Here is a 55,715-nt window from a genome sequence, read left to right as displayed (position 1 = left end):
CGTCGCGCTCGTCGTCGACGACCTGCAGTGGGCGGACCCGGCGACGCTGGACGTACTCATGTGGGTCGTCGCCGCCCTGCCGTCGCGGCGGCTGATCGTGCTCGCGACCGTCCGTCGAGGGGAGGCGGGTCCCGGCCACCCGCTGCAGCGCTGGACGGCCGACGTGCGCCGGCTGCCGGGTTTCACCCAGCTCTCCCTCGGCCCGCTCGACCTCGAGGAGACGCGTGATCAGGTCACGGGCATCCTCGGGGACGTGCCGCACGACCGGCTCGTCCACGAGGTCTTCGACCGCACGGGTGGCAACGCCTACCTCAACCGGCTCCTCGTGACCGGTCTCCCGGCCACCGCCACCGGCCTCGGCGACGGCGCGCTGCCCGAGGACCTGAGCGCGGCCGTGCTGCGCGCCTGGCACGCGCTGTCCCCGCAGGCCAGGGAGCTGTCACGAGTGATCGCGGTGGGTGGACGGGTGGCCCGCGGTGCCGCACTGTCCGAGGCGGCTGCCTTGGCCGACGTGCCGGAACCGGGGCCCCTCCTGCGCGAGTGCGTCGAGGCGGGGGTGTTCGACGTCCGCGACGGCGACGGCTACTGGTTCCACCACCCGCTGCAGGCCGAGGCGCTCGAGGCGAGCCTGGCCGCACCGGAGCGGCATCGCCTCCACGCCGCCTTCGCGGCGCTGCTGGAGGCAGACATCGAGGGGGCGACACCGGATCTCGCGACGGCAATCCTGGTCGCGGACCACCACCACCGTGCCGGCGACCCCTCGGCGGCGCTGACAGCATCCTTGCGTGCCGCAGACATCGCCGAGGAGGACGGCGCTCATGCAGAGGCGGTCACCCTGCTCCGGCGGGCGATCGAGGTGGAGACGAGGCTCCCCCTCCCGGACGGCCCCAGGTCGAGGTTGTGGACCCGGCTGCAGGAGGCTGCGGCACAGGCCGGTGACCTCGTCGAGGAGCTGTCCGCCGTGGAGGCGCAGCTCGCCGAGGACGGGTTGGACCCGCTGACCGCCTCCGCGCTGGTGGTCCGGCGGCAGCACCTGCGCTTCTCGACCGGCGCAGGTTTCCTGGACCTGGCCGAGATGGAGCGGGCCGTCGAGCTCTCGGCCGGCTCCCCGGAATCCTGGCAGCACGCCCTTGCGCTGGCCGAGGCGGCGCACGCCGCAATGTGGGCCGACGACGAGCGTGCCTCCGACCTCGCGCACGAGGCCCTGGGACGAGCGCGGACGAATGGTCACCCCCGCGCTCTCGCACACGCGCTCGCGGCCAGCGCGATGTGTGCGACCTTCGACGGCCGGTTCATCGAGGCCCTCCCCCTCGCGACCGAGGGTGTCGAGTGCGGGGCGAGGGCGCGGGACGGCTGGGCGTTCGTCCACGCCAGCCTGTGGGAGACCAACGTGCTGGAGTTCACCTCCACGGAGCGGTTCGTCGAGACGCTGCGCCAGCGCAGGATCCAGCTGACCTCTCTGGGCGCTCCGCACCCGTTCGTGGCGTGGCTCGCGGTCATCGAGGCCATCAACCACCTGCACCGTGGCGAGTGGGAGGTCTCGAGGCAGCGGGTGCGCGAGGCGCTGGGCAGCACCCCGGGCGCACTCGTCGACGTGATGGCCCGGCTCTGTGCCGCCGAGCTGGCGGCGCGGCAGGGCAGGCCGGTGGAGGCGTTGGGGCACCTGACCCGGGCTGACGAGCTCTTCGCCGAGACGTCCACGTTCCTGGCGTTCCAGTTCGATGCCTGCCGCGCGTTGGTGAGGCAGTCGGCGGGCGATCCGCGGGGTTGCGTGACGGCCGCCCTCGCCGGGACGCGGAGCCCGGGGGTACCCCCCACCATGTGCGAGTGGCTGATGCCGCTCGCCGCGCGCGGGCTCGCCGACCTGACCCGGGCCGCGCGCGACGCGGGCGATGACGTGGACGACCTGGTCGCGGAGGCCGACGACCTCGAGACCCGGTTCCCCCAGGTGATCCGGGACAGTTGGATCGGCCCCGAGTACGACGTGTTGGTGGAAGGCTTCGAAGCGCTCTACCAGGCCGAGCTCGCGCGGCTTCGGGACGCGCAGGGTGCAGCGACCATCTGGTGTCGTGCCGCCGAGCTGCTGCACGGCCGACTGCCGTGGGAGGAGTGCTACGCGTTGTGGCGCGCCGCCGAGTCCCTGTTCAGCGAGGGCCACACCCAGCGAACCCGCGCCGTCACGGCTCTGCGCGACGCCCACGCCCTCGCCACCCGGCTGGCGGCGACACCCGACCTGGCCCAGATCGAGGCGCTGGCACGCAGCGCCCGCGTTCCGCTCGACGTCCCGGTCACCCAGTCCTCCGCCTCGGGCTCGGTCGGGCCGTCGTCTGGGGTGGCACTGACTGCGCGGGAGACCGAGATCCTGGCGCACGTCGTCGCGGGACGGACGTACGGCGAGATCGCCCGCGCGCTGGTGGTCAGCGAGAAGACGGTGAGCTCGCACATCAGCCACCTGCTCGCCAAGACGGGTGCGGCGAACCGCGTCGACCTGGCCAGGTGGGCCACCAGGCAGGGTGGCGACGGCGGCGCGTCAGGTCGCTGACCCTCGTGCGGCCTCGGCCCCCGGGTGTCCGGGTGCGAGGATGCACGCGATGACCTCCCCCGCCGCTGCCCCCACCCTGCTCGCCGACCTCGTGCGGGTCGGCGCCTCCGCCGACGACGTGTATGACGCGTTCGCGGGGTGGGCGCAGGAGCGCGGGACCCCGTTGTACCCCCACCAGGACGAGGCGCTGGTCGCCCTCCTGGCCGGGGAGAACGTCGTCCTGTCCACCCCGACCGGGTCGGGCAAGTCCCTGGTCGCCACCGGGGCGCACCTCGCGGCCCTCGCGAGCGACCGGGTCAGCTTCTACACCGCGCCGATCAAGGCCCTGGTGAGCGAGAAGTTCTTCGCCCTCTGCGAGGTCTTCGGCGCCTCCGAAGTCGGCATGCTGACCGGCGACGCCTCGGTGAACCCCGACGCCCCGATCATCTGCTGCACGGCCGAGATCCTGGCCAACATCGCCCTGCGCGAGGGCCGCGACGCCGACGTGGGGCTCGTCATCATGGACGAGTTCCACTTCTACGCCGAGCCGGACCGGGGGTGGGCGTGGCAGGTGCCGCTGCTGGAGCTCCCGCAGGCGCAGTTCGTCCTCATGTCCGCGACCCTCGGCGACGTCACCCCGATCGGTGAGGACCTCGAGCGACGGACCGGGCGGAGCACGGCATACGTCACGGGGACCGAGCGGCCCGTGCCGCTCGGCTTCTCGTGGGCCCTCACCCCCCTCCCCGAGACGATCGAGGAGCTGCTGACGACCCGGCAGGCGCCGGTCTACGTCGTCCACTTCACCCAGGCCGCCGCGCTGGAGCAGGCCCAGGCGTTGCTCCAGCTGAAGGGAGTCCTCAAGCCCGACAAGGAGGCGATCGCGGCCCGGATCGGCGGCTTCCGCTTCACCGCGGGCTTCGGCCGGACCCTGTCCACGTTGGTCCGCGCGGGCATCGGCGTGCACCACGCGGGGATGCTGCCGCGCTACCGGCGGCTCGTGGAGCAGCTGGCCCAGGACGGACTGCTCAAGGTCATCTGCGGGACCGACACACTCGGCGTCGGCATCAACGTGCCGATCCGGACGGTGCTGTTCACCGGGCTGGTGAAGTTCGACGGGAGCCGGCAGCGGGTGCTCAAGGCTCGCGAGTTCCACCAGATCGCGGGCCGCGCGGGGCGGGCGGGCTTCGACACGAGTGGGTCTGTCGTGGTGCAGGCGCCGGAGCACGTGATCGAGAACGCTCGGCTCGTCGCCAAGGCCGGTGACGACCCCAAGAAGCTCAAGAAGATCCAGCGTCGCAAGCCCGCGGACGGCGAGGTCTCGTGGACCGAGCAGACCTACGACAAGCTCGTCGCCGCCGAGCCGGAGCCCCTCGTCTCCCGCATGCGGGTCGACCACGCCATGATCCTCAACGTCGTGCAGCGACCGGGTGACCCGGTGCAGTCCCTGCGCCACCTGCTCCGGGACAACCACGAGGCACCACGCGGACAGGCCCGGCTGGCACGCCGCGCCATCACCCTGGGTCGCAGCCTGCTCGACACCGGTGTGGTGCAACGGATCTCACCGCCGGCGGCCGACGGTCGCTCGGTCCGCCTCAGCCCCGACGTCTCCGACGACTTCGCCCTCAACCAGGCGCTCGCCCCGCTCGCCCTGGCGGCTCTCGACGTGCTCGATCCCGACTCCCCGAGCCACGCGCTCGATATCGTCTCGATCATCGAGGCGGTGCTCGACGACCCCCGCCAGGTGCTGATGGCACAGGCCTTCAAGGCCCGCGGCGAGGCGGTGGCCGAGATGAAGGCCGACGGCGTCGAGTACGAGGAGCGGATGACCCTGCTCGAGGACGTCAGCTGGCCGATGCCGCTGCGCGACCTGCTCGAGGCGACCTTCGAGATCTTCCGGCAGAGCCACCCGTGGGTCAGCGAGTCGGCCCTGTCGCCCAAGTCGGTCGTGCGCGACATGTACGAGCGCGCCATGACCTTCTCCGAGTTCGTGGCCTTCTACGGACTGTCCCGGTCGGAGGGGCTGGTCCTGCGCTACCTCACCGATGCCTACCGGACGCTGCGACAGACGGTCCCCGACGCGCACCACAGCGAGGCCTTCGACGACCTGTTCGAGTGGCTCGGCGAGACGATCCGGCAGACCGACTCGTCCCTGCTCGACGAGTGGGAGGCGCTGTCCGACCCCGACGCGCAGGAGCGGCTCGAGGAGCTGGAGGGCCTGCACGCCCACGGCGGGACGCGACCGACCCGCCCGATCACGGCCAACGAGAGGGCATTTCGGGTCATGGTCCGCAACGCGATGTTCCGTCGCATCGAGCTGGCCAGCCGCGACGAGTTCGTGGCGCTGGCCGCCCTCGACGAGGGACCCATGGACGAGGCGGCGTGGGACGAGGCGCTCGGCGCCTACTACGCCGACCACGACACCATCGCCACGGACGCCGAGGCCCGCGGACCACACCTGCTCTCCATCAGCCCGGTGCAGGGCGCTCGGCGGTGGCAGGCCCGTCAGACGGTCCACGACCCCGAGGGCGACCACGACTGGGTCGTCGAGGCCGTCGTGGACCTCGACGCGTCCGACGAGGCCGGCGAGCCCGTCGTGGAGACGACCGCGTTCCGCCGCCTCTGAGCCGTCGACAGGACCGGCTCAGGCTCGGTTCAGCGAGGCGACAGGTCGAGGGTCATGAACACGCTGAAGTCGTCCGCGGCATACGGGCCGAAGGGGCCACAGGCCCTGAAGCCGTAACCGGCGTAGAGGGCCTGGGCCGGGGCGAACGCCTCGGGCGAGCCGGTCTCGAGGCTCACCCTCGCGTAGCCGCGCGAGCGCGCCTCGGCGACGAGGTGCTCGAGCAGCGCCGCGGCGACGCCACGACGACGGTGCGCCGCGGCGGTCCGCATCGACTTGAGCTCGCCGTGCGTCGGGTCGAGCTCGCGCAGCGCACCGCACCCCAGCACGTCCGAGCCGTCCCACACGCTCCAGAAGGTGAGGTCAGGGGTACCCAGGCGGTCGAGGCCGAGGGCATGCACGCTCTCGGGCGGCGAGTAGCGGCGCATCTCGTCGAGGTGCTCCCCCAGCAACGCCGCGACCTCGGGGGTGTCGAGCCCGCCCTGCCTGATCTCCATGGCGCGGAGGTCAGGCGGCGTAGGCGGCGAGCTCGCTCGCCAGGTCGGGGCGCACCCTGGCCTTGAGCAGCGTGCCTGCGCCCGTGTGCTCGCTCGACAGGACCTCGGCCTCGTCGTGCAGGCGGCTGACGAGGTCTCCGCGGTCGTAGGGCACGAGCACCTCGACGTCGATGGTCGGCCGCGGCAGCTCGTCGGCGATCAGGGCCCGCAGCTCGTCGAGCCCCTGACCCGTACGCGCCGACACGACGATGCTGTGCCGCTCATGGCGCAGGATCCGGTCGAGCACCTCGGGGTCGGCCGCGTCGGCCTTGTTGACGACGATGACCTCCTTGACGTCGGCGGCATCGACATCGGCGAGCACGGCGCGCACGGCGGTGATCTGTCCCTCGGGATCCGGGTGCGAACCGTCGACGACGTGCAGCAGCAGGTCGGCGTCGGCCACCTCCTCCAGGGTCGACCGGAACGCCTCGACCAGCTGCGTCGGCAGCTGGCGGACGAAGCCGACGGTGTCGGCGAGCGTGTAGAGCCGCCCGTCCTCGGTCTCGGCACGGCGCACGGTCGGGTCCAGCGTGGCGAAGAGCTGGTTCTCGACGAGCACCCCGGCACCGGTCAGGCGGTTGAGCAGCGAGGACTTGCCGGCGTTGGTGTAGCCCGCGATGGCCACGCTCGGCACCTCGTGGGCCTTGCGCGAGAGGCGACGGGTGTCGCGACTCGTCTTCATCTCCTTGATCTCGCGGCGGAGCTTGGCCATGCGCGTGTTGATGCGCCGCCGATCGAGCTCGATCTTGGTCTCACCGGGACCGCGGGAGCCCATGCCCTGGCCGCCGGCCGCCTGGCCACCGGCCTGCCGGGACATCGACTCACCCCAGCCGCGCAGGCGCGGGAGGAGGTACTGGAGCTGGGCCAGCTCGACCTGGGCCTTGCCCTCCTTGGACTTGGCGTGCTGGGCGAAGATGTCGAGGATCAGCGCGGTGCGGTCGATGACCTTGACCTTGACGACGTCCTCGAGGGCGCGTCGCTGGCTGGGCGTGAGCTCGGTGTCGCAGATGACGGTGTCGGCGCCCTCGGCGATGACGACGTCGCGCAGCTCCTCGGCCTTGCCGGACCCGAGGTAGGTGCCGGTGTCGGGCTTGGCACGGCGCTGCACGAGACCAGCGAGCACCGTCGAGCCGGCCGTCTCGGCCAGCGCCGCGAGCTCACGCATCGAGTTGTCGGCGTCCTCGGCAGTGCCCTCGGTCCACACGGCGGCCAGGACCACCCGCTCGAGGCGCAGCTGGCGGTACTCGACCTCGGTGATGTCCTCGAGCTCGGTGGACAGCCCCGCGACGCGACGCAGCGCAGCGCGCTCCTCGCGGTCGTACTGGTCGCCGTCGTAGCCGGCTCCTGCGGCTCCGGGCAGGTCCTGGTCGTCGGACAGGGCGGTGGCCCTCAGGTCGAAGATGTCTGTTCGCTTCAGTGTCATGTCCCCTCAAGAATCTCACCTCTGCAACGGTTGTCGCGAACCGTTTAGTCCCCACCACTACCGTTGCCCCTGATGAGCGAGAGCGACCACTACTTCACGGCCCGTCCGGCCAGCGCCGCCGAGCAGCGCCCCCTCACCCTGCAGCTGGCCGGTCGAGAGGTCACTGTGCGCACGGCGGGCGGCGTGTTCAGCCCCGGCGGCCTCGACAAGGGGACGGCGGTCCTGCTGCGCCACGTGCCACCACCGCCGCCACAGGGCGCCCTGCTCGACCTGGGCTGTGGGTGGGGTCCGATCGCCCTCACCCTCGGCCTGCTGTCACCCCAGGCGCAGGTGTATGCCGTGGACGTCAACGAGCGGTCGCTCGACCTGGTGCGCACCAACGCGGCCTCGCTGGGACTGGACCGGGTGGTCGCCACCACGCCGGACGGCATACCCGAGCACGTGCGGTTCGACGCGATCTGGTCGAACCCGCCGATCCGGGTGGGCAAGGCCGTCCTTCACGAGCTGATGCTCACCTGGCTGCCGCGCCTCGCTGTCGGGGGCGTGGCCCACCTGGTGGTGCAGAAGAACCTGGGCTCGGACTCCCTCCAGCGGTGGTTGGTGGACCAGCTGCCGCCGCAGGCATATGCCGTGTCGCGGTTCGCGACGGACAAGGGCTTCCGGATCCTCGCCGTCGAGCGCCTCTCTGCCGAGCCCCTCGTGGACCCTCTCGTCGACCCTCTCGGGAACCCCCTTGGAGACCCTCAGACGAGCGAGGTGACCCCGTCGGCGACCAACCTGGCGGGGCCGGCCAGCTCGACCTCCTGACCGGGCAGCGCCCGCACGCGCAGTCGTCCGCCGGGAACGTCCACCGTCCAGGTGTCGCCGTGCCCACCAGCCCAGTACCGGGTGGCGAGCGCAGCGGCGGCCGCGCCGGTGCCGCACGACCGGGTCTCGCCCACGCCCCGCTCGTGGACACGCATCCGGATGTGACCGGAGCCGAGGGGACGGACGAACTCGACGTTGGTGCCGTGGTCGGGCACCGGGTTGACGACCGGGATGCGGTGCAGGTCGAGCGAGTCGAGGTCGATGCCCTCGGGCAGGGCGACGACGCTGTGCGGGTTGCCGAGGTCGAGGCTGAGCGCCGAGAGCGGCTCGAGGCCGTCCACGTGGACCAGCGCGTCGAACCCCTCGGCCTCCGCGATCTGCGGCTGACCGAGGCGCCACGGGCCGAGGTTGACCGCGATGAGGTCGCTGCCGTCCTCGAACCGCACGGTCTTGACGCCGGCCCGGGTCGCGATCGCGAACTCGTCAGCCGTCTCGAGGCCCTCGCGCCGCAGGTAGGCCGCGAAGACGCGGGTGCCGTTGCCGCACATCTCCGCGAGGCCGCCGTCGGCGTTGCGGTAGTCCATGAACCAGCGCGCCGTGCTGGCCTGGGCGAGCACCGCCGGGTCGGTCGCGGCCGAGGTGGGGACCACCCGGATGACGCCGTCACCGCCGATGCCGGCGCGTCGGTCTGCGAGCCGGGCCGCCTGCTCGGCGGTGAGCTCGTGGGCGCCCTCGAGGTCGGGCAGGAGCACGAAGTCGTTCTCGGTGCCGTGGCCCTTGGTGAAGGCGGTCTGGTCAGCCATGGCGATCATTGTCCCTGATCGCCGCGCGCACGACGTCGAGGGCTCGCGCGGACACGTCGCCCGCGAGGTCGAGCCAGACGACCCGCGGGTCGGGGCCGAACCACGACTCCTGCCGGCGGGCGAAACGGCGCGTGAGCGCGGCCGTCTCCTCGCGGGCCTGGCTGCCCGTCAGCGTGCCGTCGAGCTCGCCCAGTGCCTGCGCGTAGCCCAGGGCGCGCGACGCCGTGCGACCGTCCCGCAGCCCCCTCGCCTCGAGGGCTCGCACCTCGTCGAGCAGCCCGTCGGCCCACATCCGGTCCACCCGTGCCCCGATGCGCTCGTCGAGCACCGGCCTGGGCACCCGCAGCCCGACGACGACCGTCGGCTGGACGTGCTCCCGGCGCGGCATCGTGGCCGAGAAGGGCCGACCGGTGAGCTCGATGACCTCGAGGGCACGCACGACCCGGCGCGCGTTGCCGGGGTCGATGGCGCCCGCCGCCACGGGGTCGAGGCCGCGCAGTCGCTCCACCATCGAGGCGAGACCGAGCTGCTCGACCTCGCCTTCCAGCCGGCTCCGGACCGTGGGGTCGGTCGGCGGGATGTCGAGCACGTCGAGCGCGGCCCGGACGTAGAGTCCCGACCCGCCCACGAGCACGGGGTGGGCGCCGCGCGACTGGATCGCCGCGATGTCGGCCCGCGCGGCCGCCTGGTAGGCGGCCACGCTCGCCTCCTGGGTCACCTCCAGCACGTCCAGCTGGTGGTGCGGTATGCCGCGGCGCTCGCGGGGTGGGAGCTTGGCGGTCCCGATGTCCATCCCCGAGTAGAGCTGGCTGGCGTCGGCGTTGACGATCTCTCCACCGAGGGCCTCGGCCAGGTCGAGGCCGAGGTCGGACTTGCCGGTGGCCGTCGCGCCCACGACCGCCACGACGAGGGGTCGCGCGACCTGCTCAGCCTGCTGGGGCCGCATGCCTAGAGGTCGTGCTGGTGGTGGTCCGGGCCCTCGTCGTGCTCGTCGTCGTGGCCGAACGGGTCGGGGTCGACGCCGGGCATCCAGGTGAGGCCGGGCTTGCCCCAGCCGCCGCGCTTGATCGCCTTGCGGGCCTTCTTGCCCCACCGCTCGTTGAGCCGGTCGACGTACAGGAACCCGTTGAGGTGGTCGTACTCGTGCTGCATGCAGCGCGCGAACCAGCCCGTCGCCTCGAAGGCGATCTCGCGACCCTCGGCATCGAAGCCGCTCACGCTGGCCCTGTCACCGCGCTTGAGCGGGAAGCTCTCACCCGGCACCGACAGGCAACCCTCGGCCTCGTCGTGCGGGTCCGGGGCCTCGAGCGACGGCTTGCTCGGGGCGACGTACGGGTTCACGATCACGCCGCGTGCGGGGACGCCGTCGTCGTTGTCCATCTGCCACGTGAAGACGCGCAGGCCGACCCCGATCTGGGGTGCGGCCAGGCCGACGCCGTGGGCGGCGTCCATGGTGTCGAACATGTCTGCCACGAGGCTGTGCAGGTCTCCGTCGAACGCCGCGACGGGCTCCGCGCGCCGGTGGAGCACGGGCTCACCGGTGATGACGATGGGGCGGATGGTCATGGTGAGCAGTCTCCCAGACGCCCTGTGGCCGCCGCAGTCTCGGGTGGCGCAAGTCCCTGACCTGCGTGAACATGACGATGCGGCGTGTGGAGCCGGGCACGTCGCGACGTGGACCACCGACGTGAGGAGATCAGCATGAGCGAGATCGACAACGAGCCCGAGGACGCACAGGACGAGCAGCCTGGCGAAGCGACCGCAGACTCCGAGGGGACGCAGGGGTCGGAGGGGATGCAGGGGTCGGACTCGGGCCTCGGTGCCGGCACCACCGAGGGCGCCGACAGCTTCGGCCCCACCGACGTCGTGACCGAGTTCGAGTCACCGGGTGACGGCTCCGATGCCGGCAGCCCTCCAGAGGGTGAGAGCGACTCCGCGTTCGGAGGCGAGACCGGCGAGTTCGGCTCCGAGCAGGACACCACCGACGGCAACACCTCGGCTGGCAGTGACGCGGACGACGCCGAGAACGGCTGACCCGGTCACGCCGGAGCCGCGTCCCCTGGTCAGGTGGCGCGGCCCCCGTGCGCGGCGGGCAGCCGTCAGCCGCAGGACGGCGCGGCGACGGTGGCGGGCCGCCCGACCCCCGGCATCCCGAGCGAGACGGCCGGCTTGCCGGGCACGGGCGCGTCCTGCAGCGCCGCCCAGGCGTCGCCCCCGCGAGTCCGGCGCACGGCGTACGGGCCGCCGTCCAGGGCCGCATCGGCCACGAGGTGGTGCGGGGCTCCGTAGGTGACCCCGACGGTGACCAGGTCACCCGGACGCGGCTGCTCGGCGCCCTCGGGGACGGAGAAGTGGACCAGCCGGTTGTCGCGGGCACGGCCGGAGAGGCGGTGCGTCTCGGTGTCCTTGCGGCCCTCACCGGTTGCCACGAGCACCTCGACCTCGCGGCCCTCGAGCCGGCGGTTCTCGGCCCAGGAGATCTCCTCCTGCACCTCGATCAACCGCTCGTACCGCTCCTGCACGACGGCCTTCGGCAGCTGGTCCGGCATCGTCGCCGCCGGCGTCCCCGGCCGGATGGAGTACTGGAAGGTGAAGGCACTCGAGAAGCGGGACTCGCGGACGACCCGCAGCGTCTCCTCGAAGTCCGCGTCCGTCTCACCAGGGAAGCCGACGATGATGTCGGTGGTGATCGCCGCGTCGGGAATCTGCTCACGGACCCGGTCGATGATCCCGAGGAACTTGGCGCTGCGGTAGGACCGCTTCATGGCGCGGAGCACGGTGTCGGACCCCGACTGCAACGGCATGTGCAGGCTCGGCATGACGTTGGGCGTCTGGGCCATCGCGGTGATCACGTCGTCGGTGAAGGCCGCCGGGTGCGGGCTGGTGAAGCGCACCCGCTCGAGGCCCTCGACGTCGCCACAGGCGCGCAGGAGCTTGCCGAACGCCAGCCGGTCGCCGAACTCGACGCCGTAGGTGTTGACGTTCTGACCCAGCAGGGTCACCTCGAGCACGCCCTGGTCGACGAGCGCCTGCACCTCGGCGAGGACGTCACCGGGTCGCCGGTCGGCCTCCTTGCCGCGCAGGCTGGGGACGATGCAGAACGTGCAGGTGTTGTTGCACCCCACCGAGATCGAGACCCAGCCGGCGTAGGCGGAGTCGCGGCGCGTCGGGAGCGTGCTGGGGAAGACCTCGAGGCTCTCGAGGATCTCGACCTCGGCGCGCTTGTTGTGGCGGGCCCGGTCGAGCAGCGCAGGCAAGCTGCCGATGTTGTTGGTCCCGAACACCACGTCCACCCACGGCGCCCGCGCGACGATGGTCGACCGGTCCTTCTGGGCCATGCAGCCACCCACGGCGATCTGCATGTCCGGGTTCTTCGTCTTGGCCGGGCGCAGCTGGCCGAGGTTGCCGTACAGCTTGTTGTCGGCGTTCTCCCGGACCGCGCAGGTGTTGAACACGACCACGTCGGCGGCCTCGGGGCGGACCTGCGCCGGCAGGCTGTTCACGTCCACGTAACCCGCGGTCTCGAGCAGGCCAGCCAGGCGCTCGGAGTCGTGGACGTTCATCTGGCACCCGTGGGTGCGGACGTCATACGTCTTGCCGGCGATGGCGGGGCCGGTCGTGCTGCCGATGGCGGAGCCGGGGGCGGCGGTGGCGGTGGCGGCGGGCGTGGTCGCGGTCTTCATGGCACCGCCAAGGGTACGTGGTCCGCCCTCCCCCCGGTGCCGGGCTCGGCCGTGCCTGCCTGGCGTGGTTGGCCCGTCCTGCAGGCCGCGGAGCCACCCGATTTGACGGCGGGAATGATCCGTGACATCTTTTAGTTGAAACTTCAACCAACATCCCCACCACCAAAGGACGCACCCCATGGGTCTCTTCAGCCGCCGCAGCACCTCCGCCCCGGCCTCCCCCGCCATCGCTCCCGCCCCGTCGGGTGTCGGCACGGCGCTGCTCGAGCGCGACTTCGACGCGGCGACCCACGCCGTGTCCGACATCGCGGGCGACTACGTCATCGACGCCAGCCACAGCCACCTCGGCTTCTCGGCCCGCCACGCGATGGTCACCACCGTGCGCGGCACCTTCGCCGAGTTCGAGGGCACCGCGCACGTCGACACCGTCAACCCGGCCAACTCGTCGGTCATCGTGACGATCCAGGCGGCCAGCGTCACCACGGGCAACGAGCAGCGCGACGGTCACCTCAAGACCGGGGACTTCTTCGACGTCGCGGCGTACCCGACCATCACCTTCGTGTCGTCCGCGGTCTCGCAGAACGGGACCGACTGGGACATCACCGGCGACCTGACGATCAACGACGTCACGCGCTCCGTGACCGTGCCGTTCGAGCAGACCGGCTCCGCCAAGGACCCCTACGGCAACCTGCGGATCGGCTTCGAGGGTGGCGTCACCATCAACCGCTCCGACTGGGGCCTGGCCTTCAACGCCGCCCTCGAGACCGGTGGCGTCCTGGTGAGCGAGAAGGTCAAGCTCGAGTTCGACATCTCGGCCATCGCCCAGGGCTGAGCCCTCGCGCCCATTGGCGCACCGCAGCATCCTGAGCCCGTCCCAACCCCGGGGCGGGCTCAGTCGCGCTGGTGCTCGGGGGCGTCCGCGATCGCGGCCCGGATGACCGCCATCGCCAGGTCGGCCGGGTAGCCCTTGCGGGCGAGCATGCCGGCCAGGCGCCGGGTCTGCACCACCGGCTCGAGACCGTGCATCGCCTTGAGCCGCTTGGCGACCAACCGCTCGGCCTGCTCACGCTCTGCGTCGGGGTCGATGGACTCGAGCGTGGCCCGGGCGGTCTCGTCGTCGACCCCCTTGGTGTGCAGCTCGCGGGCCAGGGCGCGCTTGGCCAGGCCGCGACCGGCCTGTTGGGAACGCACCAGCATGCCGGCATACGCCTCGTCGTCGACCAGGCCGAGCTCGGTCATCCGGTCGAGCACCGCCTCGGCCACCTCGTCGGGGCAGTTGCGCTGGCGCAGCTTGTCGCGCAGCTGCTTGCGGCTCTTGGGCGACATCGCGAGCTGGCGCAGCACGATCTGGCGAGCGACGTCATACGCGTCGGGCTCGTGGTCGCGCGTCTTGGGGTCACTCTCGGGGTCACCGGGGATGGGCTGCCACGCGCGCGGGCGTGCCGAGCCCCCTGACCCGGGCTGCGGATCGGGTGACGACGTCGCGGCCAAGGCCGCCTCGAAGGCAGCCCTGGCCGCGTCGTGTCGATCAGTCATGCGTGATCAGAGAGGTCGCTCGAGCTGTGCTCAGAACTCGACCGGCACCTCAGGGACCGCGTCGGCCGGCTTGTCGACCTGGGGACCGATGCCGAGCTTTTCCTTGATCTTCTTCTCGATCTCGTTGCCGAGGTCGGGGTTGTCCTTGAGGAACTGCCGGGCATTCTCCTTGCCCTGCCCGAGCTGGTCGCCGTCGTAGGTGTACCAGGCGCCGGCCTTGCGGACGAAGCCCTGCTCCACCCCCATGTCGATGAGCCCACCCTCGCGGGAGATGCCCTGGCCGTAGAGGATGTCGAACTCGGCCTGCTTGAACGGCGGAGCCACCTTGTTCTTGACGACCTTGACCCTGGTGCGGTTGCCCACGGGGTCGCTGCCGTCCTTGAGGGTCTCGATGCGACGCACGTCCAGGCGCACGGAGGCGTAGAACTTCAGCGCCTTGCCACCCGTGGTCGTCTCGGGCGAGCCGAACATGACGCCGATCTTCTCGCGGAGCTGGTTGATGAAGATGGCCGTCGTGCCCGTGTTGTTGAGGGCACCGGTGAGCTTGCGCAGCGCCTGTGACATGAGGCGCGCCTGCAGACCGACGTGGCTGTCACCCATCTCGCCCTCGATCTCGGCCCGGGGCACCAGGGCGGCGACCGAGTCGATGACGATGATGTCGATGGCTCCGGAACGGATCAGCATGTCGGCGATCTCGAGCGCCTGCTCGCCCGTGTCGGGCTGGCTGACGAGCAGCGCGTCGGTGTCGACCCCGAGCTTCTTGGCGTAGTCGGGGTCGAGCGCGTGCTCGGCGTCGATGAACGCGGCGATGCCGCCGGCGCGCTGGGCGCTGGCCACGGCGTGCAGCGCAACCGTCGTCTTGCCCGAGGACTCCGGGCCGTAGATCTCGACGACCCGGCCACGCGGGAGCCCGCCGATGCCGAGCGCCACGTCGAGCGCGATCGACCCGGTGGGGATCACGTCGATGGGCGGACGGACGTCGTCGCCGAGGCGCATGACGGCGCCCTTGCCGAACGACTTCTCGATCTGCCCCATCACGCTGTCGAGGGACTTTGCCTTCTGGTCCACAGTGGGTGTGTTCGCTCCAGCCATTTTGGCCACCGTTCCTTCTTTCGCTTCGAGTCGGGCGCGCCTGCCTTCGACCCTGGGGCAGCTGATCTGCTTGTCGGGTCAGACGCTAGGTGTGGCCACCGACAGCCGTCCGGACGCCGAAGGGCATCTGTGGACGGAGGTCCTGTCGGGTTTCCACCTGTGGACCACACTACCGAACACCTGTTCGATCTCCGCGCAACGCGGGGCACGACACGCCGGGTCCCCCGGCAGTAGCATTTCCGGTGCAGGGATGGACCGAGAGGGGCGGGCGATGGAGCCCAGAGTTCACCTCACCCTGGCCGAGGGCGGAGCCGACGACGCCCGCCTCGACCAGCTGAGCCGTCAACTGCGCGACGAGCTGCGCCAGCTCGACCTCACCGACGTCCGGCAGGGACCCGCACAGCCCGCTCCCCCGGGTTCGAGGGGTCTCGACGCCACCACGGTGAGCACCCTGTCCGTGGCCCTGCTCGGCTCCGGTGGGCTGACCGCTCTGGTCACCGCGGTGCGCGCCTGGGTCGACCGGGGGCACGAGAGCCCCCGCAGCATCAAGGTCGAGGTCGACGGCGACGTGCTCGAGCTGTCCGGGGCCAGCACCGCCGAGCGCGACCGGCTGGTCTCGATGTTCCTCACCCGGCACGCCGGCTAGGGGGTCGTGGTGGACGGCCGGCGGACCGCCCTGATCGTCGCGAGCGACGAGTTCGAGCACACCGGGCTGGGCCGGTTGCAGGCGCCGGCCGCCGACGCCGAGGCTCTCGCCGCCGTCCTCGGCGACCCCGACATCGGTGGCTTCCAGGTGCAGGTCGTGCACAACTCGCCCTCGCACACGGTCCAGGCCCACGTCGAGGACCTCTTCGCCGAGGGTCGGCCGGACGACCTCCTGCTGCTGCACTTCTCCGGGCACGGCCTCAAGAGCGACTCGGGCGAGCTGTTCTTCGCGGCCACCAACACCCGGCCGGACCGGCTCGCCTCCACCGCCGTGTCCGCAGACTTCGTGCAGCGCTGCATGCGGGGCTCGCGGGCGCGCAGCATCGTGCTCTTCCTCGACTGCTGCTACGGCGGGGCCTTCGGCGAGGGCGTCGCGGTCCGGGCCGCGGGGCCGGCCAACGTGCTCGACAGCTTCCCGGCCGGCAAGCTCGGTGGCGGCCGGGGACGGGCCGTGATCACCGCGTCCAGCGCGATGGAGTACGCCTTCGAGGGCAGCGCACTCGCGACGGCCGACCAGCGGCAGCCCTCCGTCTTCACGACGGCCCTGGTGGAGGGCCTCAGCACGGGGGCCGCAGACCGTGACGAGGACGGCCTGGTCTCGCTGAACGAGCTCTACGACTACGTGTTCGACCAGGTGCGGGCGCAGAACCCCAACCAGACCCCCAGCCGGGACATCGAGCTGCAGGGTGAGCTCTACGTGGCTCGCAGCCGCCGCAAGCGCATCCGGCCCATCCCGCTGCCCGCAGACCTGCAGGCAGCCGTGCAGGACGGCAACATGTACACCCGGCTCGGCGCCGTCGGCGAGCTGCGGGCCCGGCTGGCGAGCCCCGACCCCGGGGTCGCTCTCGGCGCGCGCGAAGCCCTGGAGGCGGTCGCCCGCTCCGACACGTCCTATGTCGCGGAGGCGGCCCTGGACGCCCTGGCTGCCGCCCCTGCCGTCGCCGAAACCGCCCCTGACCTGACCGGCGCCGACACCTCCACCGGGGCCGACACCTCCACGGCGGCCAGCGCCCCGCCCCGGGCCGAGACCTCGCCCGTGGCAGTGGAGCCGGGAGCGACCGCTTCCGCGCCGGCGTTCCTGGCCGTCCCCACTGCGGCCCCCGCACCTGCGCCGGCGTCCGAGGTCACCCGGGCGCCCGAGGCCACCCCCACGCCTGAACCCACGTCGACCCGCAAGGCCACCCAGCCCCGGGAGGCGACCCCGCGCCATACGGACACGACCGTGTCTGAGGCCGGACCGGTGCCGACGACTCGCGTCCCCGGGCACCGCACCACCGCCGGTCGGACCACCCTCACAGGCGGCGCCCTGGTCCTCGGGTCGGCCCTGCTCCCCGAGTTCGTCTGGGGCGGCACCGTCTTCGGCTTCAAGGGGTGGCTTGGCATCGTGCTGCTCGTCGTGGGGCTCTACGGCGTCGGGTCCGGCTTCGCCGCCCTGGCGCCCAACCCGCTGCGCGACCGCTGGCCCTTCCTCGTGATCGGCACGGGCGTCCTCGCCGCGGTCGGCGTGGTGCTGCTCCTCGATGCGACGTCCGACCTCGGTTCCAGCGACCTCCAGCTCGGCGTCTGGGTCGCCTTGGCCGGCGGCCTGACCACCATCGCGGGCGGAGTCGTCGCGGTGGTCGGACTGCAACAGCGGGTGGACCCGACCGACCCTCGTCCTGCCGCACCGACGGCGTTGACCCGGCTGGTCGGGCACGGGGCCCTGGCGTCCGCGGGGACGATGCTCGCGGCGACCTTCGCGGTGCGCTTCATGCACGACCAACAGGCCCTGGTCGAGCCGTACCTCGTGTGGGCCTGGATCTTCCCCGGACTCGTGGGCCTGGCGGCAGGCATCCTCACGCTCCGCCTGCGGCGGTGGCCGCACGTGGGACCGGCCCTGGTGGTGGGCGCGGCGACCGACGCACTCTGGGGGCTCTGGGACCTGCCTCGCATCTGGAACCGGGAGGGCACCAGCGCCCTGGACAGCGGGTTCTTCCTCGAGCTCTTCGGCCTCGTCGGGCTGGTGGCCGCGGGGGTGGCCGCGCTCGTCTGCCTGCGGCGCCAGCACGACCTGTCCATCACCCGCCCGGCCGGTGGGGCCGTCGCCCTGACCGTGCCGGTGGCCGTCCTGGCGGCGGTTCCCTTCCTTCGCGTCGCGCAGCTGAACTGGGAGGGGTCCAAGGTCGGGGACGCCATCCACGACGTCGCGATGGTGGTCATGGTCGTGGCCGTGGCGGTGCTCGCCGCCATGCTGCGGCCTGGTGCCGTGGCCCGGTTCGCCCTGCTGGGGTGGACCCTCGGCGCGGTCGGCATCGTCGTGGCGTACTGGCGGCTGCTCACGTACTTCGGAGCACCCTTGCTCGGGGTTCCCTACGTCCTGCTTGCCCTCGCCGCGCTGGCCGTGGTGGCCGCTGTCAACCGGCCGTGGGTCCATGCCGACGCCGCCCCGGGTGACGGCACCCCGGCAGACGGCCAGCCCGGCGTCAGCTAGTCCGGCGTCAGCTAGTCCGGCGTCAGCCAGTCCGGCGACCTGCGCATCGGCGTGTGCGGGATGCCGTCCTCGTCGACGAACTCGGCGCCGTCGACGACGAAGCCGAGGGCGGTGTACCAGCCGGTGAGGTAGGACTGCGCGTCGAGGACGACCGGCCGCCCGGCGTACTCCCCCACCGCGGCCCGCACCAGGGCCGCCGCCAGCCCGCGGCCTCGGTGCGACCGCGCGGTCGCCACCCGGCCGATGCGCCACGCGTCGCCGTCGTCCAGCACCCGCAGGGTCGCCACGGGGATGCCGTCTGCCTCGACCCACAGGTGGCGGGTGCCGGGCTCGAGGTCGCGTCCGTCGAGGTCGAGGTAGGCCGCCGCCTGCTCGACGACGAAGACCTCCGAGCGCAGGGCCCAGAGCCGGTATGCGGTGTGCCCGCGCAGCTCGTCGAAGCCCGCCGAGAGCACGTGCAGGTCGGGGTCGCTCATGACAGCAGCAGCTTCTCGAGGCGCCGGGCCGTGCCGACGACGCCCAGGAGCCCGATTCCGAGCAGGTAGCCGAGGTGCCCCAGGACACCCCACCCGACGTCACCCAGCATGAGCGCCCGCTCCAGGGCCACGCCGTGGTAGAGCGGCGTGCACCGGACGACCCACTGCAGGGCCTCGGGATAGGTGGACAGCGGGAAGAAGGTGGCGGAGAACAGGAACATCGGCTGCACGCTGAGGTTGATGAAGTCGAAGTCCACCCACGAGCGCATGAACGTCGTGGCGAACATGCCGACGGCCGCGAAGGCGAAACCGATGAAGACCGCAGCCGGCAGCGCCAGGACGGCCCACCACGACGTGACCGCACCCGCCAGCACCGCCACGACCAGGAAGGCCGCCGAGTACATGGCGCCCCGCATCAGCGACCAGGAGATCTCGCCCACGGCGATGTCGCGCGGCCCCATGGGCGTGGCCAGCACGGCGTCGTAGAGCTTGGCGTAGCGCAGCTTGAAGAAGACGTTGAACGTCGAGTCGAACACCGCACCGTTCATCGCGGACGCCGCCAGCAGCGCGGGCGCCACGAACTGGGGGTAGGACACCACCGCACCGGAGTCGGTGGTGACGGTGTGCACCAGGGCACCGATGCCCACCCCGAGCGAGAACAGGTAGAACACCGGTTCGGCGAAACCCGTCACGAGGGCGATCCAGCCGTGCCGGAACGAGGTGATGTTGCGCTCGACGAGCATCCGCGCCAGCCCGGCCCCGGCGGGCATCGGCACGAGGCGGGCGAGCCGGGACGAGGCGGACGCGCGGGCCGACCCCGGCGCGTGGCTGGACTGGGACGTCGAGGTGCTCACGGGACCAGCCTCTTCGCGAAGGAGCGCTCCGCGAGCCACCAGCCCACCGAGACGTAGGCGCCCAGCACCAGCAGGTGACCCACGAACGGCAGCCACACCACCGCACCCGTGGCCACGTCCCGRCACGCCTCGACGCCGTGCCACAGCGGGGTGACCCACGCGATCGGCTGCATCCAGCCGGGGAGCTGCTCGACCGGGAAGAAGGTCCCGGAGAACAGCATCAACGGCGTGACGACCCAGCGGAAAAGGATGTTGAACCCGTCGTCGCCGTCCTGCCTCGCCGTGAAGGCGAAGATCGGGGTCACAAAGGCCATCCCGGTGAGGACCGCGATCGGCAGGCAGAACGCTGCGCCGACCGACCCGAAGCCACCGAACAGCGAGGCCACCGCCATGAAGATCACGGTCGCCGTCGTGAGGTGCGCCGCCACCGCCAGGAAGTGGCCGCGGAGCACGTCGCGCACGGTCATCGGCGTCGCGAGCATCGCGTGGTAGCCCATGTTCCACTTGATGTAGCCGAGCACCAGGTAGGTCGACTCCCCCATCGCGACCCACATCGACTGGGTGGCGACGATCGCGGGGACGACGAACTGCAGGTAGGGCAGGCCGTCGACTCCCCCGGCCCTGGCGTCGACGAGCGAGCCGAGCCCGACCCCCATGGCCAGCAGGTAGAACAACGGCGACAGGAACCGGCCGACGAGGCTGGCGCGCCAGGTGCGCCTGTAGACGGTCGCGAAGTAGCCCAGGACCGCGAGAACTCGCTCGCCCGTCGCCAAGGGCGGCCGGACGCCGTGCTCGGCCCGGCCCGCCGCGGGGACGCCGGACGCGGACCCGGTGCGCGCACCATCGCCGGGAGCAGGGCCCCGGCTCGGGTTCGGGACGGGGGCGGCCGTCATCAGTCCACCAGCGTCCGGCCGGTGAGGTGCAGGAACACGTCCTCGAGGGTCGCGCGACGCACGAGCGAGGACAACGGCTCGATGCCGCGGGAGTGCACGACGGCCGCAGCCTCGTCGCCGTCGTCCGCGTAGACGAGGAGCCGGTCCGGCAGGACCTCGACCCGCTCACCGATGCCGGTCACCTGCTCGGCCCAGTCCTTGTGGTCCTCGGCGTCGAAGCGCAGCTCGAGCACCTCGCGCGTGGAGTGCTCGTCGATGAGGGAGCGCGGCGACCCCTCGGCCACGATCCGCCCGTGGTCCATGACCACGAGCCGGTCGCAGAGCTGCTCCGCCTCGTCCATGTAGTGGGTCGTGAGGACGAGGGTCACGCCGGACCTCTTGAGTCGAAAGAGCCTGTCCCACAACACATGTCGGGCCTGCGGGTCGAGACCCGTCGTCGGCTCGTCGAGCAGCAGGATCTCGGGCGAGTTGATGAGCGAGCGGGCGATGGTGAGGCGTCGCTTCATGCCCCCGGACAGCGGCTCGACCTTGTCCTTGGCGCGGTCGGTCAGCTGCGCGAACTCGAGCAGCTCGCTCGCGCGGACCCGAACCTCCTTGCGCGACAGGCCGAAGTAGCGCCCGTAGACCCAGAGGTTCTCCTGGACGGTGAGCTCCTCGTCGAGGGTGTCGCTCTGGGGGCAGCTGCCCAGCCGGGCCCGGATCGCCGGTCCGTGCGTCGCAGGGTCCTGCCCGAACAACCGGAGCTCGCCGGAGGTCACCGGCGACACGCAGCCGACCATGCGCATGGTCGAGGACTTCCCGGCGCCGTTCGGGCCCAGGAAGCCGAAGCACTCGCCCTTGCTGACCGCGAAGTCGATGCCGTCGACTGCGGTGAACTCACCGAAGGCCTTGGTCAGCCCGGTGGCGCTCAGCAGGATCTCGGGCGGGTTGCCGGGCAGGGTGTCGGTCACCGTCGCCACGCTACCGACCACGACCGACGCCGCTCATCCCCTTTTGGCGTGGGCCAGCTCGTCGAGCAGGGTCCGGACCAGCTCGGCCGCGGGGAGGTCCCTCGCCCGCGTGTGCCCCGTCCCCGCCCAGAGGTGCACGAGCTCGGCCTCCCCCGTCGCCTTGCCGTGCGCCCGGAGCGGGGCGGTCACGTGGTGGACGTGCGGGTATGCCGCGGGCGCGGCCTCGCTGAACAGCTCGACCCAGGTGGTGTTGAGCGCGCGGGCGCTGCGGCCCGTGAGGGCCCGCGTCACGGTGGTGCCGGTGCGGTGCACCAGGGCGTGGCGGTGCACGTCCGCCGTGCCGGCCTCCGGGCAGCGCAGGAAGGCGGTGCCCAGGGCGGCGGCCACGGCACCGGAGGCGAGGACGTCCGCGACGTCCCTCCCCGACATGAGGCCACCGGCCGCGATGACCGGCAGATCCGTCGCGGCGGTCAGGGCAGCCAGCAACTCAGGGAGGGCGGGCTGCTCGAGGCCGGTGTCGACGGGGCCGCCGCGGTGGCCGCCGGCCTCCCACCCCTGGGCCACGAGCCCGTCGACGCCGAGCTCCTGCGCCCACTGCACCTCGGTGGCCTCGTTGACCGTGACCCACACCTCGACGCCGGCGGCCTGGAGGCGGTCGACGACCTCGGCCGGCGGCCACGCGAACGCAAAGCTGACGACCGCAGGAGCCAGCTCGACGAGCAGGTCGACCTTGGCGTCGAAGAAGTCGTCGTCCCAGCGGGGCCGGCCCAGCTCGACCCCGGCGTCGGCCGCCCACGGACCCAGCAGTTCGGCATACACCGCGGCCTCGCCCACCAGGGCTGGGAGGTCAGGGGACGGCGCAAAGACGTTGACACCGAAGGGATCCGACGTCGCGGCACGCAGGGCTGCGACGTCCTCGCGGAGGCGCTCCGGCGACAGGTAGGCACCAGCGAGGAACGCAAAGGCACCCGCCCCGGACGCAGCAGCCGCGAGCTCGGTGGTGCTGGGCCCGCCCGCCATCGGGGCGAGCACGACCGGGTGGGCGGCCCAGTCGATGCGGGTCACCGCACCGGCCTGCGGTCGACCCCGAGGCGCCGGGACTCGGGGACGTCCATGTCGTCGCACAGGGCCAGCCAGATGGTGCGCGGGGAGTCGCCGCGCTCCAGGGCCTCGAGGACGGTCACGTCACCCAGGGCGTGCAGGTTGTGTCCCCGCGCGAGCGAGGACGCATAGGCGTCGCCGAACTCGTCGTTCATGAGGTCCCAGAACTTGCTGATGCGCACGGGGTGAGTCTAGGCAGGCGCGGCTCCCTATGGCTCCGCGGGCGCTGAGGGTGTAGGCAGGGTGGTGGGCGCGACCGGCGCGTTCGTCACAGAGGAGACCCCCATGTCCACACTGGACAGCGCCCAGCTGCTCGCCGCTCTCGAACCGGTGGTCGAGGAGAACCTCAACCGTCACATCGGGGCCGCGCAGGAGTGGATGCCGCACGAGTACGTCCCCTGGTCGCTGGGGCGTGACTTCGCCGACCTGGGGGGCGACCCGTGGTCGGCGGACCAGTCGCAGCTCTCGCCGATCGCGAGGACGGCCCTGGAGGTCAACCTCCTGACCGAGGACAACCTGCCGAGCTACCACAGGGTGATCGACCAGGCGTTCGGGCGCGACAGCGCGTGGGGAACGTGGGTCAACCGGTGGACCGCCGAGGAGGGACGGCACGCGTTCTGCATCCGCGACTACCTGCTCGTCACTCGTGGCGTCGACCCCGACGAGCTCGAGCGTGCCCGGATGGACACGATGGAGACCGGCTACGACGTGGGAGAGAAGCAGCTGCTCAACATCTGTGCGTACGTGTCGTTCCAGGAGCTGGCCACCCGTGTGTCACACCGGAACACCGGCCGCTACACGCAGGAGCCGATCGCCGAGAAGCTGCTCACGCGGGTCGCCAAGGACGAGAACCTGCACATGATCTTCTACCGGAACCTCGTGCAGGCGGCGTTGGAGCTGACACCGAGCCAGACCATGCGCGCGATCACCGAGGAGGTCGTCTCGTTCCAGATGCCCGGCGCGATCATCCCCAACTTCGGCCGCAAGGCGGCCCAGATGGCGTTGGCGGGCATCTACGACCTTCGTATCCACCACGACGACATCGTGGAGCCCCTGCTGCGGCAGTGGGGGGTCTGGGACCTCGAAGGCCTCGACGCCGACGGTGAGCAGGCCCGTGACGAGCTCGCTGCCGCTGTCGCCTCCCTCGACAAGGAGGCAGCTCGTTTCGTCGCCCGGCGTGAGGAGCGCGCGGCGAAGCTGGCCGCCCGCCAGGAGGCGTAGTCCCGCTGGCCCGGTCACGCGGGGGGTGCGCCTCGTGCGACCGGGGGGTGCGCCTAGTGCGACGCGTCGGCCAGCGCCGCTCCCCCGCGGTCAGGAGACGGCGGCCTCGACCAGCTCCACGACCTTCTTCTCGACGGTGGGCGTCCACGCCTGGAGGGCGTAGGCGATCGGCCACACGTCGCCGTCGTCGAGGTTCGCGGCGTCCTGGAAGCCCAGCGTCGCGTAGCGGTAGTTGAACTTGCCCGCGTTCTGGAAGAACAGGACGACCTTGCCGTCCTCGTCCGCGTAGGCGGGCATGCCGTACCAGGTCTTGGGTGACAGCTCCGGCGCGTGGGTGGTCACCGTGACGTGCACCCGCTCGGCCAGCGCGCGGTCCTCCGGCGACATCTCGGCGATGCTGTCGAGGACTGCCTGCAGGCCGTCGGCCTTCTTGGCGCCCTTCCTGCCCTCGGCGCGCAGCTCGGCGGCGCGCTCCTTCATGGCGGCGCGCTCCTGCGCACTGAAGCCTTCGGTCACGGTCTGGTCCTTGGTGGCGGGCATGGTCCCTCGCCTCCCCTTCTCGGAGTCTGCCGCCTCGGCGCGGTGCCGGGCTGATGCCCCAAGGCTAGGTCGGGGCAGGAGCGGGGCGCTTCTCGATTCCTGACCTCCTGCTGTCGGTGGGGGGTGAGAGGCTGTTCCCCTCATGGCAGGCAAGCCACCCGACGTGCTCGACCGCTTCTCCCCCGCCACCGCGGAGTGGTTCAGGAGCTCCTTTCGCGAGCCCACGGCCGCCCAGGCCGGTGCGTGGGACGCGATCAGCTCCGGCCACCACGCGCTGGTCGTGGCCCCGACGGGTTCGGGCAAGACGCTGTCGGCGTTCCTCTGGGCGCTCGACCGCCTGGCCGCGCAGCCGCCGCCGGACGACAAGCTCAAGCGCTGCCGGGTCCTGTACGTCTCCCCGATGAAGGCCCTCGCGGTGGACGTCGAGCGCAACCTGCGCTCGCCCCTCGTCGGCATCGGCCACGCCGCCACCCGCCTGGGCCTGACCCCGCCCGACATCACCGTGTCCGTGCGGTCCGGCGACACCCCGGCCGCCGAGCGCCGCGCCTTCGCCCGCACGCCGACGGACGTGCTGATCACGACGCCCGAGTCGCTCTTCCTCATCCTCACCTCGCAGGCACGCGAGGCGCTGGCCGGGGTCGAGACGGTCATCCTCGACGAGGTGCACGCCGTGGCCGGCACCAAGCGCGGCGCCCACCTGGCCCTGTCCCTCGAGCGGCTCGACGCCCTGCTCGAGCGTCCGGCGCAGCGCGTGGGGCTGTCGGCCACCGTCGAGCCCGTCGACGAGGTCGGGCGCTACCTCGCCGGCGGCCGTCCGGTCGAGATCGTGCGTCCCGCGTCGACCAAGGAGTGGGACCTCGACGTCGTCGTCCCCATCGCCGACATGTCGGCCCTGGGCGAGGTCGTCGAGGGCGACCTCTCGGGCCCCGCCTCGGGCGCCGAGCGCCGGGCCTCGATCTGGCCACACGTCGAGGAGCGCATCGTCGACCTCGTGGCGTCGCACCGCTCGACACTCGTCTTCGCCAACTCCCGACGCCTCGCCGAGCGACTGACCAGCAGGCTCAACGAGATCTGGGACGAGCGCCTCGAGACGATGCGTGCGCTCGAGGGCGACACGCCCGCCGGTCCGCCCGACCGGCAGGCCTCCTCCGCCCGCACCCCGGCCCAGGTGATGGCCCAGTCCGGCGCGTCGGCCGGGGCCCCGGCCGTGCTCGCCCGCGCGCACCACGGCTCGGTCAGCAAGGAGCACCGCCAGCTCATCGAGGAGGACCTCAAGGCCGGTCGGCTGCCCGCCGTCGTCGCGACGAGCAGCCTCGAGCTCGGCATCGACATGGGCGCGGTCGACCTCGTCGTGCAGGTCGAGTCCCCGCCCTCCGTGGCGAGTGGGCTGCAGCGGGTTGGCCGGGCGGGGCACCAGGTGGGCGCGGTGTCCAGAGGCGTGCTGTTCCCCAAGTTCCGCGGCGACCTGGTGCAGACCGCAGTCGTCGTCGAGCGGATGCGCGCTGGGGCCATCGAGTCGCTGCGCGTCCCCACCAACCCGGTCGACGTGCTGGCGCAGCAGGTCGTGGCGATGTGCGCGCTCGACGAGTGGACCGTCGACGACCTCGAGTCCGTGGTCCGCAAGGCCACCCCGTTCGCGTCGCTGCCTCGCTCGATCCTCGAGTCGGTGCTCGACATGCTGTCGGGGCGCTACCCCAGCGACGAGTTCGCCGAGCTGCGCCCGCGCATCGTCTGGGACCGCGTGACCGGCACCCTGACCGGTCGGCCGGGTGCCCAGCGCCTCGCCGTGACCTCGGGTGGCACCATCCCCGACCGCGGCCTGTATGCCGTGTTCCTCGCCTCCAGCGAGGGTGCCGGTCGCAGGGTGGGCGAGCTCGACGAGGAGATGGTCTACGAGTCCCGGGTCGGCGACGTGTTCACGCTCGGCACGTCGACCTGGCGGATCGAGGACATCACCCACGACCGGGTGCTCGTCACGCCCGCACCGGGGGTGCCGGGTCGGCTGCCGTTCTGGAAGGGCGACCAGCAGGGCCGTCCGGCCGAGCTCGGGCGGGCCGTCGGCGCCTTCGTGCGAGAGGTGGTGGGCCTGTCCCCCGCCAAGGCACGCGCGCGCGTCGAGGCGGCGGGGCTCGACGAGTGGGCCGCCGACAACCTGCTGGCCTACCTGACCGAGCAGCGCGAGGCCACCGGCCACGTGCCTGACGACCGCACCCTCGTGGTCGAGCGGTTCCGTGACGAGCTGGGTGACTGGCGCGTTGCCGTGCACTCGCCGTTCGGCGGCCAGGTGCACGCGCCCTGGGCCCTGTGCGTGTCGGCGCGCATGCGCGAGCGCTTCGGCGTCGACGTGCAGGCGATGCACGGTGACGACGGCATCGTCTTCCGGCTGCCCGACCTCGAGTTCGAGGACGGACGCGGGGTGGGCGCCGAGCTGCTCGAGCTCGTCACGCTCGACCCCGACGAGGTGCACGACCTCGTGACCGCCGAGATCGGCGGGTCGGCGCTGTTCGCGTCCAGGTTCCGCGAGTGCGCCTCGCGCGCCCTGCTGCTGCCGCGGCGCCGCCCCGACCGTCGGCAGCCGTTGTGGCAGCAGCGCCAGCGCGCCGCCCAGCTGCTCGAGGTCGCCAGCCAGTACGCCTCCTTCCCCATCGTGCTCGAGACCGTCCGCGAGTGCGTCCAGGACGTCTTCGACGTCCCGGGGCTCGAGGCCCTGATGAGGTCCGTCTCCTCACGCGAGGTGACGCTGGTCGACGTCGAGTCGCGACAGCCGTCGCCGTTCGCGCGCTCGCTCATGTTCGGCTACGTCGCCCAGTTCCTCTACGAGGGCGACTCGCCCCTCGCCGAGAAGCGCGCGGCGGCCCTGGCGCTCGACCCGACCCTCCTGGCCGAGCTGCTCGGCCGTGGCGAGGGGCTCTCGCTGCGCGACCTGCTCGACCCCGAGCAGGTGACCCGCACCGAGCACGAGCTCCAGCGACTCGTGGCCGAGCGCGCCTGCCGCGACGCCGAGGACGTCGCCGACCTGCTGCGCGTGCTGGGTCCGCTGTCCCTCGCCGAGGTGCAGCGACGCTCACGGGACGACCTCACCCACAAGGAGATCGGCGGCTGGCTGGTCGACCTCGAGGGCGCTCGCCGGGTCATCCGGGTGCGCATCGCCGGTGAGGAGCGGTGGGCTGCGATCGAGGACGCGGGCCGGCTCCGCGACGCCCTCGGCTGCTCGCTGCCGGTGGGTGTCCCCCAGGCCTTCACCGAGCCCGTGCCCGACCCGCTCGGTGACCTCGTGGCACGGTTCGCGCGCACGCACGGCCCGTTCCCGGTGGCGACGGTCGCGCAGTGGTGGGGCGTGGGCCCGGCCGTCGCGCTCGACGCCCTGCGGCGGCTCGTCTCCGCGGGCCGGCTCGTCGAGGGTGAGCTGCTCCCCACCGAGAACGGCGGCGGCAGACACGGCCTCGACTACTGCGACGCCGAGGTCCTGCGGATGCTCCGGCGCCGCTCGCTCGCGGCACTGCGCGCCGAGGTGGAGCCGGTCGCCTCGGTCGAGCTGGCCCGCTTCCTGCCCCAGTGGCAATCCGTGGGCGGCGGACTGCGCGGTCGCGAGGGTCTGGTGCGAGCGGTCGAGCAGCTCGCGGGCGCCCTGGTCCCGGCCAGTGCGCTCGAGACCCTGGTCCTGCCGAGCCGCGTCGTCGACTACTCCCCTGCCCTCCTCGACGAGCTGACCAGCAGCGGCGAGGTCCTGTGGCGGGGGCACGGCTCGCTGCCCGGTGACGACGGCTGGGTGTCCCTGCACCTGGCCGACACGGCACACCTGACGCTGCGGGCGCTCGACGACGCTGCACTCTCCGAGACCGAGCAGTCCGTCGTCGACGCGCTCTCCGGCGGTGGCGCCTACTTCTTCCGCACCCTTGCCGACGCCGTCGGCAGCACCGACGACGAGCAGCTGGTCACCGACCTCTGGTCCCTGGTCTGGCGCGGCATCGCGAGCGGCGACACGATCGCGCCGCTGCGGGCCCTGCTCGGCGGGGGCCGCACGGCCCACCGGCGCGCGTCGTCCGGTCCGCGCACCACCCGGTATGCCGGTCGCCGAGGCTCCCTCGGTGCGTTGTCGGGCCAGCGTGGGCTGGGTCGGGCCACCATGCCCACCCGCACGGGTCCACCGACCGGCGCAGGTCGCTGGTCGCTGCTGCCCGAGGTCGAGCCCGATGCGACCGTCCGGGCGTATGCCACCGCAGAGGTGCTCCTCGACCGCTATGGCGTGGTCACCCGCGGCTCCGTGGTCGCCGAGGACGTGACCGGCGGGTTCGCCGGGGTCTACCGCGTGCTGGCCGCTGCCGAGGAGTCGGGGCGGGTTCGCCGGGGCTACTTCGTCGAGTCCCTGGGGGCTGCCCAGTTCTCGACGACCGGCGCGGTCGACCGGCTCCGTGCCGGGGCGAGGCCACCCGGCGAGGACCCCGACGCCCGGCCGGGTCCGGCCCTGGTGCTGGCCGCGACCGACCCTGCGAACGCCTACGGTGCTGCCCTGCCCTGGCCCGACCGCCCCGGCGGCGACGCGCCCGAGGCCCTCGACCAGGTCGACCTCTCCACCACTGGTTCAGGCCCAGCGAAGGCCTCGGACACCAGCGCGCGCGCGGCCAAGCGAGGGCACCAACCTGCCCGCAAGGCCGGCGCCCTCGTCGTGCAGGTCGATGGCGAGCTGGTGCTCTACGTCGAGCGGGGCGGCAAGACCTTGCTGTCGTGGACCGACGACGCCGGACGCCTGCAGAGCGCGGCCGATGCGCTGGCGCTCGCGGTCCGGGAGGGCGCCCTCGGGCGGCTCACCGTCGAGAAGGCCGACGGGGGTGCGCTGCTCGGGTCCGGGCACCCGCTGGTGCAGGCCCTGGCCAACGCGGGCTTCCACGCGACACCCCGCGGGCTCCGGCTGCGTCGGTGATGGCGACGGGAGCGGTGACGGCGAGGGCAACGGTCATGGCGACGGGTCACGGTGACGCTGGGAACGGCTTCGCGATGGGGGCGCCTCGTGCCTGAGGGCGACACGGTCTGGCGCACGGCCCACCGGCTGCACCTGGCGCTGGCCGGCGAGCCGGTCGTGCTCAGCGACCTGCGCTTCCCCGAGGTGGCGACCCACGACCTGCGTGGCGCCACGACCCTCGAGGTGGTCAGCCGGGGCAAGCACGTCCTGCACCGCTTCGACTCGGGCGTCACCCTCCACTCGCACCTGCGCATGGAGGGTCAGTGGCGCGTCGAGCACGCCGCCGAGACGGGCAGGTGGCTGCGGCGCGACGACCTGCGCGCTGCGGTGGGCACCAGCAGGTGGACCGCGCTCGGCCTGCGGCTCGGCATGCTCGACCTGGTCCCCACGGCTTCCGAAAGCACCCTCGTGGGCCACCTCGGTCCCGACCTGCTCGGGCCCGACTGGGACGCCGCCGTGGCCGCCGCACGACTCGGCTCCGCCGACACCACCATCGGAGCCGCCCTGCTCGACCAGCGCAACCTCGCCGGGGTGGGCACGCTCTGGGCGGCCGAGTCGCTGTTCCTGGAGCTCCTGCACCCGTGGACGCCGGCGGTCGACCTGTCGGCCGACGACGTCGCACGACTGGTCGACCGCGTCCACCGGCTCATCACCCTCGCCAAGGACCACGCGATCCAGGCCAGCACGGGTATCCGTCGCAAGGGCGAGGAGAGCTACGTCCATGCCAGGTCCGGGCGACCGTGCCGGCGGTGCGGGGCCACCGTACGGGTGGCGATGGTGGGTCCCCCGACGCGGGAGCGGACGATGTTCTACTGCCCCGGTTGCCAGGGCGGTCTCGGGGCCACCGACGACGGCCGCCCGCAGCGACCGCTCGGTTCGTCCCGTGGCCGGGCCACGCCCTACCGGCGGGCCTGACGGCTGCGGCTGATGATCTCCTCGACGATGTCGCCCTTGGCGTCGGCGTAGTCCTGGACGTACCGCCAGGGGCGGCTCGCGAGCTCGCGCTTCACCGCGGCATACCGGTCCCGGTCGTCGTCGTGGGACCGCAGCCAGTCACGGAAGCCCAGCATCCGCGCGATCTCGTCGGCGCCGAGCTCCGGTGAGAGCACGTGCAGGTTGATGCTGTGCGGAGCGCCCTCGTCGACTCGCTGGTAGAGCACCCGGTGCTCGAGCCACTCGGGCTCACGGATCCGCAAGGAGTAGCCGATGCCCTCGAGTGCCGGCACGTAGGCGGCCTCGTCGGCGGAGTCCGGGACCTGCAGCAGGATGTCGATGACCGGCTTGGCCGGCAGACCCGGCACCGACGTGGAGCCGACGTGGTCGACGGCGAGCGCGGTGGAGCCCAGCGCCTCGCGGATCCTGCGGGCGTCATCGTCGAAGAGGTCTGGCCAGTCGGGGTCGGGCTCGTGCAGGACGACGGGCACGGAATACGGCTCGGGCCGTCCGGCGACGAACGGGTCGGGCACGACCACCAGGGGGTCAGGCCGCCGAGGCGGAGACGACCTGAGGCAGCGGCAGCGACACCGGAGCGGTGAGGGCCTCGGTCTCGGCCACCCTCTCGGAGACCTGGCCCAGCACCTCGGAGAGGGGCAGGTGCAGGGCGCCGCAGATGGAGGCGAGCAGCTCGGACGAGGCTTCCTTCTCGCCGCGCTCGACCTCACTGAGGTAGCCGAGCGACACCGACGCGGCCGCGGAGACCTCGCGCAGGGTGCGCCCCTGTGACTGCCGCTGCTCACGGAGGACGTCACCGAGTTCGCGACGAAGCAAGATCATGACGCCTCCTTCAGTGCCTCGTTGGCTCGAGAGCCGGGATCGGTACGGGACCACGTTACCCCGACGCCCTGACGCGGCGCGCGCAGGATTCGGGAAACACGCGACACACCCGTCAACGTCCGCGAGGTGTCGGATCTTCCGTCCCACGCACCACAGCGGCCACGAGGTCGAGGGCTGCCGCCACCGCCTCGTGCCGGATGCCCAGCCGGTCCCCCGCAAGGGCCAGCCGACGCACGGCCACCTCGCCGTCGCGGGCGGCCGCCACGAACACGGTGCCCACGGGCTGCCCGTCCTGCGGGTCTGGTCCCGCGACCCCCGTGGTGGCGACGCCCACGTCGGCACCGAGCGCCGTGCGCACCCCGACCGCCATCTGCCGGGCGACGTCCTCGTGGACCGCCCCCTCGCGCGCCAGCAGGTCGGGGTCGACGCCGAGCACCTGCGCCTTGAGGTCGGTCGCGTACGCCACGACGGCTCCGCGGACGACGGCCGAGGCGCCGGGCACGTCCGTCAGGGCCGCACAGAGCAGCCCGCCGGTCAGGGACTCGGCGGTGGCGATGCTGAGCCCTGCCCGCCGCAGGGCCTGCACGACCTCGGCACCCGAGCTCATCTGCTGCGGGCGGCCCGTCGGGCGCGCTTCATGGCGGAGCGCTCGCTGGTCTGCCTCATCCGCAGCGCCTTGACCACGATGTCGAGCCCGGTCACGACCGTCACGATGACGGCCAGGCCCAGCACGACGGTCGCCGCGAGCTCCCAGGCGTCGGCACCGGGCAGCGACGACAGGGGCATCGTGAACAGCAGCAGACCGAAGAACTGCAGCGCCGTCTTGACCTTGCCGCCGCGCCCGGCCGGCATCACCCCGTGCCGGATGACGAAGAACCGCAGCACGGTGACGCCCCACTCGCGCACGAGCACCAGGATCGTCACCCACCACGGCAGCTCACCCAGCACCGAGAGCCCCACGAACGCCATACCCATGAGGGTCTTGTCCGCGATCGGGTCGGCGATCTTGCCGAAGTTGGTGATCAGCCCGTGCTTGCGCGCGAGGTCACCGTCGACCCGGTCCGTGGCCGTGGCGACGGCGAGCACCGCCGCGGCCCACCAGCGCATCCCGGCATCGGCTCCGCCGTCGGACAACAGCAGCCAGCCGTAGACGGGGACCAGCAGGATCCGGGCCATGGTGAGGGCGTTCGCGATGTTCCAGCTGCTCGGGGCCGGGGTCGGCACCGGGGTGGCGGCCGGGTCCGGCGCCGGGGAAGACTCGCTCAGCACGGCTCGGCCACCAGGTCGATGCCCTCGGTCGCGACGACGACGGCGCGCACGAGGTCACCCACGGCGATGCCGGGAAACGCCAGGGGGTCCAGCAGCGTGACGCCGTCGACGTCCGGGCCCTGGTGAACCGCGCGCCCGACGACCATGGAGTCGTCGTCGGAGTCGTCATCGTCGTCGGAGTCGTCGGACGCGGCCGGGTCGCCCGCCCCCGCCACGGCGGGGACGGACTCGACGAGCACCTCGACGGTCTCGCCGATGCGCTCCTCGGCGCGCTGGAGGTTGAGCTCCTCGATGAGCGCCGTGAACCGCGAGACCCGCTCGGCCACCACGTCGTCAGGCAGCTTGTCGCCGTAGCCCTCGGCCTCGGTGCCATCCTCGTCGGAGTAGCCGAAGACGCCGACCACGTCGAGCCTGGCCGCGACGAGGAACGCCTCGAGCTCGGCCAGGTCGTCCTCCGTCTCACCGGGAAAGCCGACGATGACGTTGCTGCGGATGCCGGCCTTGGGGGCACGGGCCCGCACCTGCTCGAGCAGCTCCAGGAACGCCTCGCGCCCGCCGAACCGGCGCATCGAGCGCAGCAGCGGCGCCGACGCGTGCTGGAAGGAGATGTCGAAGTAGGGCACGACCCCCGGCAGCGAGGCCATCGCGTCGAGCAGGGCGGGGCGGATCTCGGCCGGCTGGAGGTAGGACACCCGCACGCGCTCGATGCCGGGCACCGCGGTCAGCTCGGGCAGCAGCTTCTCGAGCAGGCCGATGTCACCGAGGTCCTTGCCGTAGGACGTGGAGTTCTCGCTGACGAGGAACAGCTCCTTGACGCCGCGCTCCCCCAGCCACCTGGCCTCGGCCACGATGTCGGTCGGCCGCCGGGAGACGAAAGCGCCGCGGAACATCGGGATGGCGCAGAAGGCGCACCGCCGGTCGCAACCGCTCGCGATCTTGAGCGGAGCCCACGGCCGGCCGTCGAGCCGGGCCCTGATGACGCGGGGACCCGACGCGGGCACCGGGCCCTCGATGGTCACGTCGGCGGGAGCGACCGCCCCGGTCCCCGACGACTCCTCGGGCGACGTGGGGTCGCCGTGGGCGCCGTGGCCCGGGATGGCCACACCGGCCGCACCCTGTTGGCGCTCCACGGGTGACAGCGGCAGCAGCTGGCGGCGGTCGCCGGGAGTGTGCGAGGCGGGGGCGTGACCGTCGAGCACGGCCCGCAGGTGGCTCGACATGTCGGCGTAGGAGTCGAAGCCCAGCACGGCGTCGGCCTCGGGGAGCTCGTCGGCCAGCTGCTGGCCATAGCGCTCGGCCAGGCAGCCGACCGCGACGACCTTCTGCGTCCTGCCCTGGCCCTTGCGTGCCGAGGCCTGCAGGAGCACGTCGATGGAGTCCTTCTTGGCCTGCTCGACGAACCCGCACGTGTTGACCACGGCCACGTCCGCGTCGTCGGCGTCGTCGACCAGCAGCCACCCCTCGGCAGCCAGGCGGCCGGCCAGCTCCTCCGAGTCGACCTCGTTGCGGGTGCACCCCAGGGTCACCAGGGCCACGCTGCGCTGCGCCGTCGAGCTCATGCCTCCACTCTACGGGTGGGTAGCGTGGCGCCATGACCACCGCGAGTGCCGCCTCCGCCGTCCCCGAGCCGGGCGCCCACGCCGACCGCATCGCTGCGCTGCTGTCCAGCCACCCGGTGTTCGACGGCCACAACGACCTGCTGTGGGAGGCCAGGACCAGCGTCGGCTACGACTTCGACCGCCTCGACGTCGGCGCCGGGGGCACCCCCACCCACACCGACCTGCCGCGGATGCGTCAGGGGGGCCTGGGGGCGCAGTTCTGGTCGGTCTTCGTGCCCGCGTCCCTGGCGGGTGACGACGCGGTGAGTGCGACCCTCGAGCAGATCGACGCCGGCCACCAGCTCGTGGCGAGGTATGCCGACCAGCTCGCGTTCGCGCGCACCTCCGAGGAGGTGCGTGGCGTGTGGAGGCAGGGCCGGATCGCCTCGCTGCTGGGGGCCGAGGGCGGCCACTCGATCAACAGCTCCCTCGCGACGCTGCGGATGCTGCACGTCCTCGGCGTGCGCTACCTGACGCTCACGCACAACAGCAACGTGCCCTGGGCGGACTCGGCCACCGACGTCACGGTGCACGGCGGGCTCTCCGCCTTCGGTGTCGAGGTGGTTCGCGAGATGAACCGGATCGGCATGCTCGTGGACCTCTCCCACGTGTCGGCCGACACCATGCGCGACGCCCTGCGGGTGGCGCAGGTGCCGGCGATCTTCAGCCACTCCTCGGCGCGAGCCGTCTGCGACAGCCCGCGCAACGCACCGGACGACGTGCTGGAGTCGCTGCGCGACAACCGCGGCGTCTGCATGGTCACCTTCGTCCCGACGTTCGTCAGCCCCGCCGCCGCGGCGTGGCGGGCCGAGCTCAACGAGGTCGCGGCGGGCGAGGGCATCACGCCTGCAGACGCCGACGCATACCAGCGGTTCTACGACGACTACGCCGCGCGCACGCCCGCTCCGAAGGCGAGCCTGGACGACGTGGTCAAGCACATCGAGCACGTCCGCGAGGTCGCGGGCGTCGACCACGTGGGCCTCGGCGGTGACTACGACGGGGTGGCCGAGCTGCCCCAGGGTCTGGAGGACGTGACGGGCTATCCGCGGCTGCTGGCCGCCCTCGCCGACCGCGGCTGGTCGGACGACGACCTGGGCAAGCTCACCAGCGGCAACATCCTGCGCGTCATGGCCGAGGCCGAGGAGGGCGCCCGCGCCCTGCAGGAGCAGCGCGGACCGAGCCTGGCCACGATCGCGGAGCTCGACGGCGACCGGGCGGCACCTGCTGCCGGTGCCGGAGGCTGACCGACGCGAGCCGGAGCAGGCTAGTGGCGCCAGCGGCTGATGGTCAGGCCGACGACGCGGGCGATGATCAGCGCGACGTACATGACGCCCGCGACCTGCTCGATGATGACGACCGAGCGGGCGTGCGGCAGCACGGCCGTCACGTCGGACAGGCCGACGCTGGTGAGGTTCGCGAACGAGAGGTAGAGCAGCTCGAGGAACGTCCGTGGCCCCTCGCCCTGGAACGCGATGAACGACCCGGGCCAGACGATCTGCACGACGATGAAGACGTAGGCGAACGCCCACGACACCACGGTGAAGTTGGCCCCCACCGCGAAGATCTCGTCCCTCGTCACCCACGAGTCGTCGAAGAGGTACCGCACCAACCCGTAGGCCGTGTAGAAGTAGAACACCGCGTGGAACGTCGCCGACAGCAACGCGATCGTCGTGTTGCCGGGGTCGAAGCCCTCCATGACCGTGAGGATGATGACCGGCACCCCGAGCAGGATYGCCACCCAGGTGAGCGCGGGGGTGGCTCGCACCGCATACACGGCCACGGCCAGCACCAGGGCACCGAAGACGCCGAGGACCGTCCGGCCGACCGGGGTGTCCCCGGCGAACGGGTAGGCGAGGACGGCGACGAGCTGGGCCCCCAACAACACCCCTGACGGGTGCTCCTTGACGTGCTCGAACCACTGCGGCATGCCGACCACCCTAGGGACTCGACGCCCCTCCCGCGGCCACGACCACGCCGCGGGAGCGTCAGGCGGTGATGCGGCTGACCCGCAGCGTGCGGGACGCCACGAGCGCTGCCAGGCTGGCGCAGCCGGCCATCACGATGGCCATGGGCACCGCCGAGCCCGACCCCATCGCCCCGATGAGCGGCGCTGCGGCGCCCCCGATGACGAACTGCGAGGCACCGAGCATGGCAGCAGCGGTGCCTGCGGCCTCGCCGTGGCGGGTGAGCGCCAGGGCCGGGGTGTTCGGCAGGGTCATGCCACAGGCGAACAGCAGGAACCACAGCGGCAGCAGGATGAGCGCGAGCCCGCCGACGCCGGTCGCAGCCGCGGCCAGGAGCACCAGTGCCGCCGTCGCGCCGATCGTCACACCGGTGCGGACCAGCTGCCGCGGCTGGAACCGCCGCAGCAGGAACGGGTTGAGCTGCGACCCGGTGAGGAAGCCGAGCGAGTTGACCCCGAACGCGATCCCGAACTGYGCCACCGACAGCCCGTAGATGTCCTGCAGGACGAACGACGAGCCGCCGATGTAGGAGAAGAGCGTCGCGAACATGAGCCCGCTGATGAGCACCAGCCCGACGAACGTGCGGTCGCGCAGGAGGCTGGCGTAGGTGGCGATGACCGACCGGAAGGCCAGCGGCCGGCGCGCGTGCTCCGGCAGCGTCTCGCGCAGCGCCAGCGAGGCGAGGGTCACCATGAGGACCCCCGCCACGGCCAGGATGACGAAGACGCCACGCCAGGACGTGAGCTGCAGGATGGCGCCGCCGAGGGTGGGTGCCAGCACCGGGGCGAGGCCCATGACGAGCATCAGGCGGGACAGCATGGTGGCCGCAGCCGTGCCGGAGAAGAGGTCGCGGACCATGGCCATCGCCACGACTGCCACTGCAGCGTTGCCCAGGCCCTGGATCGCGCGGCCGACGGTGAGCAACTCGATGGTCGGCGCGAAGGCGCAGAAGACCGAGGCGGCGATGTGCAGAGCCAACCCGGCGATGAGCGGGCGACGTCGGCCAATGGCGTCCGCGAGCGGTCCGACGAGCAGCTGGCCGAGGCCCATCCCGAGCAGGATGCCGGTGAGGGTGCCCTGCACCGCGGACTCCGAGGCGGCCAGGTCACGGGTGATCGACGGCAGCGCCGGCAGGTAGGTGTCGATGGTCAGCGGCCCGATGGCGATGAGCGCACCGAGCACGAGGACGAAGCGCACGTACGACCGACCCGTCGGTGCCACGGGCGCGGAGTCACGCGCCGGGGAACGAAGGGCAGGAACGGCAGGAGTGGCAGGAATCGTCTCGGGGGCGGCAGTCACGTTGGCGCAACGACGAGAGACCCGGGATCCATTCCGGCCCGTGCCCCTCGTCTTGGAAACTCTACGAACACAAGGCCACGGCCCTCGCCGAGTCCGTGCCGGTCAGCTCACGTCCGTGCGGGCCAGCTCAGTCCCTGCCGGTCAGCTCCCAGGCGTCCTGCGAGACCTCTTCCTGCTCGTACCCCGCCAGGCCGCGCGCGACGGGGTCGTTCGCGTACCGCGGGTCGGCGCCCACGGCATACCCACCGGTCCGCACCTCGTCGGTGTGGTCGGTGGAGTCGTCGGTGACCAGGGCCGCGCCGTCGAAGACCGGCTCCTCGGCCGGGACGCCCGGCACCTCGTCGCCGCGCATCAGCGCCAGCGTCATCGGCAGGTCGTCGGGCTTGACGAGGACGTCGCGGGCCTTGGAGCCCTCGGAGGGACCGACGACACCACGCGACTCGAGCAGGTCCATGAGCCGGCCCGCCTTGGCGAAGCCCACCCGCAGCTTGCGCTGCAGCATCGACGTCGACCCGAACTGCGTCGTGACCACGAGCTCGGTGGCCTGCAGCAGCAGGTCGAGGTCGTCGCCGATGTCGTCGTCGATCTGCTTCTTGGCCGCGACGACCGTCACGTCGTCGCGGTAGTTCGGCTTGAGCTGCTCGGTGACGTGCTTGACCACCTGCTGGATCTCGGACTCCGTGACCCAGGCGCCCTGGACGCGCATGGTCTTGGAGGCGCCCATGGGCAGGAACAGCGCGTCGCCCTGGCCGATAAGCTTCTCGGCTCCGGGCTGGTCGAGGACGACCCGGCTGTCGGCGAGGGACGAGGTCGCGAAGGCCATGCGCGACGGCACGTTGGCCTTGATGAGGCCGGTGACGACGTCGACGGAGGGGCGCTGGGTGGCCAGCACGAGGTGGATGCCCGCCGCGCGCGCGAGCTGGGTGATGCGGACGATCGACTCCTCGACGTCGCGCGGGGCCACCATCATGAGGTCGGCCAGCTCGTCGACGATCACGAGCAGGTACGGGTAGGGGTGGATCTGCCGCTCGGACCCCGGGAGCGGCTTGACCTTGCCGGCCTTGACGGCCTTGTTGAAGTCGTCGACGTGCTTGAACCCGAACTGGGCCAGGTCGTCGTAGCGGGTGTCCATCTCGCGCACGACCCACTGCAGCGCCTCGGCGGCCTTCTTGGGGTTCGTGATGATCGGGGTGATCAGGTGCGGGATCCCCTCGTATGCGGTGAGCTCCACCCGCTTCGGGTCCACGAGGACCATGCGGACCTCGTCGGGCGTGGAGCGCATCAGGATCGAGGTGATCATCGAGTTCACGAAGCTGGACTTGCCGGCGCCGGTGGCTCCCGCCACGAGCAGGTGCGGCATCTTGGCGAGGTTGGCGATGACGTAGCCACCCTCGACGTCCTTGCCGACTCCCATGACCATCGGGTGGTCGTTGCCGCGAGCGGCCTGGCTGCGCAGCACGTCGCCGAGGCTGACCTTCTCGCGGTCGGCGTTCGGGATCTCGATGCCGATCGCCGACTTGCCGGGGATCGGGGACAGGATGCGGACATCGGCCGACGCCACGGCATACGCGATGTTCTTGGACAGCGCGGTGACGCGCTCCACCTTGATGCCGGGGCCCAGCTCGACCTCGTAGCGGGTCACCGTCGGGCCGCGCGAGAAGCCGGTCACCTGGGCGTCGATGTCGAACTGGTCGAGCACCTGCGTGAGCGACTCGACGACGCGGTCGTTGGCGGCGCTGCGGGTCTTGTGCGGCGAGCCGGGCTCGAGGAGTGCGTTGTCGGGCAGCGTGTAGGTGATGTCGCCGGCGAGCGCCAGCTGCTCCACCCGTTGCGGCAGCGGGGTCGTCGGCGGCGCCTCGAGGGCGGCCTTGACCTCGATCTTGGGGGTCCGGCCGGCTGGTGCGTCGGCGGCGCCGCCGGTCGCCCCCGGTGCGAGGACCCCGGGAGCGGTCGGGCGCTTCTCGCCCGGACGCAGCCTGCGCCCGTCAGGAGCGACCACGGCGGCCTGCTCGAAGGCCTCGTCGCCGTCCATCGGGCCCTCGGGCTCGATGACACGACGGCGGCGCTTGGGCTTGTCATCGACGGCGTCGGTGTCGTCGGCCTCGGGGGCGCCACGGTGCAGGAGGTGGTCGCGCAGCTCGGCGAGCCGCTGCGGGATCATGTGGACCGGGGTCGCGGTCATCACGAGCAGGCCGAACAGGCCCAGCATGAGCAGGATCGGGACGGTGCCGTAGACGGAGACCGCCGCCTCGATGGGGCTGGAGGCGAGGAAGCCGATGATCCCGCCACCGTCACGCATGCCGTCGGCGCCCTGCGGCGGCGTGGGGATGCCGGCGGCCACGTGGGCCAGGCCGGACGCGGCGAACGCGAGTGCCCCGAGACCGATGCCGATACGGGAGTTGGCGCCGTCGTCCTGGGGCGCGCGCAGCAGCCGGATGCCGAGGAAGAGCAGGGCCAGGGGCACGGCGTACGCGACCCGCCCGAAGGTGCCGGCGACGACCGCGTGGATGACGTCACCCACGGCACCGTCGAGCGCCCACCACTCGCGGGCCGCCACGACGATGGACAGGCCGATGAGGAAGAAGCCGACGCCGTCGCGGCGGTGCTCCGGCTCGAGGTCGCGGGCGCTGCTGCCGACCCGGCGCACGGCGCCGCCGGCGACGTGCGCCATGCCCATCCACGTCCCGCGCACGKCGCGCAGCGGCAGGGGCAGTCCCCCACCGGTGGTCTTGCCGCGGGCAGGGGACTTGCGGGGCGCGCTGGACCTGCGGTTGGCAGGCCGGGTCGCAGTGCTGCGTCGCGGGGCCTGACCTCCCGTGGAGCGCGTCGAGGTGGACGGACGTGTCGCCATGGTCGCAGGCTACGCGAAGGTCACTTCGGAAACACGCGTCACACGCGTTACAGGCACCAGGAATGTGCCCGGCAGGCACGGATCGCCCCGTCGCGACAGGTGGCCGTTATGTCCGCAGATCAGCCTCGGCCGAACGGTCGACGTGCCCGCGGAGATCGGCCATATCGCGCCCACACCCATTCTCCCGGAGGGACACGGGTGAAACGCTGAGCCTGCGTCTGGCGGGGCCTGCGCCGACGGTCACCACCATGGCCGTCGGCGCAGGCGCGCAGAAGGGGGATTCTCCGCGCGAAGACGCCTGGCGTCGGCGCCCCGTCAGACCTCCTCCAGGGCCGTCGGGCATCCCGGACATCTCAGATGCCGGGAAGGAGCGCCCGAGTGCTGGATCGGGGCGACGTCCCGCCGCTACCCTCGACGACAGGTCATGAGTGTCAGCGCGAAGCCCCGGCTTGCTGACCAGCAACCCTCCTCCGCGGTGGGGTGCTCCGGGTGACGACCGGGTCGCCTGCACGACGCAGGCGGCAAGCGCGGACTCGCGACCAACCGGCTCTCACGGTCTCGGGTCCCACCCGGACCAGGAGCTGCCCCACATGTCGATCGCCAGCACACCCCCGACGCCGTTTCGCCGCACGGCTCCCCTCGCCCACGCCAGGGCCCTGGGGGCTGACGGCCACCGCGACCACCTGCGTGCGGTCCCCGCGCCGGGCACGGCCCCCGCGCTGCCGCCCGTGGTGTCCGAGGCCCTGGCCGTCCCGACCCTGCACGGCACGGTCGACTACGCGAACTTCGACCACGCTGCCTCGACGCCGGCGCTCGTCGGGGTCAAGCGGGCGGTCGACACCGCCCTGCGCACGTACTCCTCGGTGCACCGGGGCAACGGCTACGCCTCGCGGGTGACGAGCGCGTGGTACGAGCAGGCTCGTGACGAGGTGCGCACCTTCGTCGGGGCGCGCGAGTCGGACGAGGTGGTCTTCACCCGCAACAGCACCGACTCGTTCAACCTGCTGGCACGCGCCCTCCCCCGCGACACGGCCGTGTTCGTCTTCGAGACCGAGCACCACGCGGCCCTGCTGCCCTGGCCCGCGGCTCGCACCCACCGCCTCCCGGTGCCGGGCAGCGTCCGTGACGCCGAGGCGATCCTGCGGGCGGCGTTGCGGCGCAACCACTCCCGCCACCGCCTGGTCGTCCTCGCCGGCGCCTCCAACGTCACGGGTGAGATCTGGCCGATCCGCCAGCTGGCTGCAGTCGCCCGCAAGGCAGGCGCGCGCGTCGTGCTCGACGCGGCGCAGTACGCCCCCCACCGCCCGGTCGACCTCGATGACCTCGGCGTCGACTACGTCGTCCTGTCCGGGCACAAGCTCTACGCGCCGTTCGGTGCCGGCGTGCTCGCCGGCCGTCGCGACTGGCTCGACGCTGCAGCGCCCTACCTCGCCGGTGGTGGCGCGACCCGCCTGGTGACCGAGCGCGGCGTGGTCTGGCAGGAGGGCGCGGCGCGTCACGAGGCCGGGAGCCCCAACGTCATCGGCGCCGTGGCCCTCGCGGCCGCCTGTCACGCCCTGCGCACCCACGCCGAGGCGATAGAGGCCCACGAGGCGAGCCTGGGCCGAGCCCTGCTCGACGGGCTGAGGGCCATCGACGGCGTGGAGACCTACTCGCTGTTCACGCCCGACCACGAGCGCGTGGCCGTGGCGACCTTCACCGTCGACGGCGTCGACTCCTCGCTCGTGTCCACCGTCCTGGCGGCCGAGCACGGGATCGGCGTGCGGGACGGCAAGTTCTGTGCGCACCTGTGCGTGGACGCGCTGCTCGAGACCGACCCGACCGACCCGTATGCCGAGGGGCCCGCGACGGCGGTCCGCGCCAGCGTGGGGCTCGCCACCACAGCGGCCCACGTCGAGCGGCTGCTCGCCGCCGTCGCGGACCTCGCGGCGCACGGGCCGGCGCACGACTACGAGCTCACCGCCGACGGCTGGGTCGTCGATGACGACCCCCGGGACGCCCTGCCGACTCGGCCCTGGTAGCCGGCGCGGGGCCAGCCCTCGCTCACCCACACCCGGCCACACGCCATACCGGCCCGGACACACAGGTCCGCCCCCGGGCGAACCGGAGGCGGACGGTGGATGGGACGTGGCTGGGCCCGGGCGATCAACGTCAGTCGATCAGTGGGCCCAGTTGTGACGGCCGTCGGTGGGCCGGGAGTCGGCGCCGAAGTACCACGCGGCGACGGGGAGGGCGATCAACAGAACCAGTGCGATGAAAGTAGCCATGGCAGTAATTGTGCGCGCAGTCGCATCCTGCCACTAGTGGCAAAGATGACCACGTTCGCATTTTTTCTGCCAGTCGATCCTCGGGGGTCACAGCGCCGGCTGACAGCGCGCCCTCAGGCCTGGATGACCACCGGGATGATCATCGGCCGACGGCGGATCTTGCCCCCCACCCAACTGCCGATCGCCCGGCGCATGACCTGCTCGAGCTGGTGGGAGTCGGTGACGCCCTTGCCCGTCGCCTCGGCGAGCGCCTGCTCGATCTTGGGCCGCACCTGGTTGAAGATCTCGTCGTCCTCGGCGAAGCCGCGGGCCTGGATCTCCGGACCTGCGGCGATCTTGCCGGTGGCGGAGTCCATCACGACGATGACCGAGATGAAGCCCTCGTCGCGCAGGATGCGGCGGTCCTTGAGCAGCGCCTCGTCGAACTCGCCCACGCTCGACCCGTCGACGTAGACGTAGCCGCACTCGACGTTGCCCACGATCGTGGCCACCCCGTCGACGAGGTCGACGACCACGCCGTCCTCGGCCAGCACGACCTGCTCGCGCGGCACGCCGGTCTGGACGGCCAGCTCGGCGTTGGCGACCAGGTGACGCCACTCGCCGTGCACCGGCATGACGTTGCGGGGCTTGACGATGTTGTAGCAGTAGAGGAGCTCGCCTGCGCTGGCGTGGCCCGACACGTGCACCTTGGCGTTGCCCTTGTGGACCACGGTGGCGCCGAGGCGCATGAGCCCGTTGATGACGCGGTAGACGGCGTTCTCGTTGCCCGGGATCAGCGACGACGCGAGGAGGACGGTGTCACCCTCGCCCACGTCGATCCGGTGCTCACGGTTGGCCATGCGCGACAGCGCGGCCATCGGCTCGCCCTGGGAACCCGTGCAGATGAGGACGACCTGGTCGTCCGGGAAGTTGTCGAGCTTCTTGACGTCGACGAGCACGCCGTCGGGCACGTGGAGGTAGCCGAGCTCGGCCGCGATCCCCATGTTGCGGACCATCGACCGCCCGACCATGGCGACCTTGCGGCCCGACTTCTCGGCGGCGTTCAGCACCTGCTGGACGCGGTGCACGTGGCTGGAGAAGCACGCCACGATGATGCGCCGCTGCGCGTCACGGAAGACCTTGTCGATCGCCGGGGCGATGTCCTTCTCGGGGGTCGTGAAGCCGGGCACCTCGGCGTTCGTCGAGTCCGTCATGAACAGGTCGACGCCCTCCTCGCCCAGCCGCGCGAACGCGCGCAGGTCGGTGAGGCGGCCGTCGAGCGGCAGCTGGTCCATCTTGAAGTCACCGGTGTGCAGGATCGTCCCGCCGGGCGTCCGCACGAAGACCGCGAGCGCATCCGGGATCGAGTGGTTGACCGCCACGAACTCGCAGTCGAACACGCCGAGCTTCTCGCGCATGCCCTCCTTGACCCCGAGGGTGTAGGGCGTGATCCGGTGCTCCTTGAGCTTGGCCTCGATCAGCGCCAGCGTCAGCATCGAGCCGACGACCGGGATGTCGCGCTTGAGCTTGAGGAGGTAGGGCACCGCCCCGATGTGGTCCTCGTGGCCGTGGGTCAGCACGATCGCCTGGATGTCGTCGAGGCGGTCCTCGAGGTACTCGAAGTCGGGCAGGATCAGGTCGACGCCGGGGTGGTGGTCCTCGGGGAACAGCACGCCGCAGTCGATGACCAGCAGCTGCCCGGCGTGCTCGAGGACGGCCATGTTGCGGCCCACCTCACCGAGACCGCCGAGGGCGATGATGCGGACGCCGTGGGGGGCGAGGGCGGGGGGCGAGCTGAGCTCGGGGTGAGGGTGACTCACAGGAGGTCGGACTCCTTCAGGCCGGAGCGGAGGATCTCCAGGTGCTCCGGCGGGGACTCGACGAGCGGCAGGCGCACCGTCGCGTGGTCGATGACGCCGAGCTCGACGAGCGCGGCCTTGGCCATGATGGCTCCCTGGGAGGTGCTCATGATGGCGTTGACGGCAGGGACCAGCCGTCGGTGGAGGTCACGGGCGGCGACGAGGTCGCCGCGGTCGACGGCAGCCAGCATCGCGGCATACTCGCGGCCGGCGACGTGGCCCACCACGCTGACCGTGCCGACGGCACCCAGGGCGAGCCAGGGCAGCGTCGTCGCGTCGTCGCCGGAGAAGTAGATGAGGTCCGTCGAGGCCATCACCTGCGTGGAGGCCCACGGGTCGCCCTTGGCGTCCTTGACGGCGACGATGGTGGGCACCTGCGCCAGCTCGCGCAGCGTCTCGGAGGTGAAGGGGATGCCGGTGCGGCCGGGGATGTCGTAGAGCATGACCGGCAGGTCGGTGGTGCCGGCCACGGCGCGGCAGTGGGCGACGAGCCCCGCCTGCGTGGGCTTGTTGTAGTAGGGGCTGACGAGCAGCAGCCCGGTGGCGCCGGCGTCGCGGGACCGCTGCGCCATCTCGACGCTGTGCGCCGTCGCGTTGGAGCCCACACCGGCAACCACGGCCACCGCGTCGCCGACCGTCTCGACCACGAGCCGCACCATCTCGATGCTCTCGTCGTCCGTGAGGGTCGCCGACTCGCCCGTCGTGCCGTTGACGACGATGCCGTCGTGCCCGGTGTCGACCAGGTGGGCGACGAGGCGACGGGCCGAGTCGAGGTCGAGGCTGCCGTCCGGTCGCATCGGGCTGACCATGGCGGTCAGGAGTCGGCCGAACGGGGACGCTGTGCTCATGCCCGCAGGCTATCGCCCTACGGCGCACTCCCCCGCGCCCGCTCACGGTGGGGTCCGGATTTTGGCGGGAAGGCGCCGCTCGGTGGCGCCCCCGGCACCCCCGCCCGGGGTATGCCGCCCGGTCCGGCACGCGGCGCGGGCTGCGGTTTTGGGCGACTCACCGGTTGCGTCGGTGGCCGGGGTTACGCTGCGTCCGTGCAGCAGTACCTCGACCTCCTCGACCACGTCATGACGACCGGCACGGACAAGTCCGACCGCACCGGCACGGGCACCCGCTCGGTGTTCGGCTACCAGATGCGGTTCGACCTCTCCGAGGGCTTCCCCGTCCTGACGACCAAGAAGCTCCACCTCAAGTCGATCATCGGCGAGCTGCTGTGGTTCCTGCGGGGCGACTCCAACGTGCGCTGGCTCCAGGAGCGCGGCATCACCATCTGGGACGAGTGGGCCGACGCGAACGGCGACCTCGGGCCGGTCTACGGCTACCAGTGGCGGTCCTGGCCCACGCCGGACGGCCGGCACGTCGACCAGATCGCCAAGGTCATCGAGTCCATCCGCACCAACCCCGACAGCCGCCGCCACATCGTCTCGGCGTGGAACGTCGCCGACGTCGACTCGATGGCGCTGCCGCCGTGCCACACCATGTTCCAGTTCTACGTCGCGAACGGCCGGCTCTCGTGCCAGCTCTACCAGCGGTCGGCCGACATCTTCCTCGGCGTGCCGTTCAACATCGCGTCCTACGCCCTGCTGACGATGATGGTCGCTCAGGTCTGCGACCTCGAGCCCGGTGACTTCGTCCACACCCTCGGCGACGCCCACCTCTACTCCAACCACGTCGAGCAGGCGACCCTCCAGCTGACCCGGACGCCGTTGCCGTTGCCGCAGATGAAGATCGCCTCCGGCAAGGACATCGACGAGTTCGACCTCGGTGACTTCGAGCTGGTCGGCTACGAGGCCCACCCGTCGATCAAGGCGCCCATCGCCGTGTGAGGCCGGCACGACGGCACCCGGTCGCTAGCCTGACCTCATGACCCGGGTGACCCTGCTGGCCGCGATCGGACGCAACCTCGTCATCGGCCGCGATGGCGACATGCCCTGGCACCTGCCCGAGGACCTCAGGCACTTCAAGGCGACCACCATGGGCCACCCGATGGTCATGGGGCGCAAGACGTTCGACTCGATCGGCCGCGCCCTGCCCGGGCGGCGAACGATCGTCGTCACCCGCCAGCCCGACTGGCGCCACGCCGACGTCGAGACCGCCCACTCGCTGGCCGACGCCCTCGCCCTCGCCGGGCCGACCGACGAGGTGTTCGTCGTCGGGGGCGGCCAGCTCTATGCCGAGGCGATGCCGTTCGCGCAGCGGATGATCCTGTCCGAGGTGCCCGACTCCCCCGAGGGCGACACCTTCTTCCCCGAGTGGGTGGCGCAGGACTGGCGCGAGACCGGTCGCGCGCACCACGAGGGCTTCGACATCGCGACGTACGAGCGGTCGTGACGCCTTCGCCCGGGTTCGCTCAGGCGTCGTAGTCGAGCGCCACCTCGTCGGTCACCGGGTGGCTCTGGCAGGCCAGGACCAGACCGGCCGCGACCTCCTCCGGCTCGAGGGCGTAGTTGCGGTCCATGCGGACCTCGCCGCTCACCAGCCGCGCCCGGCACGTGCCGCAGACCCCACCGGTGCACGAGTAGGGCGCGTCCGGCCGGGACCTCAGGGTGGCGTCGAGGATCGTCTCGTCCTTGGTCGGCATCTCGATCCGCGTGGTGCGGCCGTCGAGGTTGACCGTCACGACGGCTGCCGGCGGCGCGGACTCGTCCACGACCACGGCCTGTCGCGGCGACTCCTGCTCGGCCACGTGGAAGATCTCGTGGTGCACGTGTCGACCGTCGACGCCCGCGTCGGCGAGCAGCTCCTGCGTGCCCGTGACCATCCCGTAGGGTCCGCAGAGGTACCACTCGTCGACCGACTCGACCGGGGCGAACGCCGAGAGCAGCCGCTGGATCCGCTCGGGGTCGAGCCGGCCGGTGAACAGCTCGACGTCCTGCGGCTCCCGCGACAGCACGTTGACGAGCTGGAAGCGCCCCAGGTGGGCGTTCTTGAGGTCCTCCAGCTCCTCGAGGAACATCACCGACGCCGTGCGACGGTTGCCGAAGAAGAGGGTCACCCGGGACTCCGGCTCCTCCTCGAGGACCGTGCTGAGCAGCGAGAGGACGGGGGTGATGCCGCTGCCGGCCGCGATGGCCAGGTGGTGGCGGGTGCCGTCGGGCTCGGTCGGGCAGGTGAACGACCCGAGCGGGGTCATGGCCTCGATGACGTCGCCGGGCGCCACGGAGTCGTTGAGCCAGTTGGACATCCGCCCACCGGCCACCCGCGCCGACGCGACGCGGAGGGTGCCGGTCCGCTGCGCCTGGCTGCGTGACAGGCAGATCGAGTAGGACTGGCGAACCTCCTCACCGTTGATGTGGGCTCGCAGGGTCAGGTGCTGCCCGGGCTCGAAGCGGTAGTCCTCGCGCAGCTCGTCGGGCACCTCGAAGGTGATCGCGACGGCGTCGTCGGTCAGCCGCTCGAGGGCGCGGACGGTCAGCGGGTGGAACTGGGCGCGACGGCGCGTCAGCGTGTCGGTGCGCGGGCCGGACAGCAGGGCCATCAGTGGTTCCTCATCGTCACGGCCCGTCACAGGACCTTGAACTCGTCGAACGGCTCCCGGCAGGCCAGGCAGCGACGCAGTGCCTTGCAGGCCGTCGACCCGAACCGCGACAGCTCCTCGGTGTCGGCACTGCCGCACTGGGGACACGTCACCAGCCGCCGCTGCAGGGTCAGCGCCACCGTGCGACCGGCGTCGTCCGTGCCGGTGGCTCGGCTGGCGGCCAGACCCGAGGGGGGCGCGATGCCGAACTCGCGCAACCGCTCGCGCCCGCGCTCGCTCATCCAGTCGGTGGTCCAGGCCGGACTCAGCTGGGACACGACGTCGCAGGAGTAGCCGGCCTTGGTGGCCTCGTGGATGATCCGCTTCGCGATGGCATCCATGGCCGGGCAGCCCGAGTAGGTCGGGGTGATGGTCACCCRAACCTGCCGGCTCGCCTCGTCGACCGCCACGTCGCGAAGGATGCCGAGGTCCTCGATCGTGACGACCGGGACCTCAGGGTCGGGGACGTCGGCGATCGCCCTGGCCAGGCTCTCCGCGTCCGCGGTCGCGCCGGCGGTCACCACGCCGGGGGTAACGACGCCGGCGGTAACGACGCCGGCGGTCACCACGTCGCCCCGGGGTGCGAGCGGGCGATGTGCTGCAGCTCGGCCAGCAGGTAGCCCATCGGCCGCGAGTGGATGCCGTCGCGTCCGCCCCGCGAGCGCCAGCGGGTCTGCGTCGGCAGCTCGAGCGTCGCCTGCGCCACGACAGCGGAGACGTGCTCCACCGCGGCGTCGTGCAGGGTCGATGGCAGCACGCCGATCCCCGCCTCCGCCGCGGCCACGGAGGCGCTGTCGTCGTCGAACAGCTCCGCGAGGTACGGCAGTACGTCGACCAGGCCCTGCTGCATCCGCTCGTGCGACTCCGTGGTGCCGTCACCGAGGCGCAGCACCCACTGGGTCGCGTGGTCGCGGTGGTAGTCGACCTCCTTGAGCGCCTTCCCGGCCACCCCGGAGACCACCGGGTCGCTCGAGTCGCGCAACGCGGCATACAGCTCGCACTGGTAGCTGGAGAACCACAGCAGCCGGGCCATCTCGAACCCGAAGCCCGCCCGCTCCTGCTCGACCAGGTGCACGTTGCGGAACTCGCGCTCGTCGCGGAAGTAGGCCAGGTCGTCCTCGGAGCGGCCGGAACCGTCGAGCTCGCCCACGCGGGTCAGCAGCGCGCGGGCCTGGCCCAGCAGGTCGAGGCCGACGTTGGCGAGGGCCATGTCCTCCTCGATCTGGGGCGCACGCGAGATCCACTCGCCGAGGCGCTGGGCGTAGACCAGCGCGTCGTCAGCCAGCCCCAGCACGTACTGAGATTCGGCACTCATAGGTATTCGACGTCCTCGGGGACGTCGTAGAAGGTCGGGTGTCGGTAGACCTTGTCACCCGCCGGGTCGAAGAAGGAGTCGCGCTCGTCGGGTGAGCTGGCCGTGATGTCGCTGGCGCGCACGACCCACAGCGAGACGCCCTCCTGCCTGCGTGTGTAGACGTCACGGGCGTTGCGCAGGGCCATCGTGGAGTCAGGGGCGTGCAGCGAACCGACGTGCACGTGCGACAGGCCACGCTTGCCCCGGACGAAGACCTCCCACAGCGGCCAGGTCGGCGGACCGGCGGCGGGCGGCACTGAACCCGTTGCGGGAGAAGGGGTCTCGTTGCTCACGCGACTGCCTCCGTCGAGGTCTGCTTGGCGGCGTAGGCGGTGGCCGCCTCGCGGACCCAGGCGCCCTCGTCGTGCGCGGCGACCCGGTGCTCGATGCGCTCGGCGTTGCAGGCACCGTCACCCTTGAGCACCCGCCAGAACTCGTCCCAGTCGATCGGGCCGAAGTCGTAGTGACCCCGCTCGGCGTTCCACCGCAGGTCGGGGTCGGGGATCCGGATGCCGAGCTTGTCGGCCTGCGGCACCATCATGTCGACGAACTTCTGGCGCAGGTCGTCGTTCGCGAACCGCTTGATCCCCCAGGCCATCGACTGCGACGTGTGACCCCCGGTCGAGGCCGCCTCGCCGGTGTCGGGCGGTCCGAACATCATCAGCGCCGGCCACCACCACCGGTCTGCGGCGTCCTGGGCCATGGCCTGCTGGGCGTCGGTGCCGCGCATGAGGTTCCACAGGATCTCGAAGCCCTGTCGCTGGTGGAAGGACTCCTCCTTGCAGACCCGGATCATGGCGCGGGCGTAGGGGCCGTAGGAGCAGCGGCACAGCGGCACCTGGTTCATGATGGCCGCGCCGTCGACGAGCCAGCCGATCGCCCCGCAGTCCGCCCAGGTGAGGGTCGGGTAGTTGAAGATCGAGGAGTACTTCTGGCGGCCGGTGTGCAGCCGGTCGAGCAGGTCCTCGCGGTCGACCCCGAGGGTCTCGGCCGCGCTGTAGAGGTAGAGGCCGTGGCCTGCCTCGTCCTGCACCTTGGCCATGAGGATGGCCTTGCGGCGCAGGCTCGGGGCACGGCTGATCCAGTTGCCCTCGGGCTGCATGCCGATGATCTCGGAGTGCGCGTGCTGGGCGATCTGGCGGATCAGCGTCTGTCGGTAGGCGTCCGGCATCTCGTCGCGCGGCTCGATGCGCTGCTCTGCGTCGATGAGGTCGTCGAACAAGCCGGACTCCGCGGCGTTGAGCGGCTCGTCGGGTGTCGGAGGCGCGTCGTCGGTGGCGAAGTCGTTGCCGTACATGGGATCAGTATGCGGGCGTGTTACAGGTTTTCGCAATTCTGCTGCCGTCGTGTCACAAGTGCCTGGATGCGAGGATGGAGGCATGTCCCACGACCACCCCCACAGCCACGCCGCGACGCCCGGCCCCCTGGCCGATGCGAGCGTGCGGACCGCCCGCGAGAGCGACGCACCCGCCGTGGGCCTGGTGCAGGCCGTGGTGTGGCGAGCGGCGTATGCCGGCGTGCTGGATCCCGAGGTCATCGACACCTTCGAGCCGCAGGCCTTCGCGGGCGCCTGGCGGCGCTCCCTCGCGGCCCCGCCGGAGGGTGTGTACCGGCTGATGACGGCCTGCGCCGGCGACCAGGTCGTCGGCTTCGCCGCGATCGGACCGAGCCAGGACCCGGACGCCTCCACCACGACCGGCGAGCTGACGGCCCTCGCGGTCCACCCGGACGCCCGGCGGGCCGGTCACGGTTCGCGCCTGCTCAACGCCGTCGTCGACACCCTGCGTGGCGCCGGCGCCGACACCCTCCACACGTGGGTGCTCGCCGCCGACGAGCCCAGCCGTGCCTTCCTCGTGCAGGCAGGGCTGGCCCCCGACGGCGCCTTCCGCGACCGGGTCGTGTCCCCCGACGGCGACACCGCCCGCGAGGTGCGGCTGGTCGCCGACATCGCGCCCGAGTCCGCGCCCGACGGCCCGTGACCGCCTCGCTGACCCGCGAGCGCCGCACCCAGGTCACCCGCCAGTCGCTCTCGGTGGCGATCGCCGCCAGCTCGTACGGCGTGAGCTTCGGCGCCCTGTCCGTCGCCGCCGGCCTGTCGATCTGGCAGACCGTGGTGATGTCGCTGCTGCTGTTCACGGGCGGGTCGCAGTTCGCCTTCGTCGGCATCCTCGCCGGTGGGCCGGCCGGCGCCCCCGCTGCCATCGCCACCTCCAGCCTGCTCGGGGTACGCAACGGCCTCTACGGCCTGCAGGTCTCCCGGATGCTCGAGGTCCGTGGGTGGCGCCGGGTCGTCGCAGCGCACCTGACGATCGACGAGTCCACCGCGGTGTCCGTCGCCCAGCCGGACCAGCCGTCGGGGCGCCTCGGCTTCTGGGTCACGGGGTTCGGGGTCTTCGTCTTCTGGAACCTCACCACCCTCGTCGGCGCCCTCGCAGGCGACGCGCTCGGCGACCCGCGCACCTACGGCCTCGACGCGGCAGCAGCCGCCGCCTTCTGTGCGCTGCTCTGGCCACGGCTGAAGTCTGCCGACACCGTGGCCATCGCCGTCATCGCCTTCCTCATCGCGGTGGTCAGCTCGCCGCACGCGCCCGCCGGCGTCCCGGTGCTCGTGGCCGCCTCCGCCGCCCTCCTGGCAGCCTTCTGGCGGCGCGCGCACCACGACCCGCCTCCGCCCCACCAGTGGCCGGGCGACACAGGAGGACGGGTCGAGGGACCCGTGGCCGACGACGGTGGCGTCCCGTGAGCACGTGGACGGCTGTGCTGCTGGCGTGCGCCCTCGCCTTCGGGCTCAAGTTCCTGGGCTACGTCGTGCCGACGCGATGGCTGGACGGCGACCGCACGACGCGCGTCACCTCGGCCCTGCCCGTCGCCCTGCTGGCCGCGCTCGTCGCCGTGCAGACGTTTGCCAGCAGCGGCGGGGCGCTCGTGCTCGACTCCCGGGCTGCGGCGGTGGGGGTCGCCCTGGTGGCGCTGGCCCTGCGGGCGCCCTTCGTCGTCGTCGTCGTGCTCGGAGCGCTCGTCGCGGCCGGCCTCAGGATGCTCGGGCTCCCCTAGCCCCACTCCAGGGCGTCCTCGACGAACCGGTCGCCGGTCTGCACCGGCACGACGCAGAACACCACCCCGCCGGGGTCGGCCATGATGACGTACCCGTCGCGGCGCTCGGTCACCGAGGCGCCCAGGCCCTCGAGCCGCGCGACCTCGGCCGCGACGTCGTCGGTCTCGATGTCGAGGTGCACCCGGGACGCGCCCTCGTCCAGGCGCTGCACCTCGATGTTCAGGGTGCCGGCCTCACCCACACTGGAGTAGACACCGTCCTGACGTGGCCGCACGCCCTGCACTCCCGCCCAGAACGCCAGCGCCGCGTCATGGTGTGCGGCGTCGTGGTCGATGAGCACGATGCCGATGCGTGAGCGGTGCATGCCACCACGCTAACCCGCACCGCGGGATCAGGACCGGGTGGCGCGCCACGCGCGCACGGCGGCGCGGTAGTGCCGCTGCTCCCCCGAGCGGTCGCGAGCCACGCGGCATACCTCGGCCTGCTCCAGCTCGGCACCCCACTCGCCGTCCGCGCCGTCCTCGCGCGCCTGCGTCATCATCGCCGAGCCGTCCCGGGCCATCCGGACGAGCGGCACGGTCGCCAGCAGCGCGACGACCGGGATAAGGATGACCCCGATGCCCAGCAGCACCGCCGCCGGGCGACCGTCGCGGACCAGCTCGACCCCACGCCAGCCGATCGTGGCTGAGTAGAACCCGAGGACCACGAGCAGGACGAGGGCGGTGACCTTCTCGCGCACTCAGCCCCCGAGCCCGAGGTAGTGCTCCAGGCCCACCGTCAGCCCGGGACGGGCCTGCACGCCCCGCACGCCCTCAAGGACGCCGGGCATGAACGAGACCCGGTCGAACGAGTCGTGTCGCAGGGTGAGCATCTCGCCCTCGGCCCCGAGCAGGACCTCCTGGTGGGCCACCAGCCCACGCAACCGCACCGAGTGCACGGGTATGCCGTCGACGCGGGCCCCGCGCGCGCCGTCGGGGTCGTCGGTGGTGGCGTCGGGGACGTCACCGAGGCCGGCGTCGCCGCGGGCCGCGGCGATGAGCCGGGCCGTGCGGGCAGCCGTGCCCGAGGGGGCGTCGACCTTGGCCGGGTGGTGCAGCTCGACGACCTCGACCGACTCGTAGAAGCGCGCCGCCGTGGCCGCGAACTGCATCATGAGGATGGCGCCGATCGCGAAGTTCGGGGCGATGAGCACCCCGACCTGCGGGTGGTCGGCGAGCTGCGCCTCGAGGGCCGCCACCCGCTGGTCGTCCCATCCGGTGGTGCCGACCACGACGTGGATGCCCTGCTCGACGCAGTGGGCGACGTTGGTCGGCGAGGCGGCCGGCACGGAGAACTCGACGACGACGTCCGCGCCCGCGAGGTCACCCAGCGCGTCGCCCTGGTCGAACCGCCCGACGAGCTCCATCCCCTCGGCGGCCTCGACGGCCTCGCAGACCTGCGAGCCCATCCGTCCACCCGCGCCGATGACGGCCACCCTGATCGTGTCACTCACGGGGCCAGCCTAACGAGCGCCGGGCGCGCTCCCGGCACGAGGACGGGCGTGGGTACTGGCGCGGTCAGGCCAGGTCCTCCAGGGGCACGTCCGGATCGGCCAGCTGGTCCCTGTCGACGACGGTGCGCGCGCGGATCAGCGCCTTGACCGGGTCGCCGACGTCCCAGACGTTGACGTTCATCCCCGCGGTCACGCGTCCGTCGCGCAGCCAGAACGCGATGAACTCCCGCGCGGCCAGGTCTCCCCTGACCACCACCTCGTCGCCGGGGTCACCGAGGCCGTGGTACTCCATGCCGAGGTCGTACTGGTCGGTGAAGAAGTACGGCAGCTCGGGGTCCGGGCCCGGCTGGTCCAGCATCGCCGCGGCCACGACCGAGGGCTGGTTGAGGGCGTTGGCCCAGTGCTCGACGCGGACCCGTCCGCCGAGGAAGGGGTGCTCGACGTTGGCGATGTCGCCCGCCACGAAGATGTCCGGGTCGCTCGTGCGGCCCTGCGCGTCGGCCGTCACCCCGTTGTCGACGGCGAGCCCGGCCGCCTGCGCCAGCTGGACGTTGGGCGCCGCCCCGATGCCGACGATGACGGCATCGGCCGGCACGACGGAGCCGTCGCCGAGCCGCACGCCGCTCACCGCACCGTCCGAACCCTCGAGGGCCTCGACCGTGACCGAGGTGCGCAGGTCGACGCCGTGTGACCGGTGGAGGTCCGCGAACACCTGCGCGAGCTGCGGCCCGAGGACCCGCACCAGGGGCAGCTCCAGCGACTCGAGCACGACCACGTCGGCCCCTGCCTCGCGCGCGGCCGACGCGACCTCGAGGCCGATCCAGCCACCACCGACGAACACCAGCCGCGCCCCCGGCTGCATCAGGGCCCGGATGCGGTCGCTGTCCTCGATCGTCCGCAGCGACAGGACCCCGCCGAGGTCGGCGCCGGGCAGGCTCAGGACCCGCGGCGAGCTGCCGGTCGCCAGCAGGAGGCGGTCGTAGCCGACCCGCTCCCCGGCGTCGGTCTCCACCTCGTGGGCGGCGCGGTCGAGGGCGACCACCCTCGTCCCGGTGCGCACCGCGATGTCGTGGGCGGCATACCACTCCCTCGGGTGGACGAACGCGTCATCGAGCCCTTCACCGGTCTTGAGGTAGCCCTTCGACAACGGCGGCCGCTCGTACGGGAGGTGCTCCTCGGCGCCGAGCACGACCACCGCCCCCTCGAACCCGGCCTCCCGCAGGGCCTCTGCCCCCTTCGCCCCGGCCAGGCCGCCCCCCACGATCACGAACGTGCGTGCGTCAGTCATGCCCTCATCCTCTGCGCAGGTGCACAGGCGGCGCCAGCCGGGAGAGCGCGAACGCGGCGGCGAGCAGTCCCACGTCGCGCAGGGCGACGTCGTAGTAGTCACCCAGCGTCACGAGGTTGACGATGATGCCAGCCAGCCACGCAGCGACGACCAGGCCCCCGACGCGCGGAGCCAGGGCGACCAGCAGCCCGGCCACGACCTCGGTCACGCCGACCGCATACATCGCCTGCTGGGCGGTCCCAGGCACGAGGTCGTCGATCCAAGGCGCCAGGTAGGCGGTCCAGTCGGTCATGAGGTTGGTGAACTTGTCGAGGCCGAAGAGGATCGGCGCGACAGTGAAGGCCGTCCGCAGGACCAGGAAGGCCTGCCTGGCTCCGGGGGGCGCCGCGGCGCTGGTGTCGTGCGACGGTGCTGAGGTGGTTGCCGACTGCGTGTCCATGAGTGCTCCCGTGATCTCTATCGGAGTGATATTTTGACTTTACGACCGTCCGTTCGAATTAGTCAACGAATTTCTCCTTTAGAGGTGACATGACCACCAGTGACGACCTGACCGTCCTCGGCGCGCTCGCCGAGCCCTCCCGTCGGGCGCTCTACGAGCACGTCGCCGCAGCCTCCTCCCCCGTGAGCCGCGAGCAGGCCGCCCAGGCGGTGGGGCTGCCGGTGCACTCGGCGAAGTTCCACCTCGACCGGCTCGTCGAGGAAGGTCTCCTCGAGGTCGAGTTCAAGCGGCTCTCCGGCAGGTCCGGCCCCGGCGCCGGACGTCCGTCCAAGCTCTACCGGCGCTCCCGCCGCACCGTCGACGTCTCCCTCCCCCCGCGGCGCTACGACCTGGCCGGGGCCATCCTCGCCGAGGCGATCGACGCCGTCGGGGTCACGGGAGCCGCGCTGCCCGACGCCATCGCGACGGCGGCAGCCCGGACGGGGCGCGAGCTGGCCGGGCAGCCCCCGGC

The 55,715-nt window shown here is 72.1% G+C and carries 53 protein-coding genes and 1 riboswitch (1 of these 54 running past the window's edge); of the genes, 18 read left to right on the top strand and 35 right to left on the bottom strand.

The window, feature by feature from the left end:
• Positions 1–2,542, top strand: partial view of a helix-turn-helix transcriptional regulator gene (locus tag AC1DV7_RS09885; protein WP_477596948.1) — the 3' portion only. 356 nt of this gene lie to the left of the window's left edge; only the last 2,542 of its 2,898 coding nucleotides appear in the window; its start codon lies beyond the left edge, outside the window; its stop codon occupies positions 2,540–2,542.
• A 49-nt stretch (positions 2,543–2,591) separates the two neighbouring features.
• Complete coding sequence (locus AC1DV7_RS09880; protein WP_477596947.1) at positions 2,592–5,144, top strand: DEAD/DEAH box helicase; 2,553 nt, start codon at positions 2,592–2,594, stop codon at positions 5,142–5,144.
• Positions 5,145–5,173: 29 nt separating this feature from the next.
• Here AC1DV7_RS09880 and AC1DV7_RS09875 read toward each other — a convergent pair whose 3' ends face one another.
• Positions 5,174–5,638 carry a GNAT family N-acetyltransferase gene (locus AC1DV7_RS09875; protein WP_477596946.1) on the bottom strand — a complete coding sequence of 155 codons (465 nt, stop codon included), beginning with the start codon at positions 5,636–5,638 and terminating at the stop codon, positions 5,174–5,176.
• A 10-nt stretch (positions 5,639–5,648) separates the two neighbouring features.
• A complete protein-coding gene (gene hflX / locus AC1DV7_RS09870) occupies positions 5,649–7,100 on the bottom strand; it encodes a GTPase HflX (RefSeq protein WP_477596945.1) in 1,452 nt (483 codons plus the stop codon).
• A gap of 72 nt (positions 7,101–7,172) precedes the next feature.
• Here hflX and AC1DV7_RS09865 point away from each other — a divergent pair, with 72 nt between their 5' ends.
• A complete protein-coding gene (locus tag AC1DV7_RS09865; protein WP_477596944.1) occupies positions 7,173–7,907 on the top strand; it encodes a class I SAM-dependent methyltransferase in 735 nt (244 codons plus the stop codon).
• On the opposite strand, the gene dapF is transcribed toward AC1DV7_RS09865, so the two are convergent.
• From dapF to def, 3 genes are read right to left on the bottom strand one after another with little or no spacing between them, the layout of a single operon-like run.
• Positions 7,844–8,710 (bottom strand): diaminopimelate epimerase, encoded by an 867-nt coding sequence (dapF, locus tag AC1DV7_RS09860; protein WP_477596943.1) that lies wholly within the window; start codon positions 8,708–8,710, stop codon positions 7,844–7,846. The two genes, AC1DV7_RS09865 and dapF, sit on opposite strands and share 64 nt — an antisense overlap.
• Complete coding sequence (miaA, locus tag AC1DV7_RS09855; protein ID WP_477596942.1) at positions 8,703–9,656, bottom strand: tRNA (adenosine(37)-N6)-dimethylallyltransferase MiaA; 954 nt, start codon at positions 9,654–9,656, stop codon at positions 8,703–8,705. The genes dapF and miaA overlap by 8 nt, the downstream gene beginning before the upstream one ends.
• Positions 9,657–9,658: 2 nt before the next feature.
• Positions 9,659–10,276 carry a peptide deformylase gene (gene def, locus AC1DV7_RS09850; protein ID WP_477596941.1) on the bottom strand — a complete coding sequence of 206 codons (618 nt, stop codon included), beginning with the start codon at positions 10,274–10,276 and terminating at the stop codon, positions 9,659–9,661.
• Between the two features lie 135 nt (positions 10,277–10,411).
• Between def and AC1DV7_RS09845 the strand changes: the two genes are divergently transcribed.
• Positions 10,412–10,744 (top strand): hypothetical protein, encoded by a 333-nt coding sequence (locus AC1DV7_RS09845; protein ID WP_477596940.1) that lies wholly within the window; start codon positions 10,412–10,414, stop codon positions 10,742–10,744.
• Between the two features lie 65 nt (positions 10,745–10,809).
• Here the strand turns inward: AC1DV7_RS09845 and miaB are convergent, their stop codons facing one another.
• Entirely contained in the window at positions 10,810–12,393 is a 1,584-nt protein-coding gene (gene miaB, locus AC1DV7_RS09840) for a tRNA (N6-isopentenyl adenosine(37)-C2)-methylthiotransferase MiaB (RefSeq protein ID WP_477596939.1), read from the bottom strand.
• Positions 12,394–12,571: 178 nt separating this feature from the next.
• On the opposite strand from miaB, the gene AC1DV7_RS09835 reads away from it, so the two are divergent.
• Positions 12,572–13,225, top strand: a complete 654-nt coding sequence (locus tag AC1DV7_RS09835; RefSeq protein ID WP_477596938.1) for a YceI family protein — start codon at positions 12,572–12,574, stop codon at positions 13,223–13,225.
• A gap of 59 nt (positions 13,226–13,284) precedes the next feature.
• On the opposite strand, the gene AC1DV7_RS09830 is transcribed toward AC1DV7_RS09835, so the two are convergent.
• Together AC1DV7_RS09830 and recA are read right to left on the bottom strand one after the other, a co-directional pair.
• Positions 13,285–13,929 carry a regulatory protein RecX gene (locus tag AC1DV7_RS09830; RefSeq protein ID WP_477596937.1) on the bottom strand — a complete coding sequence of 215 codons (645 nt, stop codon included), beginning with the start codon at positions 13,927–13,929 and terminating at the stop codon, positions 13,285–13,287.
• Between the two features lie 30 nt (positions 13,930–13,959).
• On the bottom strand, positions 13,960–15,021 hold the full coding sequence (gene recA / locus AC1DV7_RS09825) for a recombinase RecA (protein ID WP_477596936.1): 1,062 nt from the start codon (positions 15,019–15,021) through the stop codon (positions 13,960–13,962).
• A 271-nt stretch (positions 15,022–15,292) separates the two neighbouring features.
• On the opposite strand from recA, the gene AC1DV7_RS09820 reads away from it, so the two are divergent.
• On the top strand, positions 15,293–15,667 hold the full coding sequence (locus tag AC1DV7_RS09820) for an effector-associated constant component EACC1 (protein WP_477596935.1): 375 nt from the start codon (positions 15,293–15,295) through the stop codon (positions 15,665–15,667).
• 9 nt (positions 15,668–15,676) lie between these two features.
• Positions 15,677–18,196 (top strand): caspase, EACC1-associated type, encoded by a 2,520-nt coding sequence (locus AC1DV7_RS09815; RefSeq protein ID WP_477596934.1) that lies wholly within the window; start codon positions 15,677–15,679, stop codon positions 18,194–18,196.
• Positions 18,197–18,207: 11 nt separating this feature from the next.
• Here the strand turns inward: AC1DV7_RS09815 and AC1DV7_RS09810 are convergent, their stop codons facing one another.
• Genes AC1DV7_RS09810 through AC1DV7_RS09785 form a run of 6 tightly spaced genes read right to left on the bottom strand, consistent with a single transcriptional unit; the run spans position 18,208 to position 22,652 of the window.
• Positions 18,208–18,672: a GNAT family N-acetyltransferase gene (locus tag AC1DV7_RS09810; RefSeq protein WP_477596933.1), complete on the bottom strand. Its 465-nt coding sequence runs from the start codon at positions 18,670–18,672 to the stop codon at positions 18,208–18,210.
• Complete coding sequence (locus AC1DV7_RS09805; protein ID WP_477596932.1) at positions 18,669–19,526, bottom strand: ABC transporter permease; 858 nt, start codon at positions 19,524–19,526, stop codon at positions 18,669–18,671. The genes AC1DV7_RS09810 and AC1DV7_RS09805 overlap by 4 nt, the downstream gene beginning before the upstream one ends.
• Entirely contained in the window at positions 19,523–20,419 is an 897-nt protein-coding gene (locus AC1DV7_RS09800; protein WP_477596931.1) for an ABC transporter permease, read from the bottom strand. The genes AC1DV7_RS09805 and AC1DV7_RS09800 overlap by 4 nt, the downstream gene beginning before the upstream one ends.
• The gene (locus tag AC1DV7_RS09795; protein ID WP_477596930.1) at positions 20,419–21,369 is read right to left on the bottom strand and encodes an ABC transporter ATP-binding protein; all 951 of its coding nucleotides are present in this window, start codon (positions 21,367–21,369) and stop codon (positions 20,419–20,421) included. Before AC1DV7_RS09795 ends, AC1DV7_RS09800 begins: the two co-directional genes overlap by 1 nt.
• Positions 21,370–21,402: 33 nt before the next feature.
• Positions 21,403–22,434 carry a nitronate monooxygenase gene (locus AC1DV7_RS09790; protein WP_477596929.1) on the bottom strand — a complete coding sequence of 344 codons (1,032 nt, stop codon included), beginning with the start codon at positions 22,432–22,434 and terminating at the stop codon, positions 21,403–21,405.
• A complete protein-coding gene (locus AC1DV7_RS09785) occupies positions 22,431–22,652 on the bottom strand; it encodes a DUF3046 domain-containing protein (RefSeq protein WP_477596928.1) in 222 nt (73 codons plus the stop codon). The genes AC1DV7_RS09790 and AC1DV7_RS09785 overlap by 4 nt, the downstream gene beginning before the upstream one ends.
• Positions 22,653–22,755: 103 nt before the next feature.
• On the opposite strand from AC1DV7_RS09785, the gene AC1DV7_RS09780 reads away from it, so the two are divergent.
• On the top strand, positions 22,756–23,691 hold the full coding sequence (locus tag AC1DV7_RS09780) for an acyl-ACP desaturase (protein ID WP_477596927.1): 936 nt from the start codon (positions 22,756–22,758) through the stop codon (positions 23,689–23,691).
• Between the two features lie 90 nt (positions 23,692–23,781).
• Here AC1DV7_RS09780 and AC1DV7_RS09775 read toward each other — a convergent pair whose 3' ends face one another.
• Positions 23,782–24,231 carry an iron chaperone gene (locus tag AC1DV7_RS09775; protein WP_477596926.1) on the bottom strand — a complete coding sequence of 150 codons (450 nt, stop codon included), beginning with the start codon at positions 24,229–24,231 and terminating at the stop codon, positions 23,782–23,784.
• Positions 24,232–24,373: 142 nt separating this feature from the next.
• On the opposite strand from AC1DV7_RS09775, the gene AC1DV7_RS09770 reads away from it, so the two are divergent.
• Positions 24,374–29,152: an ATP-dependent helicase gene (locus AC1DV7_RS09770; protein WP_477596925.1), complete on the top strand. Its 4,779-nt coding sequence runs from the start codon at positions 24,374–24,376 to the stop codon at positions 29,150–29,152.
• 87 nt (positions 29,153–29,239) lie between these two features.
• Positions 29,240–30,106, top strand: a complete 867-nt coding sequence (locus AC1DV7_RS09765; RefSeq protein ID WP_477596924.1) for a DNA-formamidopyrimidine glycosylase family protein — start codon at positions 29,240–29,242, stop codon at positions 30,104–30,106.
• Here AC1DV7_RS09765 and AC1DV7_RS09760 read toward each other — a convergent pair.
• The 5 genes from AC1DV7_RS09760 to rimO form a co-directional block, all read right to left on the bottom strand.
• Entirely contained in the window at positions 30,091–30,657 is a 567-nt protein-coding gene (locus AC1DV7_RS09760) for a GrpB family protein (protein ID WP_477596923.1), read from the bottom strand. The genes AC1DV7_RS09765 and AC1DV7_RS09760 overlap by 16 nt on opposite strands.
• 13 nt (positions 30,658–30,670) lie before the next feature.
• A complete protein-coding gene (locus tag AC1DV7_RS09755; protein ID WP_477596922.1) occupies positions 30,671–30,964 on the bottom strand; it encodes a helix-turn-helix domain-containing protein in 294 nt (97 codons plus the stop codon).
• Positions 30,965–31,076: 112 nt separating this feature from the next.
• Positions 31,077–31,571: a CinA family protein gene (locus AC1DV7_RS09750; RefSeq protein ID WP_477596921.1), complete on the bottom strand. Its 495-nt coding sequence runs from the start codon at positions 31,569–31,571 to the stop codon at positions 31,077–31,079.
• Entirely contained in the window at positions 31,568–32,233 is a 666-nt protein-coding gene (locus AC1DV7_RS09745; RefSeq protein ID WP_477596920.1) for a CDP-alcohol phosphatidyltransferase family protein, read from the bottom strand. The genes AC1DV7_RS09750 and AC1DV7_RS09745 overlap by 4 nt, the downstream gene beginning before the upstream one ends.
• Positions 32,227–33,792, bottom strand: coding sequence for a 30S ribosomal protein S12 methylthiotransferase RimO (gene rimO, locus AC1DV7_RS09740; RefSeq protein ID WP_477596919.1), 1,566 nt, complete (start codon positions 33,790–33,792; stop codon positions 32,227–32,229). Before rimO ends, AC1DV7_RS09745 begins: the two co-directional genes overlap by 7 nt.
• A 32-nt stretch (positions 33,793–33,824) precedes the next feature.
• Here rimO and AC1DV7_RS09735 point away from each other — a divergent pair, with 32 nt between their 5' ends.
• On the top strand, positions 33,825–35,075 hold the full coding sequence (locus AC1DV7_RS09735) for a dipeptidase (RefSeq protein WP_477596918.1): 1,251 nt from the start codon (positions 33,825–33,827) through the stop codon (positions 35,073–35,075).
• A 20-nt stretch (positions 35,076–35,095) separates the two neighbouring features.
• Here the strand turns inward: AC1DV7_RS09735 and AC1DV7_RS09730 are convergent, their stop codons facing one another.
• From AC1DV7_RS09730 to AC1DV7_RS09720, 3 genes are all read right to left on the bottom strand, one after another.
• The gene (locus AC1DV7_RS09730) at positions 35,096–35,758 is read right to left on the bottom strand and encodes an ion channel (RefSeq protein WP_477596917.1); all 663 of its coding nucleotides are present in this window, start codon (positions 35,756–35,758) and stop codon (positions 35,096–35,098) included.
• 58 nt (positions 35,759–35,816) lie between these two features.
• Positions 35,817–37,016, bottom strand: coding sequence for a multidrug effflux MFS transporter (locus AC1DV7_RS09725; RefSeq protein ID WP_477596916.1), 1,200 nt, complete (start codon positions 37,014–37,016; stop codon positions 35,817–35,819).
• A gap of 205 nt (positions 37,017–37,221) precedes the next feature.
• A complete protein-coding gene (locus AC1DV7_RS09720) occupies positions 37,222–39,945 on the bottom strand; it encodes an FtsK/SpoIIIE family DNA translocase (protein ID WP_477596915.1) in 2,724 nt (907 codons plus the stop codon).
• A 420-nt stretch (positions 39,946–40,365) separates the two neighbouring features.
• Positions 40,366–40,479, top strand: a riboswitch (SAM riboswitch).
• A 56-nt stretch (positions 40,480–40,535) separates the two neighbouring features.
• On the opposite strand from AC1DV7_RS09720, the gene AC1DV7_RS09715 reads away from it, so the two are divergent.
• Positions 40,536–41,966, top strand: coding sequence for an aminotransferase class V-fold PLP-dependent enzyme (locus tag AC1DV7_RS09715; RefSeq protein WP_477596914.1), 1,431 nt, complete (start codon positions 40,536–40,538; stop codon positions 41,964–41,966).
• A gap of 359 nt (positions 41,967–42,325) precedes the next feature.
• Here the strand turns inward: AC1DV7_RS09715 and AC1DV7_RS09710 are convergent, their stop codons facing one another.
• Both AC1DV7_RS09710 and dapA read right to left on the bottom strand, forming a co-directional pair.
• Positions 42,326–44,011 (bottom strand): ribonuclease J, encoded by a 1,686-nt coding sequence (locus AC1DV7_RS09710; protein WP_477596913.1) that lies wholly within the window; start codon positions 44,009–44,011, stop codon positions 42,326–42,328.
• Positions 44,008–44,898, bottom strand: a complete 891-nt coding sequence (gene dapA / locus AC1DV7_RS09705) for a 4-hydroxy-tetrahydrodipicolinate synthase (RefSeq protein WP_477596912.1) — start codon at positions 44,896–44,898, stop codon at positions 44,008–44,010. Before dapA ends, AC1DV7_RS09710 begins: the two co-directional genes overlap by 4 nt.
• A 195-nt stretch (positions 44,899–45,093) precedes the next feature.
• On the opposite strand from dapA, the gene AC1DV7_RS09700 reads away from it, so the two are divergent.
• Together AC1DV7_RS09700 and AC1DV7_RS09695 are read left to right on the top strand one after the other, a co-directional pair.
• Positions 45,094–45,885 (top strand): thymidylate synthase, encoded by a 792-nt coding sequence (locus tag AC1DV7_RS09700; RefSeq protein WP_477596911.1) that lies wholly within the window; start codon positions 45,094–45,096, stop codon positions 45,883–45,885.
• Positions 45,886–45,922: 37 nt separating this feature from the next.
• Complete coding sequence (locus tag AC1DV7_RS09695; protein WP_477596910.1) at positions 45,923–46,390, top strand: dihydrofolate reductase; 468 nt, start codon at positions 45,923–45,925, stop codon at positions 46,388–46,390.
• A 19-nt stretch (positions 46,391–46,409) separates the two neighbouring features.
• Here the strand turns inward: AC1DV7_RS09695 and paaE are convergent, their stop codons facing one another.
• Genes paaE through paaA form a run of 5 tightly spaced genes read right to left on the bottom strand, consistent with a single transcriptional unit; the run spans position 46,410 to position 50,227 of the window.
• Positions 46,410–47,537: a 1,2-phenylacetyl-CoA epoxidase subunit PaaE gene (paaE, locus tag AC1DV7_RS09690; protein WP_477596909.1), complete on the bottom strand. Its 1,128-nt coding sequence runs from the start codon at positions 47,535–47,537 to the stop codon at positions 46,410–46,412.
• Between the two features lie 26 nt (positions 47,538–47,563).
• A complete protein-coding gene (gene paaD, locus AC1DV7_RS09685) occupies positions 47,564–48,097 on the bottom strand; it encodes a 1,2-phenylacetyl-CoA epoxidase subunit PaaD (protein WP_477596908.1) in 534 nt (177 codons plus the stop codon).
• 41 nt (positions 48,098–48,138) lie between these two features.
• A complete protein-coding gene (gene paaC, locus AC1DV7_RS09680; protein ID WP_477596907.1) occupies positions 48,139–48,891 on the bottom strand; it encodes a 1,2-phenylacetyl-CoA epoxidase subunit PaaC in 753 nt (250 codons plus the stop codon).
• Complete coding sequence (gene paaB, locus AC1DV7_RS09675) at positions 48,888–49,223, bottom strand: 1,2-phenylacetyl-CoA epoxidase subunit PaaB (protein ID WP_477596906.1); 336 nt, start codon at positions 49,221–49,223, stop codon at positions 48,888–48,890. Before paaB ends, paaC begins: the two co-directional genes overlap by 4 nt.
• Positions 49,220–50,227, bottom strand: coding sequence for a 1,2-phenylacetyl-CoA epoxidase subunit PaaA (paaA, locus tag AC1DV7_RS09670; protein WP_477596905.1), 1,008 nt, complete (start codon positions 50,225–50,227; stop codon positions 49,220–49,222). The genes paaB and paaA overlap by 4 nt, the downstream gene beginning before the upstream one ends.
• Before the next feature lie 82 nt (positions 50,228–50,309).
• On the opposite strand from paaA, the gene AC1DV7_RS09665 reads away from it, so the two are divergent.
• From AC1DV7_RS09665 to AC1DV7_RS09655, 3 genes are read left to right on the top strand one after another with little or no spacing between them, the layout of a single operon-like run.
• Positions 50,310–50,909 (top strand): N-acetyltransferase family protein, encoded by a 600-nt coding sequence (locus tag AC1DV7_RS09665; protein WP_477596904.1) that lies wholly within the window; start codon positions 50,310–50,312, stop codon positions 50,907–50,909.
• Positions 50,906–51,673, top strand: coding sequence for an AzlC family ABC transporter permease (locus AC1DV7_RS09660; protein WP_477596903.1), 768 nt, complete (start codon positions 50,906–50,908; stop codon positions 51,671–51,673). The genes AC1DV7_RS09665 and AC1DV7_RS09660 overlap by 4 nt, the downstream gene beginning before the upstream one ends.
• Entirely contained in the window at positions 51,670–51,984 is a 315-nt protein-coding gene (locus tag AC1DV7_RS09655) for an AzlD domain-containing protein (protein ID WP_477596902.1), read from the top strand. Before AC1DV7_RS09660 ends, AC1DV7_RS09655 begins: the two co-directional genes overlap by 4 nt.
• Here the strand turns inward: AC1DV7_RS09655 and AC1DV7_RS09650 are convergent.
• The 5 genes from AC1DV7_RS09650 to AC1DV7_RS09630 all read right to left on the bottom strand — a co-directional run bounded on the left by AC1DV7_RS09650 (position 51,981) and on the right by AC1DV7_RS09630 (position 55,204).
• Positions 51,981–52,349: a VOC family protein gene (locus tag AC1DV7_RS09650; RefSeq protein WP_477596901.1), complete on the bottom strand. Its 369-nt coding sequence runs from the start codon at positions 52,347–52,349 to the stop codon at positions 51,981–51,983. The genes AC1DV7_RS09655 and AC1DV7_RS09650 overlap by 4 nt on opposite strands.
• A 27-nt stretch (positions 52,350–52,376) precedes the next feature.
• The gene (locus tag AC1DV7_RS09645) at positions 52,377–52,724 is read right to left on the bottom strand and encodes a hypothetical protein (RefSeq protein ID WP_477596900.1); all 348 of its coding nucleotides are present in this window, start codon (positions 52,722–52,724) and stop codon (positions 52,377–52,379) included.
• Positions 52,725–53,477 (bottom strand): 4-hydroxy-tetrahydrodipicolinate reductase, encoded by a 753-nt coding sequence (dapB, locus tag AC1DV7_RS09640; RefSeq protein WP_477596899.1) that lies wholly within the window; start codon positions 53,475–53,477, stop codon positions 52,725–52,727.
• A gap of 64 nt (positions 53,478–53,541) precedes the next feature.
• Positions 53,542–54,765, bottom strand: coding sequence for an NAD(P)/FAD-dependent oxidoreductase (locus AC1DV7_RS09635; protein ID WP_477596898.1), 1,224 nt, complete (start codon positions 54,763–54,765; stop codon positions 53,542–53,544).
• Positions 54,766–54,769: 4 nt separating this feature from the next.
• Positions 54,770–55,204: a hypothetical protein gene (locus tag AC1DV7_RS09630; RefSeq protein WP_477596897.1), complete on the bottom strand. Its 435-nt coding sequence runs from the start codon at positions 55,202–55,204 to the stop codon at positions 54,770–54,772.
• An 89-nt stretch (positions 55,205–55,293) separates the two neighbouring features.
• On the opposite strand from AC1DV7_RS09630, the gene AC1DV7_RS09625 reads away from it, so the two are divergent.
• The coding region (locus AC1DV7_RS09625; RefSeq protein WP_477596896.1) for a helix-turn-helix domain-containing protein at positions 55,294–55,715 on the top strand (422 nt) is incomplete at its 3' end.

The organism is Pedococcus sp. P2_E4 (genome assembly GCF_056403935.1).
This window is presented reverse-complemented; position numbering and strand designations above follow the sequence as displayed.

What these genes read in the sequence shown, in the direction of transcription:
- AC1DV7_RS09880 (WP_477596947.1), top strand. Translation starts at nt 2,592, where the DNA reads ATGACCTCCCCCGCCGCTGCCCCCACCCTGCTCGCCGACCTCGTGCGG.
- AC1DV7_RS09875 (WP_477596946.1), bottom strand. Translation starts at nt 5,638, where the DNA reads ATGGAGATCAGGCAGGGCGGGCTCGACACCCCCGAGGTCGCGGCGTTG.
- hflX (WP_477596945.1), bottom strand. Translation starts at nt 7,100, where the DNA reads ATGACACTGAAGCGAACAGACATCTTCGACCTGAGGGCCACCGCCCTG.
- AC1DV7_RS09865 (WP_477596944.1), top strand. Translation starts at nt 7,173, where the DNA reads ATGAGCGAGAGCGACCACTACTTCACGGCCCGTCCGGCCAGCGCCGCC.
- dapF (WP_477596943.1), bottom strand. Translation starts at nt 8,710, where the DNA reads ATGGCTGACCAGACCGCCTTCACCAAGGGCCACGGCACCGAGAACGAC.
- miaA (WP_477596942.1), bottom strand. Translation starts at nt 9,656, where the DNA reads ATGCGGCCCCAGCAGGCTGAGCAGGTCGCGCGACCCCTCGTCGTGGCG.
- def (WP_477596941.1), bottom strand. Translation starts at nt 10,276, where the DNA reads ATGACCATCCGCCCCATCGTCATCACCGGTGAGCCCGTGCTCCACCGG.
- AC1DV7_RS09845 (WP_477596940.1), top strand. Translation starts at nt 10,412, where the DNA reads ATGAGCGAGATCGACAACGAGCCCGAGGACGCACAGGACGAGCAGCCT.
- miaB (WP_477596939.1), bottom strand. Translation starts at nt 12,393, where the DNA reads ATGAAGACCGCGACCACGCCCGCCGCCACCGCCACCGCCGCCCCCGGC.
- AC1DV7_RS09835 (WP_477596938.1), top strand. Translation starts at nt 12,572, where the DNA reads ATGGGTCTCTTCAGCCGCCGCAGCACCTCCGCCCCGGCCTCCCCCGCC.
- AC1DV7_RS09830 (WP_477596937.1), bottom strand. Translation starts at nt 13,929, where the DNA reads ATGACTGATCGACACGACGCGGCCAGGGCTGCCTTCGAGGCGGCCTTG.
- recA (WP_477596936.1), bottom strand. Translation starts at nt 15,021, where the DNA reads ATGGCTGGAGCGAACACACCCACTGTGGACCAGAAGGCAAAGTCCCTC.
- AC1DV7_RS09820 (WP_477596935.1), top strand. Translation starts at nt 15,293, where the DNA reads ATGGAGCCCAGAGTTCACCTCACCCTGGCCGAGGGCGGAGCCGACGAC.
- AC1DV7_RS09810 (WP_477596933.1), bottom strand. Translation starts at nt 18,672, where the DNA reads ATGAGCGACCCCGACCTGCACGTGCTCTCGGCGGGCTTCGACGAGCTG.
- AC1DV7_RS09780 (WP_477596927.1), top strand. Translation starts at nt 22,756, where the DNA reads ATGTCCACACTGGACAGCGCCCAGCTGCTCGCCGCTCTCGAACCGGTG.
- AC1DV7_RS09775 (WP_477596926.1), bottom strand. Translation starts at nt 24,231, where the DNA reads ATGCCCGCCACCAAGGACCAGACCGTGACCGAAGGCTTCAGTGCGCAG.
- AC1DV7_RS09770 (WP_477596925.1), top strand. Translation starts at nt 24,374, where the DNA reads ATGGCAGGCAAGCCACCCGACGTGCTCGACCGCTTCTCCCCCGCCACC.
- AC1DV7_RS09755 (WP_477596922.1), bottom strand. Translation starts at nt 30,964, where the DNA reads ATGATCTTGCTTCGTCGCGAACTCGGTGACGTCCTCCGTGAGCAGCGG.
- AC1DV7_RS09750 (WP_477596921.1), bottom strand. Translation starts at nt 31,571, where the DNA reads ATGAGCTCGGGTGCCGAGGTCGTGCAGGCCCTGCGGCGGGCAGGGCTC.
- rimO (WP_477596919.1), bottom strand. Translation starts at nt 33,792, where the DNA reads ATGAGCTCGACGGCGCAGCGCAGCGTGGCCCTGGTGACCCTGGGGTGC.
- AC1DV7_RS09735 (WP_477596918.1), top strand. Translation starts at nt 33,825, where the DNA reads ATGACCACCGCGAGTGCCGCCTCCGCCGTCCCCGAGCCGGGCGCCCAC.
- AC1DV7_RS09715 (WP_477596914.1), top strand. Translation starts at nt 40,536, where the DNA reads ATGTCGATCGCCAGCACACCCCCGACGCCGTTTCGCCGCACGGCTCCC.
- dapA (WP_477596912.1), bottom strand. Translation starts at nt 44,898, where the DNA reads ATGAGCACAGCGTCCCCGTTCGGCCGACTCCTGACCGCCATGGTCAGC.
- AC1DV7_RS09695 (WP_477596910.1), top strand. Translation starts at nt 45,923, where the DNA reads ATGACCCGGGTGACCCTGCTGGCCGCGATCGGACGCAACCTCGTCATC.
- paaE (WP_477596909.1), bottom strand. Translation starts at nt 47,537, where the DNA reads ATGGCCCTGCTGTCCGGCCCGCGCACCGACACGCTGACGCGCCGTCGC.
- paaC (WP_477596907.1), bottom strand. Translation starts at nt 48,891, where the DNA reads ATGAGTGCCGAATCTCAGTACGTGCTGGGGCTGGCTGACGACGCGCTG.
- paaA (WP_477596905.1), bottom strand. Translation starts at nt 50,227, where the DNA reads ATGTACGGCAACGACTTCGCCACCGACGACGCGCCTCCGACACCCGAC.
- AC1DV7_RS09665 (WP_477596904.1), top strand. Translation starts at nt 50,310, where the DNA reads ATGTCCCACGACCACCCCCACAGCCACGCCGCGACGCCCGGCCCCCTG.
- AC1DV7_RS09650 (WP_477596901.1), bottom strand. Translation starts at nt 52,349, where the DNA reads ATGCACCGCTCACGCATCGGCATCGTGCTCATCGACCACGACGCCGCA.
- AC1DV7_RS09635 (WP_477596898.1), bottom strand. Translation starts at nt 54,765, where the DNA reads ATGACTGACGCACGCACGTTCGTGATCGTGGGGGGCGGCCTGGCCGGG.
- AC1DV7_RS09630 (WP_477596897.1), bottom strand. Translation starts at nt 55,204, where the DNA reads ATGGACACGCAGTCGGCAACCACCTCAGCACCGTCGCACGACACCAGC.